Source organism: Burkholderia sp. BCC0419, from assembly GCF_902830285.1.
Lineage (GTDB): Bacteria > Pseudomonadota > Gammaproteobacteria > Burkholderiales > Burkholderiaceae > Burkholderia.
The window spans coordinates 57672-115342 of sequence record NZ_CADESR010000006.1; the positions used below are offsets into that span (position 1 = coordinate 57672).

The 57671-nt window shown below is 63.9% G+C and carries 51 protein-coding genes and 2 pseudogenes (1 of these 53 only partly in view); 16 read left to right on the forward strand and 37 right to left on the reverse strand.

All coding sequences use genetic code 11. From position 1 onward, the window contains the following. Positions 1-17: 17 nt before the first annotated feature. Together HWW87_RS25680 and asnB are read left to right on the forward strand one after the other, a co-directional pair. Positions 18-308: pseudogene (locus tag HWW87_RS25680) on the forward strand (integrase core domain-containing protein); the annotation flags it as partial. A gap of 515 nt (positions 309-823) precedes the next feature. Beyond that, entirely contained in the window at positions 824-2596 is a 1773-nt protein-coding gene (asnB, locus tag HWW87_RS25685; protein WP_244107348.1) for an asparagine synthase (glutamine-hydrolyzing), read from the forward strand. A 232-nt stretch (positions 2597-2828) separates the two neighbouring features. On the opposite strand, the gene HWW87_RS25690 is transcribed toward asnB, so the two are convergent. The 5 genes from HWW87_RS25690 to HWW87_RS25710 all read right to left on the reverse strand — a co-directional run bounded on the left by HWW87_RS25690 (position 2829) and on the right by HWW87_RS25710 (position 7188). Beyond that, positions 2829-4289: a heavy metal sensor histidine kinase gene (locus HWW87_RS25690; RefSeq protein WP_175822648.1), complete on the reverse strand. Its 1461-nt coding sequence runs from the start codon at positions 4287-4289 to the stop codon at positions 2829-2831. Beyond that, positions 4286-4963, reverse strand: a complete 678-nt coding sequence (locus tag HWW87_RS25695) for a heavy metal response regulator transcription factor (protein ID WP_027786146.1) — start codon at positions 4961-4963, stop codon at positions 4286-4288. The genes HWW87_RS25690 and HWW87_RS25695 overlap by 4 nt, the downstream gene beginning before the upstream one ends. Before the next feature lie 160 nt (positions 4964-5123). Beyond that, positions 5124-5468, reverse strand: coding sequence for a hypothetical protein (locus HWW87_RS25700; RefSeq protein WP_175822649.1), 345 nt, complete (start codon positions 5466-5468; stop codon positions 5124-5126). A gap of 100 nt (positions 5469-5568) precedes the next feature. Beyond that, complete coding sequence (locus tag HWW87_RS25705) at positions 5569-6309, reverse strand: SDR family oxidoreductase (protein ID WP_175822650.1); 741 nt, start codon at positions 6307-6309, stop codon at positions 5569-5571. Positions 6310-6543: 234 nt separating this feature from the next. After that, complete coding sequence (locus HWW87_RS25710; RefSeq protein ID WP_175822651.1) at positions 6544-7188, reverse strand: hydrolase; 645 nt, start codon at positions 7186-7188, stop codon at positions 6544-6546. 243 nt (positions 7189-7431) lie between these two features. Between HWW87_RS25710 and HWW87_RS25715 the strand changes: the two genes are divergently transcribed. Continuing rightward, the gene (locus tag HWW87_RS25715) at positions 7432-8328 is read left to right on the forward strand and encodes a LysR family transcriptional regulator (RefSeq protein WP_175822652.1); all 897 of its coding nucleotides are present in this window, start codon (positions 7432-7434) and stop codon (positions 8326-8328) included. Between the two features lie 392 nt (positions 8329-8720). Here the strand turns inward: HWW87_RS25715 and HWW87_RS25720 are convergent, their stop codons facing one another. From HWW87_RS25720 to HWW87_RS25730, 3 genes are read right to left on the reverse strand one after another with little or no spacing between them, the layout of a single operon-like run. Then, complete coding sequence (locus HWW87_RS25720; protein WP_175822608.1) at positions 8721-9314, reverse strand: hypothetical protein; 594 nt, start codon at positions 9312-9314, stop codon at positions 8721-8723. Then, the gene (locus tag HWW87_RS25725) at positions 9287-10573 is read right to left on the reverse strand and encodes an MFS transporter (RefSeq protein WP_175822653.1); all 1287 of its coding nucleotides are present in this window, start codon (positions 10571-10573) and stop codon (positions 9287-9289) included. Before HWW87_RS25725 ends, HWW87_RS25720 begins: the two co-directional genes overlap by 28 nt. A 48-nt stretch (positions 10574-10621) precedes the next feature. Further along, the gene (locus HWW87_RS25730) at positions 10622-12046 is read right to left on the reverse strand and encodes a M20 family metallopeptidase (protein ID WP_175822654.1); all 1425 of its coding nucleotides are present in this window, start codon (positions 12044-12046) and stop codon (positions 10622-10624) included. A 134-nt stretch (positions 12047-12180) separates the two neighbouring features. Here HWW87_RS25730 and HWW87_RS25735 point away from each other — a divergent pair, with 134 nt between their 5' ends. After that, positions 12181-13077 carry a LysR family transcriptional regulator gene (locus HWW87_RS25735; RefSeq protein WP_174432178.1) on the forward strand — a complete coding sequence of 299 codons (897 nt, stop codon included), beginning with the start codon at positions 12181-12183 and terminating at the stop codon, positions 13075-13077. Positions 13078-13354: 277 nt separating this feature from the next. On the opposite strand, the gene mdeB is transcribed toward HWW87_RS25735, so the two are convergent. Both mdeB and HWW87_RS25745 read right to left on the reverse strand, forming a co-directional pair. After that, positions 13355-16045, reverse strand: coding sequence for an alpha-ketoglutarate dehydrogenase (gene mdeB, locus HWW87_RS25740; protein WP_175822655.1), 2691 nt, complete (start codon positions 16043-16045; stop codon positions 13355-13357). Between the two features lie 72 nt (positions 16046-16117). Further along, positions 16118-17134, reverse strand: a complete 1017-nt coding sequence (locus HWW87_RS25745; protein ID WP_175822656.1) for a 1-aminocyclopropane-1-carboxylate deaminase — start codon at positions 17132-17134, stop codon at positions 16118-16120. A 173-nt stretch (positions 17135-17307) separates the two neighbouring features. On the opposite strand from HWW87_RS25745, the gene HWW87_RS25750 reads away from it, so the two are divergent. Continuing rightward, positions 17308-17820 carry an Lrp/AsnC ligand binding domain-containing protein gene (locus HWW87_RS25750; protein ID WP_060314422.1) on the forward strand — a complete coding sequence of 171 codons (513 nt, stop codon included), beginning with the start codon at positions 17308-17310 and terminating at the stop codon, positions 17818-17820. 41 nt (positions 17821-17861) lie between these two features. Continuing rightward, a pseudogene (locus HWW87_RS37445) lies at positions 17862-17945 on the forward strand (helix-turn-helix domain-containing protein); the annotation flags it as partial. A 572-nt stretch (positions 17946-18517) separates the two neighbouring features. On the opposite strand, the gene HWW87_RS25760 reads toward HWW87_RS37445, so the two are convergent. The 4 genes from HWW87_RS25760 to HWW87_RS25775 are packed head-to-tail and all read right to left on the reverse strand — an operon-like array spanning position 18518 to position 24091. Continuing rightward, positions 18518-19612, reverse strand: a complete 1095-nt coding sequence (locus tag HWW87_RS25760; RefSeq protein WP_175822843.1) for a Rieske 2Fe-2S domain-containing protein — start codon at positions 19610-19612, stop codon at positions 18518-18520. A gap of 25 nt (positions 19613-19637) precedes the next feature. Beyond that, positions 19638-21338, reverse strand: coding sequence for a tryptophan 7-halogenase (locus tag HWW87_RS25765; protein ID WP_175822657.1), 1701 nt, complete (start codon positions 21336-21338; stop codon positions 19638-19640). Positions 21339-21389: 51 nt separating this feature from the next. Further along, a complete protein-coding gene (locus HWW87_RS25770) occupies positions 21390-22475 on the reverse strand; it encodes a monodechloroaminopyrrolnitrin synthase PrnB family protein (RefSeq protein WP_175822658.1) in 1086 nt (361 codons plus the stop codon). Continuing rightward, positions 22475-24091, reverse strand: coding sequence for a tryptophan halogenase family protein (locus HWW87_RS25775; protein ID WP_175822659.1), 1617 nt, complete (start codon positions 24089-24091; stop codon positions 22475-22477). Before HWW87_RS25775 ends, HWW87_RS25770 begins: the two co-directional genes overlap by 1 nt. 795 nt (positions 24092-24886) lie before the next feature. On the opposite strand from HWW87_RS25775, the gene HWW87_RS25780 reads away from it, so the two are divergent. Continuing rightward, positions 24887-25489 (forward strand): LysE family translocator, encoded by a 603-nt coding sequence (locus HWW87_RS25780; protein WP_175822660.1) that lies wholly within the window; start codon positions 24887-24889, stop codon positions 25487-25489. 463 nt (positions 25490-25952) lie between these two features. Here HWW87_RS25780 and HWW87_RS25785 read toward each other — a convergent pair whose 3' ends face one another. From HWW87_RS25785 to HWW87_RS25830, 10 genes are all read right to left on the reverse strand, one after another. Beyond that, on the reverse strand, positions 25953-26822 hold the full coding sequence (locus HWW87_RS25785; RefSeq protein WP_175822661.1) for a gamma-glutamyl-gamma-aminobutyrate hydrolase family protein: 870 nt from the start codon (positions 26820-26822) through the stop codon (positions 25953-25955). Positions 26823-26850: 28 nt separating this feature from the next. Next, a complete protein-coding gene (locus HWW87_RS25790) occupies positions 26851-27237 on the reverse strand; it encodes a GFA family protein (RefSeq protein ID WP_175822662.1) in 387 nt (128 codons plus the stop codon). Between the two features lie 40 nt (positions 27238-27277). After that, the gene (locus tag HWW87_RS25795) at positions 27278-28429 is read right to left on the reverse strand and encodes a PLP-dependent aspartate aminotransferase family protein (protein ID WP_175822663.1); all 1152 of its coding nucleotides are present in this window, start codon (positions 28427-28429) and stop codon (positions 27278-27280) included. Further along, a complete protein-coding gene (locus tag HWW87_RS25800; protein ID WP_175822664.1) occupies positions 28426-29637 on the reverse strand; it encodes an MFS transporter in 1212 nt (403 codons plus the stop codon). The genes HWW87_RS25795 and HWW87_RS25800 overlap by 4 nt, the downstream gene beginning before the upstream one ends. Positions 29638-29641: 4 nt before the next feature. Beyond that, on the reverse strand, positions 29642-31015 hold the full coding sequence (locus tag HWW87_RS25805; protein WP_175822665.1) for a peptide ligase PGM1-related protein: 1374 nt from the start codon (positions 31013-31015) through the stop codon (positions 29642-29644). Beyond that, complete coding sequence (locus HWW87_RS25810) at positions 31008-31931, reverse strand: fatty acid desaturase (protein ID WP_175822666.1); 924 nt, start codon at positions 31929-31931, stop codon at positions 31008-31010. Before HWW87_RS25810 ends, HWW87_RS25805 begins: the two co-directional genes overlap by 8 nt. Before the next feature lie 2 nt (positions 31932-31933). Beyond that, positions 31934-32710: a hypothetical protein gene (locus HWW87_RS25815; RefSeq protein WP_175822667.1), complete on the reverse strand. Its 777-nt coding sequence runs from the start codon at positions 32708-32710 to the stop codon at positions 31934-31936. A gap of 243 nt (positions 32711-32953) precedes the next feature. Then, positions 32954-33613: a LuxR family transcriptional regulator gene (locus HWW87_RS25820; RefSeq protein ID WP_175822668.1), complete on the reverse strand. Its 660-nt coding sequence runs from the start codon at positions 33611-33613 to the stop codon at positions 32954-32956. Positions 33614-33835: 222 nt separating this feature from the next. Beyond that, complete coding sequence (gene thrS, locus HWW87_RS25825; RefSeq protein ID WP_175822669.1) at positions 33836-35044, reverse strand: threonine--tRNA ligase; 1209 nt, start codon at positions 35042-35044, stop codon at positions 33836-33838. Between the two features lie 756 nt (positions 35045-35800). Then, positions 35801-36328 (reverse strand): lecithin retinol acyltransferase family protein, encoded by a 528-nt coding sequence (locus HWW87_RS25830; RefSeq protein ID WP_175822670.1) that lies wholly within the window; start codon positions 36326-36328, stop codon positions 35801-35803. A gap of 266 nt (positions 36329-36594) precedes the next feature. Here HWW87_RS25830 and HWW87_RS37450 point away from each other — a divergent pair, with 266 nt between their 5' ends. Next, positions 36595-36900, forward strand: a complete 306-nt coding sequence (locus HWW87_RS37450) for a hypothetical protein (RefSeq protein ID WP_279608049.1) — start codon at positions 36595-36597, stop codon at positions 36898-36900. 1 nt (position 36901) lies between these two features. Next, positions 36902-37183: a hypothetical protein gene (locus HWW87_RS37455; protein WP_279608050.1), complete on the forward strand. Its 282-nt coding sequence runs from the start codon at positions 36902-36904 to the stop codon at positions 37181-37183. 328 nt (positions 37184-37511) lie between these two features. Here the strand turns inward: HWW87_RS37455 and HWW87_RS25840 are convergent, their stop codons facing one another. Then, positions 37512-37934: a hypothetical protein gene (locus tag HWW87_RS25840; protein ID WP_175822671.1), complete on the reverse strand. Its 423-nt coding sequence runs from the start codon at positions 37932-37934 to the stop codon at positions 37512-37514. On the opposite strand from HWW87_RS25840, the gene HWW87_RS25845 reads away from it, so the two are divergent. Continuing rightward, positions 37896-39470 carry a hypothetical protein gene (locus HWW87_RS25845; RefSeq protein WP_175822672.1) on the forward strand — a complete coding sequence of 525 codons (1575 nt, stop codon included), beginning with the start codon at positions 37896-37898 and terminating at the stop codon, positions 39468-39470. The two genes, HWW87_RS25840 and HWW87_RS25845, sit on opposite strands and share 39 nt — an antisense overlap. Positions 39471-39582: 112 nt before the next feature. Here HWW87_RS25845 and HWW87_RS25850 read toward each other — a convergent pair whose 3' ends face one another. The 3 genes from HWW87_RS25850 to HWW87_RS25860 are packed head-to-tail and all read right to left on the reverse strand — an operon-like array spanning position 39583 to position 43197. Next, the gene (locus tag HWW87_RS25850) at positions 39583-40554 is read right to left on the reverse strand and encodes a PDR/VanB family oxidoreductase (protein ID WP_175822673.1); all 972 of its coding nucleotides are present in this window, start codon (positions 40552-40554) and stop codon (positions 39583-39585) included. Positions 40555-40576: 22 nt separating this feature from the next. Beyond that, the gene (locus HWW87_RS25855; protein ID WP_175822674.1) at positions 40577-41974 is read right to left on the reverse strand and encodes an SLC13 family permease; all 1398 of its coding nucleotides are present in this window, start codon (positions 41972-41974) and stop codon (positions 40577-40579) included. Continuing rightward, complete coding sequence (locus HWW87_RS25860) at positions 41971-43197, reverse strand: aromatic ring-hydroxylating dioxygenase subunit alpha (protein WP_175822675.1); 1227 nt, start codon at positions 43195-43197, stop codon at positions 41971-41973. Before HWW87_RS25860 ends, HWW87_RS25855 begins: the two co-directional genes overlap by 4 nt. 274 nt (positions 43198-43471) lie before the next feature. On the opposite strand from HWW87_RS25860, the gene HWW87_RS25865 reads away from it, so the two are divergent. Beyond that, positions 43472-44032, forward strand: a complete 561-nt coding sequence (locus tag HWW87_RS25865) for a DNA-binding protein (RefSeq protein WP_175822676.1) — start codon at positions 43472-43474, stop codon at positions 44030-44032. A gap of 57 nt (positions 44033-44089) precedes the next feature. Here the strand turns inward: HWW87_RS25865 and HWW87_RS25870 are convergent, their stop codons facing one another. The 6 genes from HWW87_RS25870 to HWW87_RS25895 all read right to left on the reverse strand — a co-directional run bounded on the left by HWW87_RS25870 (position 44090) and on the right by HWW87_RS25895 (position 50182). Further along, on the reverse strand, positions 44090-45406 hold the full coding sequence (locus HWW87_RS25870) for a hydantoinase/carbamoylase family amidase (RefSeq protein ID WP_175822677.1): 1317 nt from the start codon (positions 45404-45406) through the stop codon (positions 44090-44092). Further along, entirely contained in the window at positions 45406-46383 is a 978-nt protein-coding gene (locus HWW87_RS25875; protein WP_175822678.1) for a dihydroorotate dehydrogenase, read from the reverse strand. Before HWW87_RS25875 ends, HWW87_RS25870 begins: the two co-directional genes overlap by 1 nt. Further along, complete coding sequence (locus tag HWW87_RS25880; protein ID WP_175822679.1) at positions 46376-47242, reverse strand: dihydroorotate dehydrogenase electron transfer subunit; 867 nt, start codon at positions 47240-47242, stop codon at positions 46376-46378. Before HWW87_RS25880 ends, HWW87_RS25875 begins: the two co-directional genes overlap by 8 nt. A 39-nt stretch (positions 47243-47281) precedes the next feature. Further along, entirely contained in the window at positions 47282-48529 is a 1248-nt protein-coding gene (locus HWW87_RS25885) for an MFS transporter (RefSeq protein WP_175822680.1), read from the reverse strand. Between the two features lie 151 nt (positions 48530-48680). Then, positions 48681-49004 carry a hypothetical protein gene (locus HWW87_RS25890; RefSeq protein WP_175822681.1) on the reverse strand — a complete coding sequence of 108 codons (324 nt, stop codon included), beginning with the start codon at positions 49002-49004 and terminating at the stop codon, positions 48681-48683. 104 nt (positions 49005-49108) lie between these two features. Continuing rightward, positions 49109-50182, reverse strand: a complete 1074-nt coding sequence (locus HWW87_RS25895) for a porin (RefSeq protein WP_175822682.1) — start codon at positions 50180-50182, stop codon at positions 49109-49111. A 357-nt stretch (positions 50183-50539) separates the two neighbouring features. On the opposite strand from HWW87_RS25895, the gene HWW87_RS25900 reads away from it, so the two are divergent. Continuing rightward, a complete protein-coding gene (locus HWW87_RS25900; RefSeq protein ID WP_085043334.1) occupies positions 50540-51454 on the forward strand; it encodes a helix-turn-helix transcriptional regulator in 915 nt (304 codons plus the stop codon). Between the two features lie 463 nt (positions 51455-51917). Here HWW87_RS25900 and HWW87_RS25905 read toward each other — a convergent pair whose 3' ends face one another. Next, the gene (locus HWW87_RS25905) at positions 51918-52391 is read right to left on the reverse strand and encodes an RES domain-containing protein (protein ID WP_175822683.1); all 474 of its coding nucleotides are present in this window, start codon (positions 52389-52391) and stop codon (positions 51918-51920) included. Further along, on the reverse strand, positions 52388-52816 hold the full coding sequence (locus HWW87_RS25910) for an antitoxin Xre/MbcA/ParS toxin-binding domain-containing protein (RefSeq protein ID WP_175822684.1): 429 nt from the start codon (positions 52814-52816) through the stop codon (positions 52388-52390). The genes HWW87_RS25905 and HWW87_RS25910 overlap by 4 nt, the downstream gene beginning before the upstream one ends. A gap of 327 nt (positions 52817-53143) precedes the next feature. Here HWW87_RS25910 and rbsK point away from each other — a divergent pair, with 327 nt between their 5' ends. From rbsK to HWW87_RS25925, 3 genes are read left to right on the forward strand one after another with little or no spacing between them, the layout of a single operon-like run. Then, positions 53144-54070, forward strand: coding sequence for a ribokinase (gene rbsK / locus HWW87_RS25915; protein ID WP_175822685.1), 927 nt, complete (start codon positions 53144-53146; stop codon positions 54068-54070). A gap of 40 nt (positions 54071-54110) precedes the next feature. Then, on the forward strand, positions 54111-55484 hold the full coding sequence (gene fucP / locus HWW87_RS25920; RefSeq protein WP_175822686.1) for an L-fucose:H+ symporter permease: 1374 nt from the start codon (positions 54111-54113) through the stop codon (positions 55482-55484). Between the two features lie 2 nt (positions 55485-55486). Next, a complete protein-coding gene (locus HWW87_RS25925) occupies positions 55487-56539 on the forward strand; it encodes an aldose 1-epimerase family protein (RefSeq protein ID WP_175822687.1) in 1053 nt (350 codons plus the stop codon). A 46-nt stretch (positions 56540-56585) separates the two neighbouring features. On the opposite strand, the gene deoR is transcribed toward HWW87_RS25925, so the two are convergent. Beyond that, complete coding sequence (gene deoR / locus HWW87_RS25930) at positions 56586-57356, reverse strand: DNA-binding transcriptional repressor DeoR (protein WP_012337409.1); 771 nt, start codon at positions 57354-57356, stop codon at positions 56586-56588. Positions 57357-57502: 146 nt separating this feature from the next. Between deoR and deoC the strand changes: the two genes are divergently transcribed. Then, positions 57503-57671: the beginning of a deoxyribose-phosphate aldolase gene (gene deoC / locus HWW87_RS25935; RefSeq protein WP_175822688.1), read on the forward strand. It continues 512 nt past the right edge of the window; 169 of the gene's 681 nt are visible here — the first part of the coding sequence; its start codon is at positions 57503-57505; the stop codon falls past the right edge of the window.

A 57671-nucleotide genomic window follows, 5' to 3' on the forward strand; every position in this document is an offset into this window, starting at 1 on the left:
GGCCGTCTCTGCCGTTGCCAGCCGAAATCGAGTGGTTGAACGACAACGGTTCCGGCTACACGGCCGACGAAACACGCAGGTTCGCCGTGGATATCGGTCTGAAGCCATTGACCACGCCCGTGTACAGCCTGCAAAGTAACGGTATGGCCGAGAGCTTCGTGAAAACAATGAAGCGCGATTACATGGGTTTTATGCCCAAGCCAGATGCCGCGAGCGCAGCGCGCAATCTCGCTATCGCGTTCGAGCATTACAACGAGGAGCATCCGCATAGCGGGTTGAAGTATCGCTCTCCACGTGAGTTCAGGCGAACCTTGGCACTGCGCAGCGGCAGGCCGTTGCCAAGGTGTTTCCACGCGGTGCGCCGAACGCCAAACGATGGTGTTGAAGCGCGGCATGGGCGTGCGCCAAAGCTCAATGTGGGCAGCCTCCAACACCCTGGAAAACAAGTACTAGAGTCGCCCCACCGGGCTTCGGATGATGATTATATTGTTGTGCACGCACCCACTTTGTTGATCATCTGTTACGTGCACGCTATGCTCTTGTCACGAGTAGCTTTCCTCATTACGCCGCTCATGAGCCAAATCTGACATTGCAAGCTCTTGAAGGCGCATTAGCAAAATCCTCGCGTATACGTCACCCATTTTTTTGCATGAGCGCAACGCGTGCAGACACGAAAAGAACGTCGTTCTCAGCCTTTTCTGACGGCACTACCACAAGTTTTCCCATTAGCCGTATCTGTGGTGACTGTTAGCAGAAACTTCGAACAGCAACAGCGATGGACCACGCTGTTGCTCGCCCCTGTTCAACTGGGCGTGACCGTCTGATGTGCGGCTTGGCTGGGCTAATTCGCTATGACGGCCAGGCACCCGCACAGGTCGAGCGGGTGCTCGCCATGCGCGAACGACAACGGCATCGTGGGCCAGACGGTCGGGGCTTATGGCATGACCAACACGCCGTGCTTGCTCACGACCGTTTGGCTCTGCTCGACGCTGAGCATGGCGCGCAGCCGATGCGCAGTGCCGACCATCGTTACGTGCTGGTCTACAACGGTGAGATCTACAACTACGCGGAGCTTCGCCACGAACTGAGCGCGCACTGGTCGTTCCGCACGAACACCGACACCGAGGTGGTGCTCGCCGCGTATGCGGTTTGGGGCGAAGTGTGTCTTCGGCGCTTCAACGGCATGTTCGCGTTCCTGGTGTGGGACACCCATCGTCAACGAGCCTTTGCCGCGCGCGACCGGCTGGGCGTCAAGCCGTTCGTTTACCTGCAACAGGGGGCGGAATTCCTGTTTGCGTCGGAGGCCAAAGGACTGCTGCCTGCGATGCGAGCGCCGCGTGCGAATATCGATGCCGTGCTGGAATACCTGGTGGCGCCGTTCTTCAGCGGCGTGGCGCAACCCATGTTCGAAGGCATGGCGTACCTGCCGCCGGGGCATCTGCTGCGCCTGGATCGCGATGGCTTGCAGCTATCGCGCTGGGCGCCGGAGATTGCCGAAAACCCGGCCACCAGGGCTGACGATATCGCTCCCGCGCTGCGCGAGCGGCTGGCCACAGCCGTCCAACGTAGCTTGATCGCCGATACACCGGTCGGCCTATTTTTCAGCGGTGGCCTCGACTCTACGCTGATAGGCGGCCTGGCGCGCGCGGCAGGTGCGACACCGCCCTGCTTCACCATTCGCTTTGAAGATCACCATCGCTACGACTACGCGCGTTCGCTGATCGTGGCTTCCGATGATCAGCCTTTCGCCGAACAGGCTGCAAACGAATTGGGCCTGCCACGCGAAGACGTCGCACCGACGCGCTCCGCACTGGCCCAGGATCTGCTGCAATTGGCCACGCAAAACGATGCACTGCCCGCGTGGGAACAGGAGCTTGCGCAACATTACCTGGCGCGAGCCGCCAGCACGCGCCTCAAGGCGGTATTGGTGGGCGATGCCGCCGATGAAACGCACTACGGTTATCACTTTCTGCTCGACCCGCACGCCACCCGTGATCCGACCCATATCCTGCAACGCTTGACCGCCGATCCCTATCTACGGCCCGGCCTGCTGGAGCAACCGTTGCAACACTACGGCGAGGTCTATCGCCAACTGGCGATCGCCGCCGGACACGATTGGCATACGCCCGCCTCACGTTTGCGCGCCACGCAATGGCTGGTGCGCCATCGTTGGTTGCAGCGGCTGTTGCATAACGGCGATATCCATGGCATGGCACATGGACTGGAAGCGCGCGTACCCTTCAGCGATACCGAAGTTTTGGACCTGGCTGCCACCATTCCGGCCGAGCTGGCGCTACGTGATGGCGTGGAAAAGGCCATGTTGCGTGAAGCGTCGCGCGGTGCGTTGCCGGAAGCCGTGCGCCTGCGCAGGAAATCGGCCTTACCCAAGGATCAAGGTAACGGCGAGTCATTGCGCCAGCACACCCGCGAAATACTGGCTACGGACGCCGACCGCATCGCCGGCTTGTTCGACGTACCCCGGCTGCAGCGCCGCTGCGCCGATCCATCCCCGCTGAATGAGCAAGAGCGCGCCGTAATGTTTCGGGCGTGCTCGTTGGCTCACTGGTCGCGGGTTCACGGCGTGAGCATGCCATGAGGCGAGCGTTGTTTTGCGTGGTGCCCGGGAAGGAGCATCTCAATCTTTGTGTCGAACCCGACCAGCGCTTGCGAACCGGTAGGCTTCGAAGTGGCGTTCTACGCGCCCCCCATCCCAGCCTGGTCGGATTGCGGAAGGCTGAGCGGCGGCTGGCAGGCGAGCGCGAGCGCAGGCGCGGAGTCGAACACCGGCGCGAAGGCACCCGCAGTGGCCGCGCGGCCCGAACCCGCCGTCACACAGCCGGCAGCCGGTTGAACGTGAGCACGAAACGCGTGCCGCGCGCGTCGCTTTCGACCTGCGCGGTGCCGCCGTGCAGTTCCATCACCGAGCGCACGATCGCGAGGCCGAGCCCGGCCGTGCCGCCCGGCGCGCCGCCGCTGCGCGCGGGGTCGCCGCGCACGAACCGGTCGAAGATCCGCGGCAGAAGCGCGGGATCGATCGGCTCGCCCGGATTCGCGACGACGACGCGTACCGCATCGGCCGTTTCGTCGACACTCAGCGTGATGACACCGCCGGCAGGCGTGTAACGCAGCGCGTTCGCGAGCAGGTTGCCGACCGCGCGGCGGAACAGCTCGACATCGGCGGTCAGCTGCCCGTGCCCGTCGACGCGCAACGTCGAGCCCGCTTCGTCGGCGAGCCCTTCGAAATACTCCGCGATGCGCTCGAGTTCGTCGCGCACGTCGAACGCGCGCTGCCGCGTGACGAAGCTCGGATGCTCGGCACGTGCGAGAAACAGCACGTTCTCGATCATCCGCGCGAGACGGTCGTATTCCTCGAGATTCGATTCGAGCAACGCCTGGTACTCGTCGGCCGAACGCGGCCGCGCGAGCGCGACTTCGGTGGCGCCGCGCATGTTGTTCAGCGGCGTGCGCAGGTCGTGCGCGAGATCGGCGCTGAATTGCGACAGATGCGCGAATGCCTGCTGCAGGCGGCCGAGCATCGCATTCTGCGCATCGACGAGCGTGCGCAGCTCGGGCGGGGCGCGCGACGCATCGAGCCGCGTGTCGAGCTTGTCGACCGTGATCCGGCCGGTATTGTCGACGATCTCGCGCAGCGGCGCGAGCGCCGTGCGGATCAGCCAGTAGCCGAGCAGCAGCGCGAATAGCGCGCCGAGCCCGCCGGCGATCTCGAGCCGGTCGCGGTAGCCGTCGAGCAGATCGGCGCGGTCGCGCATGTTGCGCGCGATCGCGATACGGATCGGCGTGCGGTCGCCGAGCGCGGCCTCGATCACGACGCCGCGCATCGGCGTGCCGCCGCCGGTGCGCCACGTGACGAGCCGGTCGGCCGTGATCCGGTCGTTCGCGGGAACCGGCACCGCGTGCGGCGCGAACAACTGCGCGTCGGCCAGCGGAACCGAGGCGGCCGCCGGCGCGTCGTCGAGCGCGGCGAGCCGGACGTTGTGGCGCGCGAGCACGTCGCCGCGCGCATCGATGGCGGCCATCGACAGCGCCTCGTTGCCCAGCACCTGGCTCGTCAGCCGCTCCGCGTGTGCGCGAACCGCATCGAGCGACTCGAGCTCGCCCGCGAGCCGGCGCGTGTGGCGCGCGGCCAGCACGATGTCGAGATCGTCCTGCGTGTTCACCTGCCGCTCGAGGCCCGCATACACATACGTGCCGACGAGCGCGAACGCGGCCAGCGTGGTCGCGGCGAAGGCCAGCGCGAGCGTCGCGGCCAGCGAGCGCGGGCGCGTCATGCGTCGTCCTTCGGTTCGAGCACGTAGCCGACGCCGCGCACGGTATGGATCAGCTTGACCGGAAACGCGTCGTCGATCTTCGCGCGCAGGCGCCGGATCGCGACCTCGACCACGTTGGTATCGCTGTCGAAATTCATGTCCCACACGTACGATGCGATCTGCGTGCGGCTCAGCACCTCGCCCTGCCGGCGCGCGAGCAGTTGCAGCAGCGAGAATTCGCGCGGCGTGAGGTCGATCCGCGTGGCGCCGCGCTTCACGCGGCGCCGCACCACGTCGATTTCCAGATCGCCGACTGCCAGATGCTCGGTCTCGCGCGGCGGCCCGCGACGCGCGAGCGTGCGGATGCGGGCGAGCAGTTCGACGAACGCGAACGGCTTCACGAGGTAATCGTCGGCGCCGAGTTCGAGGCCGTGCACGCGGTCCTGCACGTCGTCGCGCGCGGTCAGGAACAGCACCGGCGTCGTGTGCGTGTCGCGCAGCCGCTTGAGCACGCCCCAGCCGTCGAGCACGGGCAGCATCACGTCGAGCACGATCACGTCGTAACGCTCTTCCTGCGCGAGCGTCAGCCCTTCGCCGCCGTCCTTCGCGAGATCGACGCTGAAGCCCGATTCCTCGAGCCCCTTCTTCAGGTACGCGCCCGTCTTCGGTTCGTCTTCGACTATCAGGATGCGCATGGCCGGCTCCGTCGCTTTCGTGGGGACATCCGGCGATGTTACCCGGAAACGGCGACACGGCTTCGCTGCGTGCAGGCGCGAACGGCGTAGATGACAAAACGGTAATCGGCCTGTCAGCGTGGCGTGCGGTTGCGGAGCCAGCCAACGAATTCCCGTCCCGTCAGCCCTGATGCGCGCGCGCCTGACGAGCAGCCGGATGCGTCATCGTCATTTGGCCTTTCATGCGCCAGAAATTTCCATCCGGCAACGCGACGAACGAGTGGAAGATGCCGAGGTCGTAATTCTGGATGTTCACGACCGCCGCACCGTTCGACTCCTTCCAGCTCACCGCGAAGGTGCCGTTGCCCAGCGGCGCGACCTCGATGTCGACGGTTTCGACTGAAGCGTACGGCCCTTCCTTGATCTTGAAGGTCATTCGTTCGGTGGAGTGCAGCGTCAGGTGCACGATGAATACCGGATAGACCACCTGCATCTGCTGTCCGACCGGGAAGTGATAGAGCGACATTGTGCTGCTCCTCTTGTTGGATCGATCGACGCCGTCAACCGCCGGCCAGCGGACGGCCTGGAAGCCGGCGGGACGGCAAGCGTGCGCGGCCGGGTTCGTGTCAGGCGATTGCGCCGCCGTCCGCGGTCAGGATCGCGCCGGTGATCAAGCTCGCTGCGGGACTTGCCAGGAAAACCACGGCGTTCGCGATTTCTCGCGGTTCGCCGAAGCGCCCCAGCGACGTCAGGCTCCGCTGGAAGTCGGCAGCCGCACCGTCCGCCGGATTGGCGTCGGTATTCACCGATCCGGGCTGCACGAGGTTGACCGTAATGCCGTTCGGACCGAGTTCGCGCGACAGTCCGCGGGTAAATGCGGTCAGTGCCGCCTTCGACATCGCATAAGGGGTCATGCCGGGGAACGGGACCCGCTCCCCAAGCCCCGATCCGATCGAGACGATGCGTCCCCCTGCGGAAAGATGCGGAATGACGGCCTTCGCGAACAGTACCGGCGCTCGGACGTTCACGTCCATCAACGTTTGATAGTCGCGCACATCGAGGTCGGCGATCGTTCCGACGTGGCCGATCGCCGCGCTGTTGACGAGAATATCGAGGCCGCCAAGCGCCGCGACGGCATCGCTGACGGCACGCGTGATCGCTTCCGGATCGGCACTATCGGCTAGGATGGCGGCTACGCGACGCCCGGTGTTCTCGATGGATTTGGCCACCGCGTCGGCTTTGTCGGTTGAGCGTTGGTACGTAAACGCGACATCGGCGCCGTTCTCGGCCAGCGCCAACGCGATCGCGGCGCCTATGCCTCGAGATGCGCCAGTCACCAATGCACGCTTGCCATTCAGATCGATCATTCAATTGTCCTTTCTACCCGGCCGAGACTGGAAAGGCCGCCATGGCCGTTATGGCAGAGCAAGCGCAAGGAAGCTCGCAGCCTGCTCGATAGAGGTCGGCGACAACGGCGAACACGGCAACTCAGCGGTCGATGTGCGAGATCATTCCGTGGCGCATGGCGAACGGAGATGATGGGGCCAGCAGCGTATCTGCTCGATAGCAGTCCATCGCGCGGCCCCCTTCATCCGTCAGGATCAGCCAGCCACCGGCGTGTTGAGAAGCTGCTGCTCCCAGAAATAGGCGATGCCGCTGCCGGCCGAATGCGGCCCGATCACCTTATTGAGCTTCTCGGCCGTCTCGGCGCGGGCCCAGTCGCGTTGCCACTCGGCCGCCACCGCCACCCAGGTCATCACGTTCGCGCCGGCAGCGATCATGCGCTGGATGGCGACCTGGTGCGCCTCGAGCGAGGTGCCGCCCGACGCATCGGTAACCACGGTCACGTCCCAGCCCTCGCCCAACGCCTGAATGACCGGCATCGCGACGCAGATCTCGGTCCAGAGGCCCGCGATGATCAGTTGCTTGCGGCCGGTCGCCTTGACCGCGTCCACGACCTTCCTGTCCTCCCAGGTGTTGATGAAGGTACGGTCGATCACCTCCTGATCCGGGAACACTTCGGTGATCTGCGGGAACAGCAGGCCGCCGCGCGCCGCGATCACGCTGGTCAGAACGGTGGGGACACCGAACACCTTGGCCGCCTTGGCGAGGCCGGTCGTATTGTTGACGACCATCTGCGGGTCGTGGCTGTTGAGGTTGGCAAGCTGGTAAGGCTGGTGATCGATCAGAACGAGTACGGAATCTTCGGGACGAAGAAGCGAATCGACGCCATTTCGAAAAGTCATGCACATTTCCTTGGTTGCCGGTTGGAAGAAGGACGCGTTTTCAGGAAACGAGCGCTTGTCACGTTCATCCCCTGAACCCGCATTGTGCTGTCCGCCTCTTCGGTTCGATAGTGCCGTTTCTCGATGAGCTGTGTCGCGGAAACTGGAACGCCGACAGCGAACGTCAACGAACCGTCTTCTGTTTCTGCTCGATACGGCTGTACCATTCCGGGACCCTCAACGTTGCGGAGAAAGGAACACCGAATGGATATCGAAGCGCTACGGACATTCGTGGAAGTTGCCGATGCGGGAGGCGTTTCGCCTGCCGCGCTTCGACAGGGCCTGTCCAAGTCGATCGTCAGTCGACGGCTCGCCGGGCTCGAAGCGGAACTCGGCGTGCAGTTGATTGCGCGCTCCACTCGCAGGGTTGCGTTGACGGAGGCCGGCGCCACGTTCCGGGACTATGCGGCCAGGGCATGCGCCGAAATCGACCTGGCCAAGGAGACGATCCTGCCCGCCGGCGACCTGTGCGGCCGCTTGCGGGTTGCCGCACCGATGTCCCTCGGCCCGACTCACTTCGCGCCGATACTCGCGGAGTTGGCACGACGCCACCCGCGGCTTCATATTCACGCCTCCTACAGCGATCGCTTCGTCGATCTGATCGCCGAGGGGTTCGATTGCGCGATCAGGGTGGGCACGCTGCAGGACTCGAACCTGGTCGCAAGGCGTGTGGGGCCGCTGTTCGGCAAGTTCGTCGCCAGTCCGAACTATGTCAGCACGCATGGATCGCCGGAAACACCCCAGGAACTGCTCACCCATCAGGCCCTCATGCAGGGCAACGAATCCTGGCAACTTCTGGATGGCGACAAAGTCGTCACCGTCCGTCCACAGGGGCGCTTCAAGGCCGACAGCGGCGTGGCGCTCGTCGGCGCCGCGGTAGCCGGCCTCGGGGTGGCGGTGCTCCCCGAGTACCTTGTCGACGAGCACATCGCGTCCGGCGCGCTCGTGCCTGTCATGAAGCGCCATCCGCCTCCCCCGGCAGGTATCTATGTCGTTCGCCCGTCTGGCCAGCATCCGGCGCGAAAAGTGCGGGCGCTGACCGAACTGCTGGTCGAATGCCTGGGGCAGGATGCAAACTCCGCTGGAACTACCGCTGCCTAGCGCGTGCATCGAGCCTGCTTGAGCCCCACGTCAAAACGCGCCGGGGTGGAACTTTCACGCTCGCGGCGTGACGGTGCGGGCGCGGGGCCGCATTGTTTTTATTGATCGCGCACCGCGCGCAAACCGGATCGCATCCGCCAAGCAACGTGCGACGTACTCAACACGGCCCTTCCCGTATCCGCCGGTATCGAGGGAGGGCTCTGACGGGCTGGCGCGTCGCATTCCGCGCCGCCGGCGAGTGCGCCGGAACATGCCGGTGGATTCCTCGCTTGCGCGTTTCCTTCTTACCCGGGCAGCGGCATCAAGCGCGACATTCCGGAAGCGGAAACGCCGCTGATCCTGAGCGCACTCTCTGCTGCTTCCACCGCCGAAGCACGCCCATTTTTTGGGTATTAATAGATCAATATGTTCTCGGCGATCGCGTGCTTCAACTCCTTCAGAACAAGCGTGAGAAGACGAGGTACCTGCATTTCGACCTCGTCGCCCTCGAAGCTAACGAGGGCACTCACCCTGTTCCCTTCGATGCTGCCGAGCCAGTCGAGGTCTTGCGGGCGTGTCGACCACAATAGCAACGGCACGCCTCTCGGCAATTGACTCAATCGGCAATCCGCGCCCGTCTTCGACGCATCGGGAAGGTTATCCGGCATGAGCGACTCGCTCCATGCACGGTGCGCATCGCCGGGATCGTCAATCTGGAGAAGCGCGACTTCCGGCACCGCCGTGAAGCTGGCTACGGTCGCTGAAACCGCGGCCACGCCAGGGCTTCGATCAACGACGACACACACGCGGGCCCGCTCCGAAGGCGGTAATAGCCAATTCCACATCGAGGCTCCCGACGATACCGCGTCCAATTTCCTTGCACTCATTCCGACCTCGCCTCGTATTTCGTCGAAACAGTCTCGGGCCGCACCCGGCGAAGCAATCGCTCGCTGATGCGACATTCTCTCGATGCGCTGTCCTATCGGAGATTCAACAATGATCGACATCCCCGCAATGCAATCAAACTCAGCACGCCGAGCAGCATCAGGTAAAGCGCCGGCGATGCCAAATTGCCTGTCTGATGGATCAATGATGCGACGATCAGCGGCGCGAAACCGCCGAAAAGCGTGACGCCGATGTTGTAGCTGATAGCCATACCGGTCGCTCTGGTTTCTGTCGGGAAGACTTCCGCCATCAGCGCCGGCAGTGCGCCAAAATAGACCGCCTTCAGCGTCCCGATCCAGGCCATCATCACAATGAGCCTTCCCAGATCGGGATGCGCCCCAAGCAATTTGAAAACCGGATAAATGGTCAGAATGAATGCTATCCCGGCCCAGCTCATGAGCCTAATGCGGCCGATCTTGTCCGAGAGATAGCCAACGAACGGCGTAACGAACGTCAGGATGGCGCCGGTCAGCATCGTTGCAATGAAGCCGAAACTGGCAGGCAGATGAAGCTCACGTACCGCGTAGGTCGGAATATAAAGAATGACGTAACTGGCGCCGGTAGAAAGGACGAGCGTACCGATCGCCAACAACATTCTGGTTTTCTGATTGCCGAACACCTCCCTTACCGGGAACGATTCGCGCCGTTCATGCGTTGCGCCGTCGGCTTCATGCACGTGCTTTCGCAAGTACAGGCCGACGGGACCGATCAACACACCAAAGAGAAACGGCACGCGCCAACCCCATGAGTCGATGGCATCTCCATCGAGGGTCAAGGTGAGGAGAACACCAAAACCGGCCGCGAGCATATAGCTCAATCCCTGACTCGCGAACTGGAAGCTGGCGAACAATCCCTTGCGTTCGGGACACTGTTCCACCAGAAAGGCAGTCGTACTGCCGAACTCGCCGCCCGCGGAAAAGCCCTGAAGCAGTCGAGCGCAGATGACCAGAATCGGCGCGGTTACGCCGATCGACTCGTAACTCGGCGTCAGTGCGATCGTCGTCGTGCCGACCATCATCGTGACAATCGAAACCATCATCGATGCCTTGCGACCGCGACGATCAGCATACGAACCGAGCACGAGCGCTCCGATCGGTCTGGCCAAATACGAGATCGCGAACGTCCCGAAGGTCAGAAGAAGGGATACCCCACTACTCGACGCCGGAAAGAAAGCCTTTGAAATCGAGATTGCGAAGAATCCGTAAATCAGTATGTCGAACCACTCCAAAGCATTGCCGACGGTTGCGGCGGACACCAATCGCAAAACGTTTGGAGCTCGTTCCCTTGTCGGCGCGGCATCCACCATTTCCATAGTACGCATCTCATTCTCCGTTAACTTACGATAACAAGTGCACTAAAAACGGGCGTCTTATGCTCGGACGACAAGCGCTCCTTCCTTGCGTCGATCCCGGACGGCGGATGCCGACTCCCCGAGATCCCAAAATATGCCGGCCATGATCTGCAGCGCCTCACGCGCGACACTTCCAAGCAGGTGTTCGTTCGGCGCATGCTGGGAGCAGGCTCCGTATGAGTGCGGAATCCAGATCGTCGGAAGGCCCAGAACCTCGGAAAAGACGTCGTTTGGCAGCGACCCGCCAAGGTTGGGAAGCAAATCCGGATGCTTTCCGGTCGTCTGCTCGATTGAATCGAGCGCCCATGCGACCCACGGATCTTCCGGCGGCAGGCGCGTAGCACCCATCCGCTCGCCGATTGCAACCTCGACCATATCGAACCCGCATGCGTCGAGGCGATGCCGTAGAACTTCCTCGATACGCTCGCAATCCGTACCGACGACGTATCTGAGTTGGCAATGCGCGTGCGCAACGGGAGGAATCGCCCCGATCGGGCTGCTCGGGTTACCGGTGGTAAAGGCCAGTACTTCCAGCGCGTTCCATGCATAGACACGCTCTTGGGCCGTTAAGCCAGGTTCGCCCCAATTGCCATCGACGTGAGGATCGTTGGGACCGCCACCGACGGCAATATTCTTCAGCGCCGTTCGTACCGCAGCCGGAATATGCGTCGGTAACAGCGCGTCGACGAGGATCCGCCCACGCCCGTCAACAAGCGATGAAATCGCGTTGGCGAGTACGGTTCCGGCATTGCTGAGCGCCCCTCCCCAATTTCCGGAATGATGTGCGCCCGACCGGAGCCGAACAGAAAGCGTGAAGTTGACGAATCCGCGAGACCCAAGAAAAACACAGGGGACATGCGATCTGGCCCGCGGGCCATCCGAAGCGATCAGAATGTCGGCGGCGAGAAGGGCCTTGTTCTGCCCGCAGACCGTGCGTAGCCCGGGCGATCCTGTCTCTTCCCCCATCTCGAGCAGCAGCGTCGCATTGAAACCCAGACGTCGATTCCTGGCCTCGATGACTTGCTCCAACGCGGCCAGGTTGATGGTGTGTTGCCCTTTGTTATCCGCGGTGCCCCGCCCAAACCATCGGTCTCCTTCGACCGTAATGTTCCATGGCGACATCTGGTCCTTCCACTGTCCGTCATAGCCACGGACGACATCACCGTGCCCGTACATCAGGATCGTCGGAAGCGAGGGATCCTCGATACGCGTCGCAATCAAAAACGGCGCGCTCCCCTCAACGGGGTTCTCGACAAGACGAGACTCAAAACCGATACGGTCAATCGACGGGGCGATCTCGTCGACGAGGTATTCTCGAAGCTCGCTTGCTCGTCCGGAATCCTGACTTTCCGTCATCATTTGAACGCGTCGCGCGAGATCTTTCAGAAATCCACCCGAGTCAAAATAGTTTGTGGCAGAGTCGATCGCATGGTGGCGCGTCATGGTGATCCTCGCGTGTATCGTGGAAGAGCGGTTTGTTCAACCCTGATGGATCAAGCGTACGGAGCCAAAACGCGCACTACAATTGACTTTTTTGCGTGCCCTGCTTTCCAATAACGCAAACTTGGCGGCCCGTCATGCACAACGCTGCACTCCGATACTTCCTTGCCGTTGCCAACACCGGTTCGTTGAGCGAGGCGTCCGAGAAGCTGCACGTTTCGATCTCCGCGATCAGCCGTCAGATTACGAAGCTCGAGGAGGAGATCGGCTGCCCGCTTTTCGAGCGTCAGGCACGCGGCATGGTCCCCAACAAGGCCGGGGAGCTGTTGGCTGCGCATGTCCGGAGAACCCTGCTCGAAGGTCAGCAGGTGATCGAGGAGATCAAGGCGCTGAACTCATTCGATCGAAGCACTATCCGCGTCTCGACGTCGGAAGCGTTTGCCCGGGATGTTCTCCCTCGCGCCATCACGCAATTTCTGGAAAAGTCGCCCGGTACCTGTTTCGAGGTGGCAGTGACTGCGCCTGGAGAGGTGACGGCACACGTACGGAGTGGCGAAGCGGATATCGGCCTGACCTTCGGCGTCGTACGAGCGCCGGAGATCAACGTCGAGTACACGCAAAGCGCGCCCATTTGCGCCGTCATGCCCCGCTCTCACGCGCTGGCCGGGCACGCGACGGTGTCGATGGCCGAGTTGCGGAATTTCCCGATTGCCCTGCTTGATCGCGGCACGACGATCCGCCAACTTTTCGATACGACGGCCAGCCTCGAGAATCTTCTCTTCGAACCCGTTCTGACCTGCAACAACTCGAGCACACTGTATGCATTCACTCAAATGTCGGGGGTAGTGTCCCTGACTAGCCGCCTGACGGTGCAGGCGCGTCTGGCGACGGACGGCCTGGTAGCAATACCGATCGATCATCCGGGCATGTCGTTACGCGCGATCCAGATCCAGACCCTGTCCGGCCGAGTGTTGTCCACCGTATTGGTCGACTTCGTTGCCGAATTGGTCAAGCAGTTGCATACGGCCGAGTAGATGCACGGCGGCTTCGTCCCTGTTGTCACCACCCAGTCCCGACATACCACGACCTGCGGCAGCAACGAGACCACGAACCTGAGCAGAACCTCCTTTGCCGTCCGCCCAAGGACGCGCCTTTCTTTTGGTTACTTTTCTTTGGAAGACAAAGAAAAGTGACCGCCGCCCCGCGCAGGGGCGACGCTAATAGACCGTTGGCACAACAGGTTCAACGACAAGCGCGTGGAGAACCACCCAAAACAATGGCCCAGCACCCTATTCAACCGGATGATCCACGTTAGCGCGCCACCAACCCGATGACATTGAACGCCCCCGACTGTCCGCGGGCCTCCTCAACCGTCTCCTGCCCCTCGAGGGCCCGCAAGCCTGCCTGCACAATGGCTTGGGAATCCACCTCAAAGTATCGCCGCAACTGCGCCCGCGAATCGCTTCGACCAAAGCCGTCGGTCCCAAGCGTGATATACCGCCGTCCTTCCGGAATATATGCACGAACCATTTCCGGAAGCGCCTTCACATAGTCCGACGCAGCGACAATCGGGCCAACCGTCGTGCGCAGCTGGGTAGAAATCCACGATTCCCCGATGTCCCCGGAACCAAGCCGCCATTCCCGCTCGCATCGCGCGCCATCCCGGCCCAGCTCGACGTAGCTGGTAATACTCCAGACGTCCGCAGACACCTCATGTAACCGCTCGAGTTCGTCCGCCGCCTTGAGAACCTCCCCCATGATCGCGCCGCTGCCGAACAACTGAATCCGCCGCCGAAAGCGGCCGCCTTGTCGGAACAGATACATGCCTTTCACGATACCTTCATGCGACGCGTCGGCGATACTCGGTTGCGCGACGTTCTCATTGGTCACGGTAACGTAATAGAACTCGTCGTGCGCGTCGCTCAGCATGCGCCGCAGCCCGTAGTCGACCAGGACCGCCAGTTCGCCAGCAAAGGAGGGATCGTACGCTCGACACGTCGGTATCGTCGACGCGAGAAGATGACTCGAGCCATCCTGATGCTGCAATCCTTCTCCTCCCAGCGTCGTGCGACCCGACGTGGCGCCGACGAGGAAACCTCTGGCTCGCTGATCTGCAGCCGCCCAGATCAAGTCGCCGATACGCTGAAAGCCGAACATGCTGTAGTAAATATAGAACGGCATCATCGGAATACCGTGCACTGCGTAACTCGTCGCAGCGGCCGTCCACGACGAGATCGCCCCCGCCTCCGTGATACCTTCCTCGAGAATTTGACCATCGGACGCTTCACGATACGAGAGCATCGATGAATTGTCTTCCGGATCGTACAACTGCCCGAACGGCGCATAGATTCCGACCTGGCGGAAAAGATTCGCCATGCCGAACGTCCTGGCCTCGTCTGCAACGATCGGAACCAATCGCGGGCCGAGGTTGGCGTCCTTGAGCAGTGCACCGAGCTGCCTGACGAAGGCGGTCGTCGAACTCATGACCTTTCCGTCCGCATTCAGGGAGAAGCTCGCGACGCGCGCCAGTTCGGGCACCACCAGTCGCTCGGATGCCGCACGTCGCTGAGGGAGATAGCCGCCGAGCGCCTCGCGACGCTTGCGCAAGTACCGCAGTTCATCGCTATCGTGCGGCGGCCGATAAAACCGCGCTTCCGATGCCTCTTCATCAGAAAGCGGGAGCGCGAATCGATCCCGAAATGCAATCAGGTCGTCCCTCTCCAGCTTTTTCTGCTGATGCGTCGTCATGCGCCCTTGCGCGATCGTGCCCATGCCATAGCCTTTCATGGTCTTGGCAAGCACCACCGATGGTCGACCATTCCTGGCCGTCGCCGCGGCAAAGGCGGCATGGATTTTCACGGGATCGTGCCCGCCGCGCCGAAGCATCGCGATGTCGTCGTCGGACAACGAATCCACCAGCGCTCGCAGTTCCGGCGTCCGACTGAAGAACGTCTCACGATTGAATGCGCCGTCATTGGCCGACAATGTCTGAAAATCGCCATCGACGGTGTTCGCGAAAGCGCGCTCGAGCACACCCTCATGATCGCGTCCGAGCAACGCATCCCACTCGGAGCCCCAGATGCATTTGATGATGTTCCATCCGGCGCCGGCGAACAACGCCTCGAGTTCGTCGATGACCCGGCCGTTGCCGCGGACGGGGCCATCCAGTCGCTGGAGATTGCAGTTGATGACGAATATGCAATTGTCGAGCCGCTCGCGAGCCGCAAGCGTCAACGCAGCGATCGACTCGGGCTCGTCCATTTCTCCATCGCCGAAAAACCCCCAAACGCGACGGTCGCCGTGCTCCTTCAAGCCACGATTTTCCATGTACCGCATGAACCGCGCCTGATAAATGGCGTTGAGCGGCCCCAGCCCCATCGATCCGGTCGGAAACTGCCAAAAGTCCGGCATCAAAAAGGGATGAGGATATGAACTCAATCCCCGGATGCCGCCAGCCTCCGCCACAATCTCCTGACGATAATGGGACAGCGATTCTTCCGACAGTCGTCCCTCGAGAAACGCCCGAGCGTAGACGCCCGGCGCGGAATGCGCCTGGAAAAACACCAGATCGCCGCCGTGCACCGCATCCGGGCCGCGAAAAAAATGCTGGAAACCGACCTCGAACAGGTCCGCGGCGGAAGCATAGCTTGCAATGTGTCCGCCCAGTTCACCCTGCGCACGGTTGGCGCGGACCACCATCGCGAGGGCGTTCCACCGTATCAACGCCGCGATCCGTCGCTCGATTTGCAGATCGCCCGGATAGGCCGGCTGCTCCTCGGGCGCCACGGTATTGACGTACGGCGTGACCAAGGGCGGCCTCCACGCGATGCGACGGGCCTGTGCATGCGCCAGCAACGAGTCGAGAAGACGGCGTGCACGTGCCTTGCCTTGATCGCCGCCCCACGCATGCAACAGGCCATCGAGCGCGTCGCACCACTCCCAGAGCTCCTCCGGGTCGGGATCCGTCATCGTGCTGATCGGAAGTCGATTCGGCATTTCCATTCTTTGCACTCCGAATTGGCCACGTGCCCCGCCGGTTCCGACTCCACCTTGCAGTCGGAACGCGGCCGGGCCTTAACCGTTCTTGAACAAGAAGCTGTATGCATTCAATGCGGGGACACCGCCCAGGTGCGCATACAAAACCCGGGACCCTTCCGGAAACTCGCCCCGGCGCACCATATCGATCATTCCGTGCATCGACTTGCCTTCATAAACCGGGTCGGTCAGCATTCCCTCAGTCTTCGCGCTCAGTCGAATCGCTTCGAGCGTACCTTCCGACGGAAGGCCGTATTCAGGGCCCCCGTAATGCGTGTCCAGCACCACATCCGCGTCCTCGATCGGCCGATCGAGTTCCACGAGGTCGGCGGTTTGGCGTGCGATGCGGAGAATCTGCTCACGCGTCTGCTCGGGCTTGGCCGACGCATCGATACCGATCACGCGATCCGCGCGGCCGTCCGCCGCGAACCCGACGACCATGCCGGCCTGCGTGCTTCCGGTCACCGAACAAACAACGATGTAGTCGAACTTGAATCCGAGTTCAGCTTCCTGGGCGCGCACTTCCTCCGCGAAACCGACGAACCCCAGGCCGCCAAGCCGATGCTCGGAACAACCGGCCGGGATCGGATACGGCGTCCCTCCCGCGTTGCGAACACTCTCCATTGCCTGTTCCCAGCTCGGACGAATGCCGATGTCGAAGCCGTCGCTGACCAGCCGAACGTCGGCGCCCATCATGCGGGACATCTGAATGTTGCCGACGCGGTCATACACTGCGTCCGAGTAGTTGACCCAATTTTCTTGAACCAGCACGCATTTCAGGCCAAGATGAGCCGCGACTGCTGCGACCTGACGCGTCTGGTTCGACTGGATGCCGCCAATCGATACCAGCGTGTCGGCTCCGCTCGCCAGAACGTCCGGAACGATGTACTCGAGCTTCCGGGTCTTGTTGCCGCCGAACGCCAGGCCGCTGTTGCAGTCTTCTCGTTTCGCATAGAGGTGAACTTTGCCGCCCAGCTCCTTGCTGAGGCGGGACAACTCATGGATGGGGGTGGGTCCGAAGGTCAGCTTGTGGCGAGGAAAGCGATCGAGGTTCACGGAAGTTCTCCGAAAGGTGGGCGGCAGGTTCGGACGCCTGATGTCGTCAGGGCGACCGGGTACGAAGAAATTCTAGTTAAATACCCACGAAACGTGGTTGCAAACATCTGTGCATCGCCGCGCTTTGAAATACAATTTTCACCATCCCCACGAATGTATATTTTTTAGAATCGATGAAATCGACAACAAAATTTCTCGGCAAATCGCGCCCGGATGACGCGAGCCACGTCGAACTTGACCGTACGGACAAAGCGATCCTGCGCGCCCTTCAGAAGGACGCATCGATCTCGAACGTCGCGCTGGCGGCGAAGGTGAATTTGAGTGCGCCGGCCTGTTTGCGCCGCGTCGAACGGCTCAAGAGCCTGGGTTTGATCCGAGGAATCGTCGCGTTGCTCAACGCGCCTGCCCTCGACGCGGGCATGGTCGTGATCATCGGGGTCGTGCTGGATCGATCGACCCCCGAATCCTTTGCCGCGTTTGAAAAAGCGGCCCAGAACGTATCCGGATGCATGGAATGCCACGTGGTGACCGGCGAGTTCGACTACTTCATGATGCTGCGCACCCGCGATAGCGAAAGCTTCAACCGACTCCATGCCGAACAACTGCTTTATCTGCCCGGCGTGCGTCAGATTCGGACTTTCATGGTGCTCAAACAGGTTTTTTCTTCGACGCAGATCGCCATATAGCGGCTGAGCCAGGCGGCCGTTTCCTGCGCATGCTGGAACTCACCGGCGACAATCGCGCGGAAGCAGCGAAGCGGCCCGGCATCAGCCGCCAGTCCCTGTACACGCGCATGGCGAACCTCGACATCGGCCAGCGTCGGATTTCCGGACACGCGTGTCCCGGCGCGTTGACACTCTCGCTGCCGCGCTGCCGGCAATCTGTAGAAGACTTGCGTCAACAGTCATCCGCGCCTGAAGAGCGGCGAAAGCATCGCCGCGCGAGCGGCCCGGCGCCCGCTCGCGTCGGCTTCCGGCGAAGCACCGAGGCCGCGCCCGTCAGTGCGCGAGCGCGCGACCGATCCTGAATACCCCGACTGCCTCGCGCAGCGTGGTTGCCTGCTACGCCATCGCCTGCGGGAAACGGGAAACGAGAACCGGCAACGACGTTACGATCGAGCTCCCCGGGCCGTTCGATTCGATCATTGCGGCAATCGACGCGCGGTCTCGGCCATGGCGACCGGTGGATAGACGGACAACGCGATCGGCCATCCGATTCCACTCCAGGCGACATGGCCGACGCTGCCAATCAAGCAAGCAATAGCCCGGCTGGTCCGGCCCACCCGCAGCACGCGAAAGTGACACGCGGTTGCTCGGTGCGCCGCGAGCGCCGGACGAAACGACGCGGCCGACACCGAGCCGGCCAGGGCTGCCGACTCACGCGTTACCGCTCGCTCGAGCCGACGCGGTCGACCCAGCCGCGGTAAAACGCGCGGTACTTGAGCACGAGCTTGTCGTACTTGCTGTACGCGCCGCCGCCGTCCGGCTTCATCCCGTTCCAGATCTTGACGTCGTACCCCGCGGCCTGCCGGGTCTGAAGCCCGAACAGCACGTAGTCGGTCGCGCGGCGCAGGACGCCGCCCACCTTCTTGATCGAGATGAGCATGTGCATGACGTTCTTGCCGTCGCTCACCGGCGTCACGCACTGGAGCAGCTTGTATTTGACGTCTCCGTCCAGGGCGACGGTCATCACGCACCCGCCGGGGTAGCCGTCGAAGTGCAGGTTCATCTGCGACATGTTCAGGCCCAGCGCGCGCGACAGCATGCCGAGGGGTCCGAAGTACCGGTTCACGGTGAAGTCGATCCCCGCACCGAACCACGCGCCCGCCCGTGCCAGCGACTCGACCTCCGGCCACTCGCGCCAATCGTCGAAGAGCTTGAGCTCGAAGGCCGATATCGGGAGCGCGTGGACCGGGGTCGCGTGCTGCGCGTCGTAGAAGTTCTCGACGATCCGCAAGACCGCCGTCGTCGTCTCGAACGCGAAGTGCAGGTGCATGAAGTCGCCGTTGTCGACGTCGGCCGCGGCGATTTCAGGCAGCGGGTGCAGTGGCTGCGGGGAGCCGTACCAGACCCACACGTAGCCGTACCGCTCGGCGGCGACCCACGTCGGCTGGCGCGCCCCGCGCGGGACGGGCTCGAGCCGGCACACCGCCTGGCTGTGGCCGGGGATATGCACGCACTGGCCGTGCTCGTCGTACCGCCAGTGGTGAAACGGGCACTGGATGCACCCGTCCTCGACCTTGCCGTCGGCCAGGTTCGCGCCGAGGTGCGCGCAGTGGCGGTCCATCACCACGGCCCGCCCCGTCGCGCCGCGCCACGCGACGCACGGCCGGCCGAAGAGCGTCAACGCGGCCGGCTTGTCCTTGAGGGCGTCCGAGCGCATCGCGACGTACCAGCTCGCGGCCACGCGCGTGGTCGCGTCGTACGCCCCCGACGGATGCTCGTTGGCACGCACTTGATTCAATTGAACGTCTTCTATCATTTTCATTCCGGAGGTCGGTCGACTACTTCAGCGCCAGGCCGATGCGGGTCGTGACGTACGCCCTGAGCAGCGCGAACATCGGGTTGTAGTCGAAGTACCTTTTCACCTCCGCCGGCGCGCTGGTCTGCGTCCAGTGCAGCAGCTTCATCGCCGGCAGCAGGCTGTACTTCGAGTTGTTGAGCTCCGGTCTGGCGCCGGTGATGCAGTACCCGAAGCCGAACATCGGCTTGGCGAATTCCCGTTCGTTGATGAGGACGTGAATCCGCGCCGCGGCCTCCTCGGCCGACTTGTGCCCGGCGCTCACGGCCTCGACCTCGGCTTTGGCATCGTTGAACAACTGGTAGTACCCCTCCATGTCCGCGCACAGGAATCCGAGGTACGGGGCGTTGTCGTCGAGGTGATCGAGGTCGCGCTCGTTGCGCGATGCGCGGAACCGCGCGTGTGCTTGCACGAGCCGGAACTGCCCGAGGATCGTGCCGACCGCCCACAGCCGGTGGAACGCATCCCACAGGCGGAAGTCCGAGAACGCCGTGTAGCAGCAGCTGACGAAGTCGTCGTTGTGGTCCAGAAGCTTCTGCTGCAAGCGCTCGATGTACTCGAAGCGCTCGGGGGAAAAGTCGTCGTCGCGCAGCGCCTTGATCAGGCGCGCCGCGAGTGCGTGGATGGTCACCGCGGTGTTCTCGAGCCCGCGGGAGAAAAGCGGATCGATGAACCCGTTCGCGTGCAGCATCAGGCAGTAACGGTCGCCGACGCACGCGCTCGACGAGAACTGCAGGCGGTCGGTCTTGACCCAGTCGCGCACCGGCACGGCGTCCCGGAACTGCGCCGCGATGCTCGGGAACCGCGCGAGGAATTCGTCGAATTCCTGCTGCGCGGAGATGTCCGTTTTCGGGTAGACACGCGGGTCGAGCTGCAGGCCGACGCTCACCAGGTTGTTGGTCGACCGCGGGTGGTTGTTGAACGGAATCACCCAGAGCCAGCCGCCCTCGAACATATGGTGCAAGGTCCCCTCGTGCCAACGCCAGCGCTGCCCCTTGACCTTGAAGATGTCGTCGAACGGCTTGACCCCGAGCATGTGCGTGTAGAGGCTGCGCGAGTGCGTCTTGAAACGGCACGGCTCTTCGCGCAGCCCGAACTTGGTCGCGAGCGGCGCACGCGGGCCTCCGCAGTCGATCATGTAGCGGCCGGTGAAGCGTTCGCCCTGGGCGGTGGCCACCGCGACGCCGTCCTTGTCGGCGTGGTATTCGGTCACGCTCGTCTTCTGGCGGACCATGCAGCCGTATTTGATGGCGGCTTGCAACAGGTACGCGTCGACGTCCTGCCGGTAATAATGGCTCTCCGGCCCCCACGGCAGCTCGGGAATGACGCACTGCGTGAACTCCTTCGGGTCGTGCTCCTCGCCGGGCTTGTGGAACACGAAGCCGAAGTTGCGCTTGATGCCCGTGCTCGACGCGACGTAACGCTGCGTCGCATAGAACGACGTGATGTGGTCGAGCTCCGGAATGCCGTAGCGATCGGCGATGATGCGGTTCATCAGGGACGTCTCGGGGATCGACGATTCGCCGATCGTGAAGCGTGGGTGCGACGACTCCTCGATGATCAGTACGCGAAACCGTTGCTTGGCCAGGATGGCCCCCATCTGGGTGCCCGACATGCCCGAGCCGAGGATGATCACATCGAAGTGGTTGCTGTCGCGCCCGTTCGCGGGGTTCTGCTGAGTCATGGGGGCACACTCTCCTGGTGAGATGGAACACATGGCCGCGCGCATCAGGCGTCAGCGCGCGTCGAGCGCGGCGCGAACGCGGAACCGTGCCGCACGCGTGAGCGTGAGCAGATCGCCGAGCATGCTGGGCGCGTAGCCGCCGCTGCCGATCGTGGGGCCGCTTCGCCCGACTTCGTACGCCCGCTCCGCCAATTTGACGTGAGGCGCCCGGAAGCGCAGCAGGACCTCGAATACCCGGTCGAGGGCCGCCAGCCCGGCCGCGACGGGCTCGCCCCGCGCGCGGGCCGCTTGCGCCTCGCCGAGCGCGCGGTCGACGAGCGCCGGCCGCCCGGCGAACCGGTCGTAGACCGCCCTGAACACGGGAAGCACGTAGGGCAGGTACGTCTCCTTGAATTCCCGATAACCCTGGTGGCCCGATTGCGCGCCCCACAGCACGTGCTCCAGCACGAAGAGGGGCATTTCCACGGCACCGGGGCCGAGGTAGCTCCGGCCCCCGACTCGAATCGGTTCGTAGAAGGGGCGAAGCTCGTCGTAGAAGACCTGCAGCGAGATGAAGCGGTACGCGTACACGATCGAGTCGACCATTTTCTGCAGATTGGCGGCCATCTCGTCGCACCCCTGCGCGAACGCGGGCGACCGCAGCGGCACGTCGGACAGCTCGACGGTCAACGCGATGGCCGCCTCGAGGGCCGCCATCGAGATGCGCACGCTCTCGAGCAGATGCGCTTCGTCGCGCAGCCCGGTGTAGCTGCGCTGCGCGTCGGCCGCCGCGGGGTTCCAGACCGTCACATGCAGGAGCGTCTCTCGCGGTGGCAGGTCGGTCGCGCGTGCCAGGTCGAGCAGCACCGGCTCGAGCCCGGGCACCGCGTCCACGGGCTCGTGTCCGTGCCGCTTGAGCGACCCCAGGAAGAACCCGATGTCCCGCATCGCGGCTGCGGCTTCGACGAAGCCCCAGCCCGAGGGCACACCGTGCACCGGGAGGAACGCGCGCAACAGGCCGACGATGCCGGGCACATCCTTCTTATGGTTCAGGCCCGGAAGCTGCAGAACGTGCGTGCGCGCCTGCAGCGGATCGCAGGCCGCCACTGCAGCGTGCTTGGCCGCGATGGCGCGCACCCGGCCCAGGGCGCGCTCCACTACAGGATCTCCGGCGTCGCAAGCGTCGGCCCGGGCTGGCTGCGGGACAGCCCCGCGTCGCACTCACGCAGCGAACGCAGGTAATCGTAGTTCGTCGGCAGGCTCGTCCGCAGACGGTCGGCCTCGCGCCGGATCCGGGCGAACATCGCCTCGGCCTTGTCGATCGACTCCGGCCGGTGCCGCAAGAGCGGCAGCGACCGGTCGGGCAGCAGCCCCAGGCCGGCAAAAATGCAGTAGTAGTTTCCGTTCAACCAGAAGTTCTTGAACTCGTAGTCGAAGGTTTCGTAGTACGTAGAATCGTCGAACGACGCGGTGGTCAGCGGCAGCCCCGCCTTGTAGCGTTCGACCTTCTCCTTGATGGCGTCCGACAGCCGCAGGTCGTGCCGGTTCGCGCGCCAGAACGGTGTGTCGTCGCGCGACGTGGTGAAATAATGCGCCTGCACGAAATCCCGGCAGTCGTCGAACATGTAGACGATTTCGGCGTTGAATGCGTCGGTCAACCGCGGGTCGAACGACGTGTCGGGGAAGTGCTTCACGAGCTGGTAGAGCGCCGCGTAGATGAAGTAGATCCCCGTCGATTCCAGCGGCTCCAGAAAGCACGACGACAGCCCGATGGAGACACAGTTGTTGACCCACGCGCGCCTGTTGCGCCCGACCCGGAACTTGATCTGGTTGAGCGGCTGCTTGTCCGAGAGCCCCCAGAGGCGAAGGAAGTCGGCGGTGGCCTGGTCGCGCGACGTGAACTTGCTCGAGAACACATAGCCGCTGCCGAACCGGCCCAGCATCGGAATCTTCCAGGTCCACCCGGAGTTCATCGCGATCGCCGAGGTGTACGGCTCGATCCCTACGCGCGCGTCGTCGGTGGGCACGGCGCTGGCGACCGCGCTGTCGCACAGCAGGTAGTCGGACATGTCGATGAACGGCTCCTTCAGCGCCTGGTTGATCAGGAGCCCCCGCATGCCGGAGCAGTCGATGAACAGGTCCGCTTCGAGCGTGCGCCCCTCCTTGGTGGACAGGCGGGAGATGTAGCCGCGGTCGTTCAGGTGAACCTGCTCGACCTCGTCGACCACGCGGGTCACGCCGCGTTCGGTGGCCCAGCGCTTCAGGAAATCGGCCACCAGGTGCGCGTCGAAGTGCCACGCATGGGACATCTGGCGGGTGCCGTCGGGCAGGCACGGCGCCAGCTTGGCGTCGAGCGCCTCGGTCTGCGGATAGCACGCGTACTCCATCGGCTGCTGGAAGCCCTGTTCGCGCTTGCGCAGCCAGTAGTGGGTCAGCGGCACGCCGTCGCAGTTCGGCACGTTGCCGAACAAATGGTAGAAGTGATCGCCGTGCGAGCGGTCGGGAGACTTCCGCCAGTTCACGAATCGGATGGCGGACTTGAACGCGCCGTTCACCTGGGGCATCCATTCCCGCTCTGGTATCCCGAGGAAGTCGAAGAACACCTTCTGCAAACTCGGGATGGTCGCCTCGCCCACGCCGATCCGCGGGATCGCCGCGGATTCGATGAGGGTAATGTTCGCCTGCTGCTGGAGCGCCCGGACGAGGTACGAGGCGGACATCCAGCCCGCCGTGCCGCCGCCCACGATGACGATATTCTTGATCGGATTAGTCATGAAACGCTTCCCATAGGATTTAAAACCTGAATGGATAGTGCCGCCTTGGCGAGTTGAACGGGTAACTCGTCCGGTAACGCGTCATGACGTTTTTATCTCGTCACGTAAAATGACACCGGGAAGGCGTAATGAATAGCAGCTCAGTTAAGCAAAAACGCGAATCCCAATCGCACGCGGCGGCACGCCACGCAAGGGATTCCGCGTCGACAGATTGAATTGCCGACGCATCGCTCGCATTAGTTCATTGAAGTGCTCAGTTTACCTAATTGTTACCACGATTGTCATACCAGGCACCTGACATCTCCGACACACCATAGCAGCGTTCACGATGGCACACCTAGAAAAATTTCATATCAATCTCATGCGATTCAGAGAAATTCTAAATCCCGGAGAATATCGACGAAATATCCCACAACGAACGATTTAATTTTTTCGAAACAACAAAATTCATTTTTTCACTTAAAGCACATACACCAACCATCGTCCAGTCAAAAAAATGCGAAATGTCCGACTGAATTCACATAAAAGAAATAACGAATTCACCATTTGCAAAACAAAGATGTCGACCTTTTCTGATTTCGATGATCTTGATCTCGACCCGAAAATAATCCGACTCGTCAGTGGAGAAATTCGTCATGATGTGCCGGGGCCGACACGAAGATCATGTGATGAAGACGGGCAAGTTCACGGAAGAGAGCAGATCGAACGACAGCGCGTAACGGGCAATCGCTATTCCAACGGCGTGCCGGCTTCGGCCGGACGCGAACCGCGACACGGACGAATCGAGGAGGCCGCGTGCCCATCCAGGAAGCCTTGCTGAAGATGTCGATGTATGTCTCGCTGGTGCTGATCGTGCCGGGGCCGACCAATACGCTGCTGCTGTCGTCCGGGTTGAAGGTCGGCCTGCGCGGCACCTGGCCGCTTGTCGTCGCCGAGGCGCTCGGCTACGCGATCGCGATTTCCGTATGGGGATTCTTCCTGTCCGCGTTCGCTGCCGGCCGGCCCTGGCTTTATGACGTGGTCAAGCTCGCGAGTTCCGTCTACATCTTTTTCCTCGCGCTCAAGATGTGGACGCATAGCCGCGTGCTGCAGGACGTATCGATCGCGCCGGTGCGCTTTCGCGATGTGTTCGTCGCGACGATGATGAATCCGAAAGCGCTGCTGTTCTCGAGCACGCTGTTTCCGTTGGAGGCGTTCAGGTCGGCGCACTATTTCGCATGGGCGCTTCTCGTCTTTCTGGTCGTGCTCGCGCCGATCGGTGTGGGCTGGTCGTCCCTCGGCGGGCTCCTCACTTCGCAACGCGCGTGGGCCGCCCGCACGTCGACGCTGCTGCGCGGCGCGTCGCTCGTGCTGTTGATGTTCTCCGGCACGCTCGTGTACTCGGTCGTGAATCGCTGATCGACGCGGCGCGCGGCGCCGCCCGCAACCGCATCCAGCAGGGGCGGTGCCATTGTGAGGCCGAGCCCGTGATCTTGAGCACGTAGATCGCCCGCACGATGGTAATTCCTCGAATTGGTGTCGGAGATCGTCTTGAACGACAAGCAAACGCCAACAAAGAGAAAGCACCCTTTTCCAGAACTAGCTCGAATTTCATGGCAGGGTATCTCGGTGGAGAAACGGAAATCGGCGGCGTGCCCCGGCATACGGATGGGTCCGGCGTGGCCCGCTGAACGAGGTTGACGTTCGCTCGAAAGCGTAGCGCGATTCCCAATCGCGCGTGCGCTGAATATTCCGCAATAGTTGTACCTGCAACGATAAGCTGGAATGCGGTTTTGCCAGGTACACGCACCGATTGGCTTCCAGCCACTTACGAGGCAATGAAATGCGGGATCTGGCCCGCGACGGCGCCTCGAGCAGTGGTTCAGATGCTCACAGTCGGTATCGGTGTGTCAGCCGTTGCTGCGGCCGATGTCGTGAACAAACGCTCGACGAACAGGTCGCCAGCCAGTCGGCGGTGCAAAGAGGCCGCGCATTCGTGGGCAAATCGGGCCCAGACGCCACAGTTCAAAACGCTCTCCCGCACGTACCATTCAGGATGCCATTGCACACCGAAGATCGGCACCCTGACATGCGATACCGCCTCAATCGTACCGTCGTCGGCATAGGCGTCGACACGCAGTCCGTCTGCCAGCAACGCGATACCCTGTCCGTGCAACGAATTCACACGCGCGTGCAGGTGATCGTGACGATCGAGCGCCATCGTCCGGATCGCGTCGTCAAGCCAGCCACCGCGCACCAGCTCGACCGCGTGAGCATCCCGATAGCGTGCCTCGAAAGCCAGCGCACGGTTCGCCCGGTGATCCCGCCTCCCCGGCTCGTCGTGAAGTGCCGCGTACAAGGTCCCGCCCAACGCGACATTGATCTCCTGCATGCCACGGCATATTCCGAGCACCGGACGCCCTGACGCTACCGCGTCGCGGACAATCCGGACCGCCATCCGGTCACGCGTGCGGTCGAGCGATCCCACCTGCGGCTGCGTACCACCGTAAAGCGCAACATCGACGTTGCTGGCTCCCCCCGGCAGGACGAACCCATCGAGACGATCGAGCAGCGTGTCGAGACCTGGATCGGACGCGAGTTCGTCCGTCGCCCCGATTAAGAGCGGCAAGACCCCGCCAAACTCCGACGTGGCCCGCAGATATCGATCAAACACGGCTTGATGGGAAAGGCACCCCCATCCCGGGATCTCAATATCCTCCGCCGAGCACAACACGCCGACGACTGGCTTCATGTGCGCAAGTTGTCGCATCGCGGCCGCTTCACTGCGGAAAGGACTGGATGTTGTCTTCCCAGTTCCGGCCATCGAACGGCACCACATCGAACACGCCGGCCTCGGCCAGCTCCAGACAGCGCAAATTGACACTGTAGTCTTGCGGATGAGAGCGCGGGCGATAGAACGGCTTGACGCCGCAAACCCGACAGAACGTGTGCTCCGCAATCCCGGTATTGAAGCGGTACAACGTCAGATGCTCCCTCCCTCCGAGCAGCTCGAAATCTTCGTGTTCGACGGGAACGTGCAGGAAGCCCGACGCAAAGCAGATCGAGCAATTGCAGTCGATCACCTTGCGAGATGCTGTCGATCGAATGCGAAAACGTATCGCACCGCAGTGGCATTTCCCGTAGATGTATTGCGTTGCGTCCGTCATTGATAGCCCCTCGTTTCGGAAAAGTGAACCTCGATTTCGGTCAGCACCCCGTGCGCAGCGCGGCATCCAGATCCTGCCGAAGCATGTCCGGGTCTTCGAGCCCGATGCTCAACCGCATACCGATCCGCTCGCCATCGTGTCGGGACACCGTCGCTGGACAGGCTATCGACTCGTAACCACCCCAGCCCCAGCCTCGTCCGATCAACGAAAGCCCGTCGATCGCGTTCCTGACCGCCTGTTTGCGGCCGTCCTTGAGCACGCAGGCGAATACGCCGCCCGCACCCGAATACTGGGTCCGCCATGCGGCGTGCCCGCTGTCGTCGGCCAGCGGCGGGTAGTGAACGCTTTCGATCAGCGGATGATCGCGCAACCAGGACGCGACATCGCACGCCGACTGAAAATGCCGATCCATCCGAACCGCCAGCGTTCGCAATCCTCGCAACGCCAAGTTCGCGTCGTCTGCGCCGACCGCCTGCCCTGTCAGACGACTCATGTTCTGCACGCGCTCGTACATGTCGCGGCTCGCAAACACCGCTGCACCGACCATCGAATCGGCATGGCCACCGATGTACTTCGACATGCTGTGGATGACGACGCTCGCACCGTGATCAAGCGGGTTGAAGAAATACGGCGTGGCCCAGGTGTTGTCGACCACGACCGGAACGGACCCGGCAATCTCGACGATATCCCGAAGCACGCACATGTCGAAGCTCGACGAACCCGGCAGGTCGAGATAAACCGCACACGTCCGTTCACCGAGTTTCGCCGCCAGTTCGGCCGGATCGTCCAGCGAGAATTCGTCGATCGATACGCGCTGTCGATGCAGCACCTCGTTGCAGAATTTGCGTGCGGCCGGATACGACGAACGCGAGATCAACACCTGCCCTCCGGAAGCAGCAAGCGTCTGCAACACGGTCGCGATGGCGGCCAGCCCCGAACACATCACCAGTGCGGCAACGCCATGCTCGATTTCCGCCATCGCGCCGCACAGCGCGTCCGTCGTCGGTGTCCCCCAGCGCCCGTAGTGATACGGCGCCGCGCCAGGCGCCATGTCATCGACGGATTCGAAAAGGACAGTCGACCCGCGATAGACGGGTGGATTGACGAAGCCGAAATGCGTGGCAGGCGCGCGGCTCACCGTCGTCAGTACCGTGCCTGTCGTGCCCTTCCTTCCGGCAGGTTCGCGAATCATCGATGTCCTCCCCCGAACGCCAGCAGACCGATCAGGGCAATCCCCATGAACATGATCCATCCCGGCGTGAGCACGGCCCAGCCCGCGGCAGCACTGCCGATGAAGTTGCCCAGCATCCCGCCGATCGCCCACGAGATCGCAGACGCACCAAAATAGCTGCCGGCGCTCCCGTCGGGCGTCAGATCGGCGAGCGCGATATTCGATGCCGGAAGAATCAGGCTCTCGCCGAACGTGAAGACGATCGCAACGGTAATCAGGATGATGAGCGACGCGCCGGCGCCCCAGCCGTGACCGAACAGCAGCGCAGCAATCGCGAAGCAGCAACACATTGCCGTGTGCCCGATCGTCATCATGGATCGCCAAGTCGCGCGCTGAAACCAGCCCATGCCGAGCGACGCCGTGGCGATACCGATAAGGGCATTCGTGATGTAGAACGGCCTGACGCCGTTGTAGCCGCTCGCGCCATGCGAAAACGTCAGCGGGATGAAGACGTAAATCTGCGTGTACACGGTCCAGAACGGAACGAGCGCCCAGCACAGTCGACGGAACCGCCTGTCGCCGAATGCGATCAGCAAGCCCCGCAGCGGATGGACCGCGACTGCGTTGCGTGCCCGCCGCCCGGAGATCCAGGGCGCCACGAACGCGAGTGCCACGAAGATCACGCCGCTCACCATAAACGGCAACGTCCGGTCGACGGTCGGCACGACGATGAGCAGCGCCGGACCGACCAGCGCGCCGAGATTGAGCGCCAGGTTGTTCAGCGCAAATACCCGGGGGCGCACGGCGGCATCGAGCGAACCGAAGATCGAATATGCGGTGGTCTCGTAAAGGGCAGCCCCGAGTCCGGACAGGAAGGCCCACATCAGCAGGCCCGGAAACGACCGTGCCACCGCGAATCCGGCGAAACCCGCCGCACGACAGATCAAACCGAGCGTAGTCAGCACGCGGCTGCTGAAACGATCCGTCGACGCACCCAGCACCAGCGGCAACAGCCGGCTCGCCAGCAGATTCACCGTCAGTACGCTGGCAACGCTGCCCGCGTCGAGATGGCGCTCCAGGTCGAGGAACGCCGCGAGCAACGGTAGCGACCCGAACACGGACAGATTCACGAGGAACTGGAAAATCAGCAGGATTCGCGTCGAAACCGACACCCCGTCGGCCATTCCGGCCAGCCATGCCGACGGGCGCGTGAACTTGATTGCATGCATCGTCTCACCCCGGTAGTGCGACCGACTCTTGAGCCAGCTCGAACTCGCGCAGGAACGTGCGCTCGAGCGCAAGCGCGCCGGACCAATCCCGCGCATACACCATGTACTCAAACGTGCCGGTACCCGCGGTATCTTCCGTAAGCACGACGACGCCGGCTTCGCCGCGCTGCGGCGTGAGCCTGCGTGACACGGTCAGCGCCGCGTGGAGGTCGCGAACGGGCACTCTGTTGCGCGTCACGACGGCATGCGTGGACAGATAGTCCGGCCCCGCCAGTTCGCACAGGATCGCGTCGAGATGGCTGCAGCCGCCGATGCGTCCGTTGATCTCGGTAAAGACGATTTCGCCGTCATCGGTCACGATGGCATCGAAGTTCGCGCGCCCCACGAACCCGAGACGCTGGGCAATCGCCGCAAGCACATCGCCTTGCGCCAGAAATGCGTCGATCAGGGCGGAAGGCAGCTGGCTCGGTATCTGGAACCCAGTCCACATGATCATGCCGTTACCACGCTTGTCGCCCGAAGCGTCCATCCGCAGATCACCGTAGCTCACGAGCCGAAATGCATCGGCGCCGATCTCGTATTCCGCATACAGGACGTCCGAGCCTTCGTGGAACCGCTCGACGATCACCTGGCAGTTGCCCGCGGTGTCGGTCTGAGTCGCCCACAGCTCCCGTGCGAATACGGTATCAACGTCCGACTGGTGCGTCAGCGCATACACCTTGCGGACGCCCGGATAACTATCCCGCCGTTCGAGCGTGACCGCGATGTTTCCGTCTCCTCCGGCATTGACGTCCTGCTTGACGATCACGCTCGCATGTCTCGCCAGCATGTCGCGCAGCGTCAGGTAAAACTCGCCGAGCGAACGGCACACGCGCCCGTCCGCACACCCGACGCGACCGGATGCAAGCGCACGAAATACGGCCTTTCGATTCAGCAGTTCGGCGCCGGCCTGTTCCATGAAGTTCGATCCGTTCGACACAGGTTGCACAATGCCGAGCTGGTCGCACAGCAACCCGACCGATGACGTATGAAAGTACGGATAGACCGTCCATCCGGCCCCACCGACGCGCAGGTCCCGCAATGCCACCAGCGTGGCTTCCTCGAGCAGGCGATCAGAGGTCAGGACCACCGGATCGGAGATATCGGAGGACGGCGACACGATCTGCGCAGCGCAAAGTCGGCGCCCCATCACGTCCGATACGTACTCGATCATGTCGACCGATACCGGCGACGGCAGGATCGCCACGTCGTCGCTCGTCATCTGCCAGACGAGGCGCCTTGCTGCAATCGCTGACACCTGCCGAAGCGGCAGCGACGCGCGCTTCGTGTCGCCGATCATTGCTTCGTTATCGACATTGCCCACAATGAGTTTAGCCATGAGTTGCCCCGTGCTCCCGACGTTGGAGAAGTTCCCGGCAAACGCGCCAGTGCCATTTCAGATAAGACGATTCCCGATGCATGCCGACATCCGCACGCGCGGCGATTTGGGCCAGTAGCGGTGCCGGCGCGCCCGGATACCGATGATGTTCGGTATGAAAATTTGCATTCCACATGAAGAACCTGACGATGGCGTTGCTTGTCGTCGTCCGAGATGCCAAGTAGCGCGGCTGAACCGGTTCGCAGCCATAATGCTCCGGCAGTCCGAAGAACATCAACCAGAAGTATGCAAAAAACACCGGGCCGATATAGGCCGTGAACAGTGCCGACGGCCAGGCCGCGGCGGCAGCAACGACGACGAGCAGCCATGCGGCAATGCACTGCGCTTCGCCGCGCGCTCGCGATTTCCGGCGCGTGGTCGCGAGATAGGGCGGCGCGTCTCCGCCGATCAGCCGCGCGTTCAGGCGCAGGTTAGCAACGAGAAAGCCGATACCGGTCATCGCGCCGGTATAGGCGCGCAAGGTGTCGAATCGGGCGGCCGATTCGGTGTCCTCGTCCGTCGCCACGCACCGGTGATGTTTCAGATGCTTGTCGGTATACGCCGTGTAGTTCACGAATAGGACATTCGCGGCGAGATTTCCGACAATCGCGTTGACGACTTTCGCACGCACTAGGCTGCGATGCAGGCATTCGTGTGCGAGGTTCAGGAACCCGCTCAACACGAAACCAGCGGCACCCATCAGGGCGACCCGGACAATCGCGTGGCCGGACCGGCACGCGAGCCATGCCAGCACACCGAACACCGCCGTCGCACCGATGACCTTCGCGACCGCAGCCGCGTCGCGGCGTCCGCGATGCTGCGAACGATATGCGTCGATCTCAAGCACTACGGGATCCGAACAGAATTCGGCGCTCATGTTCAGCCAGCCAGCGACACAAGCGTCGCACACCAGGACACGTTATCGGACACGGCCTGTGCAACGCGCTCCGCGAATCTCGGGATGTCCTCGTCGCCGACGATGAGTTGAATCATCCGCCTCGTCATCTCGACGTGATACGCCTCGGCAGGATCGTCGCCGCCAACGTGGCATTGAAAATAGACGAGCCCTTGTCGGCCGACGCCATAAGAGCGGCTTGTCGATTCCCAAAGCGCGTCGATCATCGCATTCGCGTGCAGTTCGAACGCCACCATGTTCGCGCACCGATCGAGCGCGGATGACGCACCCAGCCCGGCAAGCAGTTTCGTTAGATACGGACCTGTGGGTGCGCTGAAATCCGGGACTGCGATGCGTCCGGTCAACGTCTCGATATCCTTTTTCAGCAGGCTGGCGTGAAACCATTTTTCGGTATCCAGAATGCGCTGCAATCCCTGCTTGCCGTATCGTTCGATCACGTATGCGCCGCCGGTCTCGTCCCAGCAAAGGAAATTGCCCACCACGCTCGTGATTTCGACGTCCCGCGCCACCGGCCGATTCGATTGAATGGCCTCCAGCACGGCGTTGACTTGTGCGCCGGCCTGCAGGTACGGAAACGCCTGCGACATCGCGAGGTAGTGCGGAAAGATTTTTTCCAGCGCCGCACGCGACGACACGTGTCGAAACGGATGATCGTCGAGCCCGGCCTCCAGGTCGATCAACAGCGCATCGATTTCCCCGTCGACGACCGGGCCCAGGAATGCTTCACAGACATCAGCCATGCGTTCACCTCATCTACCGTCGCGATTGTGATTGGCCGGCACCACACGCCCGTGCCGACCGCCGAGTGTGACGATCAGGATTCGATCGGTCGCTTGCATCGGTAGCACTTTGCCGATTTTCGATGCGGTCTCACACTACAAAGGCTTGTAGTGCCCGTGCCGACGTGGCGCGACTTGACGGATCGACACGCGCACGGCACGAACCCGCTCACGATCCGCTTCGCGTCTCGCGTCACCCACGCGTTACAGCAAACCGAATCGGGACGCCATCAGCACGGCTTGCCGGCGTGTCGGCACGTCGAACTTCTTCATGATGTTGCGAATGTGATGGAGCACGCCATGCTCGGTCAGCGACACGATGCGCGAGATGTCCCAACTGGACTTTCCTTCGGCGACCCATTTCAGGATTTCGAGTTCGCGCGCACTGAGGCACGGTGCATCGGATTGCATCGCCTCCAGCCTGCGGCACGCATCGAGCATCAGATTCGCCACGAGGGCGCCCCATGTCGGGACGTCGCAACGCGTGTCGACGTGGTCCGACACCGGCGCCTGTCGAACGAAGCTCACGCAGGCCATGTCGCCATGCCGATTGTGCGCGGGAAACGATACGCCGTCGCTCAGCCCGTAATGACGGCCCTCGTCTCGAAGCTGGCGCTGTTCGGCCGTCGAGAAGATGCGGTCGCACCAGATCAGCGGCATCAAGGACGACAACGCGTGCTGCACGACCGGATCGATCGACAGATAATCCCGTTCTCGATAACGGGACAGCCATGCGTCCGGATAGTTCGACAGCGTGCGGCCGTTCTTCAGCGTACCGCCGGTCATTCGATAGCCCTGGTAGCAGACATGGTCGAAGCCAGCAAGACGGCTGATGTCGATCAGCATCCGGCCCAGTTCTTCCATGCATGTGCAACCACCGATCTCGAACACCATCTCGAGTATTCGCTCGCTGCGCCGACACGGCCCAGACTCGCACCAATCTTCGGCCCATTGAATTGCTCGTTCTCTGGCTTCTCTCATGATTTTTTAGAATTACTTATTAAAATATGGTTACGAATCGATTCGATCTATCTGCACAACGCCCTCTATCCGCCCGTGATAGCCGGAAGCGGTCCTGCCGTCGGATCAGAACACCAGGGTCGCGGACGGGACGCGTGCATGCTGCTTCAGGTACGCGAGCGCGTCGTTGACCGTCAGCACGTGCTGCTCTCCGTCCCGCATGCGCAACGACACCTCGCCGGCCAGCGCCTCCTTCCGTCCGGCCACCGCGACGATCGGCGCGGCCAGTTCCCTCGCATCGAAGATCTTGCGCGGCAGACGCTCGGCACGGAAATCCCGCAGCACCCGGCAGCCGATGTCTTCGAAGGCGAACGCCGTGTCGTCGGCAAATGCGCGCTCTTCCTGCCCGATGTTCGCAACGACGACCTGGTCCGGCGCGAGCCACGTCGGCAACCATCCCTGATAGTGCTCGAGAAGAATGCCGATGAACCGTTCGAGGCTCCCCAACACCGCGTGATGCAACATGACTGGCGTCGCCTTCGCGCCGTCCTCCCCGACATACGCGGCGCCGAGCCGCTCGGGCAATACGAAGTCGAGCTGGATCGTCCCGCATTGCCACTTCCGCCCCTGACGGTCGAGCAGATGAAATTCGAGCTTCGGGCCGTAGAAGGCGCCCTCTCCGCTCTGGATCGTGAAATCCAGGCCGGCCGCTCGTGCAGCGGACGCGAGCATCGCCTCCGCACGATCCCACACCGCATCGTCACCGGCCCGAACCGCTGGCCGCGTCGATAACGCCACATCGAATTCAGCAAACCCGAAGTCCGCGTAGATCGCCTTCAGCAATACGCAGAATCGTGCAACTTCGACCTCGATCTGGTCCGGCATGCAAAGCACGTGGGCGTCGTCCTGCGTGAACGCGCGGGCGCGCATGAGGCCATGCAGCGCGCCGGACGGCTCGGCCCGATGGACCGCCCCGAACTCCGAATATCGAAGCGGGAGATCACGGTACGAGCGCGAGCCTTTTTTAAAGATCTGCACATGACACGGGCAGCTCATTGGTTTGAGACAGTACGGGTTGCCGTCGCTCTCGAGCGAAAACATGTTTGGCCCGAATTTCTCCCAATGACCGCTCTGTTCCCAAAGGCCGCGGGAAGCGATTTGGGGCGTGCGCACTTCGGCAAAGCCGGCCTGACGCATGCGGACGCGAATATATTCCTCGACGACCCGATAAAGAACCATGCCGCGCGGATGCCAGAAGATGGCGCCCGGGCTTTCATCCTGCTGGTGAAACAGATCGAGTTTGCTACCAAGCACTCGGTGGTCGGAATCGTCCATCGTGTTCTCCGTTGACGTTGGGCGCCGGTCGACGGAGCATTAAAAAAGCCCCGTCCGTTTCCGGCGGGGCTTGGGGATCGTTTGAGGCACCGACCTACGACGTGCAACCTCCCCCCGGCCCGCCGTTGGCGGTCATGGTGGTGGTCGTGGTCGTCGTGGCGAAAAGTGTGCTCATGTGACGAATCTAGTCACTTCGTTAACGTCTGTCAATAAGACATTTGAATATAACCCGGCGTCCTCGATCTCTTCACAATCCCTTCTTAATAAGAAAAGCGAATGCAATAATTATGTAATAAATTGCTGAAAATCGAGTATCGCAATCCATACAATTCTTTCACGGAGAGCCGACAAGTCGCGCCTCGCCATCAGCCGGCACCGGGCAAGCCCTTCCCGCGCTTTGAAATCCGCCTGGGTGCCAATCACATCGCGACTTGGCTGCCTGTTAGAAACGTATCCGCCTAACCTCCGGTGCTGGCGAACTTTTCAAACTGCAGCTTGCAGTCCTAAAGGCCTGCGCCGATACGTGTGCAAGTCACAACCGCGGGGCCATCGCAGGCCTTTCGGTCTCAGGCGGATAGACACGCCACGATCTGTCGTCGTGTCTGAAGAAGAAAAGTGCGAGCGTTCCCATTGGCCCCGACGCCTCGACGCAGACATAGCGTTGGCGATGCCGGGAGCGCCGACTGAACTGGATCACGCGCGTGCGCATTGCGTTCGTCGGTGCGAGCCATTTATCGACTCCGTGGCGGGCGTCGATCACAGTGCGCGCGCCATACCGCGCACGACGTGCAGTCTCGGCTTGAAGGTCTGGAACAACAGGGTCGTGACGGCACGCAGCGCCAGCATGGGATGAGCGAAACAGGCTTCCACCTGTTCACTGCGGCTTTCCCCATACAAGCACCAGTTGCAGAAGTGCTCGCAGTTGTTGCTCAGCAGCCGGTAGCGGTTTTCGCCCAGTCGCGAGCGGGCGCGGCGAACGACATCGGCGCCGGCGTATCTCGCCATAGGGTTCGGCATGACGGCGACCTCATGGCCCGAGGCAAAGCACTCGATCGTGGTTTCCTCCACGGGACCTCGGTGCAGAGATCTGCAGAGACCGGCGTAGTGCACCACCCGCCCATTTCCCACATAGATGCCGTGATGGTCGTACGTGGAACGGCGAGCAACAATGTGGCTGCCCTCATCCGGTTCAACGCCGGTCGGCAGCGTGCATGACCGCGCGCGTTCAGATCCGACCCGCACGACGGTCCTGTCGACTCGCCCATTGAACTGCTCGGATGCCATGGCACACCTCCGTAGGCGCCGGGGCCATGATCAAAGCATGCGGCGGCGGCTCCAGCCGATCTATCCGCCGAATCCGATCGATGTCCGGGGAGTCCAGGAATTGTCTTCATCCGGGCCAGGCATTCGTGCACCCTTGTCCCGGGTATTTGCCGATGTGAAGCGCCCGGGATTTACCTAGGATCAAAGCGAAATGGCCCGTTTATTGCCAGCGGGACAGGCGGACGTATTGCAGCGCACAAGTGCATGCGTGCTGGGTGGAGAAACTCATGGAGCACTGGTCGGCGTTCGGCGTCGATGGCCAGCGACTGGCAACCGCGCCCTGTTTCAATCGCGATAACCTTCTGGTGCAGTCAAACGATCTGGAGGAAGTTCGCGCGAGCGTTGGACGCGTCTTCAAGCCGCACGGACTCGAGTTGGCGGGCGGGTCTCATCGCCTGTTTGGACGCATGCACCACGCGCGGTATGGCGATCTATCGCTGAATCTGCTGGATTATGGGAGTGAGGTGACCATCGATTCTGGACACCTGGAGCGTTTTTTTCCTTCTCCAGATTCCGGTTCATGGCAATGCTGAAATCGAATGCGGCAACAAGCGGTTCGTTTCGTCCGCGCTCGTGGCATCACTCCTTTCTCCGTCGCTACCCTTACGCATGCACTGGAGCGACGCGTGTCCCCAAGTTCTGCTCAAAATCGAGCGCGGGACCATGGAGCGTCACTGCGAGCAACATCTGGGGGAGGCGTTCAGGCGACCGGTCGAATTCGATCCGGAGCTGCAGCTGGGATCTCCCGGCGGCATTTGTTCGAAGCGCAATCGGTCAGCACGCACCTACCCGGAATTCTTACGGTGGCGCCCCTAGAATCATCTCCCAACTATCTTGAAATGTTATCCTTCCCGTCATAAAGAAGAAGCCGAGCAAGAAAAAAGCCACTTCGCCCAAGCCACACGCGGCACCCGAATCGCCCCTCCCCACATCCGTTCCCGTTGCCCGGCAAGCTGAGTATTCGCACGTCAGCCAGCCGATTCTCCACCGATTGCGCCGGCCGTACGTTGCACCGTTACTTTCCTGCGGAGACGCGATGACCACTCGAATCGACCGACGAGCCTTCCTGATGTACGGCGCATGCAGTGCCGTGCTACCGCTTCTCGCTGCGTGCGGCGGCGACGACGGCACGCCACCGGCCCGCTCACGCACCATCGCATCGGGTCTCGGGGGAAATGCCGGCCTGCCCGTTCATGCCTTCGACGAAAACGACTTGCTGGTTCCCGGTTTCAAAATGAAGCTCGGCGAAATCAGGACGCAAATCGAGCAATACCAGCCGGCGGCCATCGCGATTGCGGATGTCGTCAATGCGGCGTTGTCGGCCGATACGCTGCCGGGACTCATCGCATTCGGCGAAGTCACGATCAAGGCACTCGCCTCGTTCATTCCGGCCGCCGGGCCGCTCGTCGGCGAAGTAGTGAATCTGTTGTTCAACCATCTGAATACGCTGTTCGAGCGCGGGCCGGATGAAGAAACGATGATCCGTCGCATTGCGACGGACGAGATTTCGAAAAACAATGTCGAGATCATGCGTCAAACGCTCGCGGGCATCAACGACGACTTGCACTTCCTCGTCGAATTCGTGCAAAGGAACGCGCCGCCCTACTCGGCGTCGATGGCGGATGCCATCGCCGCGAAGTTCGTGGCGTTCTGGAGCGGTTGCACGATGCTCACGCCGATGTTCCTGATCAAGGGTTCCGAATATCAGGGGCTGACAATGCACGCGCTCGCCTGCGGCGCTCAGGTGTCGATGTATGGCGTGTATCTGTCGATGCGCGACGAACTCGCTCTTGCGCCCGACACGGTCGCCGCGACACTGGGCGAGATGCGCGAGAAGATCTACCGGTACCAGAACGCCATGCAGAAAGTGCTCGCCGAGCGCTTGAACTCGCTTTCCGATCCGTCCAAAAGGAACGAGTACGTCCGCAACTTCTATACGCTTGGTTATGCGAAGTTTCTCGAATCGGTGAAGAGCTACTTCACGGCTTTGCACCAGACGAAGATCGACTTCCGCAACTCGATGGAGATCTACACGCACGACGTCGTACGCAGCACGGCCGACGCCACGCTCCCGTCTCGCACGTCATACGTGACGGACCTGCTCGCAATCTGCCATTGCGGTTACGGCGGCGATCCGCGTGTCGTCCGCATGAATCAGACCTTCGTCGACGGCGCAGGCCGATCGACACACATCGACGCGCAAGGTTGCACCGGCGACTTCGACGGCGTGTCGGACAGCCTGCTCGCGATTCAGCACTCGTTCGCCGCGAATCAGTCGGCAGGCGAGTTGACGGATGGCCTCGGCTGCATCTGGAAGGCGGCCGTCCGGGGAGCGATCGTCAGCCGTAACGCAAACCAGATTCTCTATGCGCTGCAGATGCAGGACGGCACCGGAACACGCTATTCGGCGGCAACCGACGGATACGGCAACGTCCTCGATCTGGTCGACAATCCGGATTACATCCAGTCGTATACGCCCGGCAACGCGGCGAAGCTCGAGCCGGGGTATTTCGTCTCGGCATTCCTGACCGACCCGGGCACCTATTCCGACAAGACGTGCCGCGAGGATTCGAGCCGCAGCGTTCCGTACGCCGGCATGGCACTGCGACACTACTCGTCTGCATCGCAACTCGCGGAATTGCACGGCGCCGACGTCGGCCTCGAACTCGACCTGACCTGCGGTTTCAGCCTTGCGGATTCGTCGACGCTCGGCGCACCGACCGCCTATCCGGACGTGATGATCGGCAAGTCGATCCTGATCGGCAAGCACCTGACCTTCGTCGTGACGAACCGAACCGCGGCACCTGTCGCCTGCCGCCTTATCCCGCTTCTGGCAGACGTCCGGACGACCGCAGACACGTTCGTCAATCTGACGCTCGTGACGCCTGACACGCAGCGCACGCTCGCGTCGGCCACGCTTGCCGCGCACGGAAGCGGACCCGCGCTGCTTGGCGAGGACGGTCGGGAATTCTTCCATTACGAAACGAATGACGTCTTCCCGTTCGCGCCCGGCGTGAACCATGTGCACATCGCACGCGGCTCGGATCTCGGCGACAACGCATTTCGCTTCGCGAGCTTGCTCGTCGTGCCGATGCGAACATGAACCGGCAATGCGCATGATCGGGAACCCCGGCGCGCACGCCTGCATGCGTTGCGCGGGCCCGATCGCGTCGCGCCAACCCAGTTTGCCAGCCTCACCCAGCCCCCGCGACGGCTCAGAGATCCAGCACCAGCCGTTCGCCGCAGCATCGCGACACGCACGGCATCATGCAATCGTTGCGGGCCTTTTCCGCCGCACTCAGGAACGCGTCCCGATGATCGGGCGTGCCCTCGAGCACGGTCGTCCGGCATGCGCCGCACACGCCCGCCTCGCACGACGTGGCGACCGCGATGCCGTGCTCGTACAGCACATCGGTGATCGACTGCCCCGGCGGCACGAGCAGCGTGCGCTGCGAGCGCACGAGCTCGATCCGGAACGCGTCTGCCTCGCCGTCGGCAGGCTGCGCGGCTGGCGCGGAAAAATACTCGTGATGAAGCCGCGCATCGCCGAGCGCCGGGCGCGCGATCGCGTCGACGGCCGCCATGAACGGCGCCGGTCCGCAGAAATACAGGTGCGAGCGCGAATCCATCGCGCCGACGATCGTCGTGATCGCGTCGCGGGTCGCGTCGGGCGTCAGCCCCGTGTGCACCGTCGCGACGTCCGCGAGCCGCGACGCGAGCGTCGCCCCGTACGCGGCCGCGTCGGCCGAACGCACGAAGTAGTGGAACGCGAGCGGCCGCCCCGCGCGCACCAGGCTATGCGCCATCGCGAGCAACGGCGTCACGCCGATCCCGGCGGCAAGCAGCACGGCCGGGCTGTCGTCCGGCGCGAGCGGGAAGTAATTCAGCGGCGCGCCGATCCGCAGCACGTCGCCGACCCGGATCGCATCGTGCACGTGCGCGGAGCCGCCGCTCGACGCCGGCTCGCGCTTGACCGCGATCTCGTACACGCCGCGCTCGACCGGATCGTTGCACAGCGAATACTTGCGCGTGAGCCCGTCGCGCAGATGCAGGTCGATATGCGCGCCGGCTTCGAACGCCGGGAGGGCGATACCCGGCGCGTCGCTGACGAGCCGCAGCGAAATCACGTCGCACGCGACGCGCTCGCGCGCAATCACGCGCGCGGCAAGCAGATCGTTTTCGATCATTGGATTCACCGTTCAGGAAAACTCACAGCAGCCCGATCAGCCGCCACCACAACGCATTGACCGGGATCACGAACACCACGCCCAGCAGCGCCGTCGCGATGCAGTACCGGAGCACCGCACCCCGGTCCAGCTGCGCGAGCGCGTTGCCGAACACGATCGGCGGCGACTGGTACGGCAGGACCGTGGTCGCATAGCCCATCACCTGCGCGAGCAGGCCGGCCTTCAGGTGCAGCCCCTGCGCGAGCAGGCGCGACACGATCGGCACGTATAGCGCCGGTTCCGCATTCGACGTGACCGCGAAGCAGACGACGATCGACAGCGCGGTCAGCGCGAAGTACATGAGCATCGGGCTGTCGCGCAGCGCATCGAGCGCGAGCGTGTCCGGCACGCGCATGTCGAGATGGTTGACGAGCGCGGTCAGCCCGATGATCGCCGCGATGAACCACAGCAGGTCCATCTTCAGCGTCGCGGTGAAGCGCTCGAGCTGCGCGGGCGGCGACGTGCCGAAGTAGACGAGCGCGAAGCCGAGCCCGACCCAGCCGGGCGCGATGCGATGCACGGCGTCGGTGAACCAGAGCGCGAGCGTGATCGCCAGCAGCACGATCGCGTGCCATTCGCGGCGGCCGAGCGCGACGCGCGCCGCCGGTATCTCGACTTCGCCGACCGTATCCGCGAACAGCCACCAGGACGCGAGCACCAGCACCGCGCCGCGCACGATCACGCCGGCCGGAAAGAACAGCAGCAGATACTCGGAGAAGCGCAGATGCATCCCGTGCGACTGCTCGAGAATCCCCGCCATGATCACGTTCGGCAGGTTCGCGGGCAGCACCGCGGCAGCCAGCTCGTACGAGCCGACGATCACGAGCAGCAGGATGCCGCGCCGCCCGTTCGCGTGCGCGCCGAGCTTCACGACGTCGCAGTAGCCGATCGCGATCGGAATCAGGATCGCGATCCGCCCGAACGTCGACGGCATCACGAGCGACAGCAGGAAGCTCAGGGTCGCGAACGCGAGCAGCGCCTTCAGATACGAGCCGCCGATCCGGCGCGCGAGCGCGATGCCGATCCGTTCGCTCAGGCCGCTCTCCTTCAGCGCGAAGCCGATCGCCGCGCCGCTGAATACGAGCCAGAACGCGCTCGACCCGAAGCCGGAAAAGATCTCGGCGGTGGGCACCGGCGTGCAGGTCGCCGCGAGGAAGAAAAACAGCAGCGACACCCACAGGCTCGCGACCGTGCCCGTCGCCCACAGCACGATGCAGGTGAACACGATCGCGACGATGCGTGCGTCGCCGGCCGACAGCGTGCCGCGCGCGCCGAGCGCGGCGACGCTCGCGAGCCCGGCCGCGAGCAGCGCGGCCGTGACGCGGCCGGCCGTCAGCATGCCGGCGCCGCGGCCCGGCCCGCCGAGCGCACCGCCGCTCAAGCGCGCATCACCGGCGAGTTCGCCGGGATCTCGTATTCGACGTGCGACTCGTCGAAGATGTCGCCGAATTCGCGCTGCTGGCGGAACGTCGGGTCCGGCGCGCAGCTCATCGGCAGATAGCCGCCCATCCACGCGCGCAGGTCGGTCACGTCCGGCGCGCCGCCGTACACGTTCGCGACCGGCCGCTCGCCGCGCGCGACCGCGTCGATCTGCTCCTGCAGCATCTGGCGGAACATCACGATCCCGCGATCGGACGCGCCGAGGTTCTCGCGCGAACGATCGAAGATCGGCCCCTGCGTCTCGACCGCCATCGCATCCTGGCTCATGAACGTGTTCATCAGGTAGCGGCCCGCCGCGTCGGTGCGCGCGGGCTGCCGGACGATCTTCGGCGCCTCATCGGCGGGCGGCTGCGCGCCGTCCGCGTTCGGCGTGAACGACACCCAGACGATCCGCGTCGTCGTATCGTCGACCGGCACGCGCCAGTGCATCTCGGTCATGATCCGCAGCATGTTCGGGAACACCATCAGGTTGCCCCAGCCACGGCCCTCGCCTTCGTATTCCCAGCTCTTCACGATGCCCCAGTCGAAGCGCTGGAAGCCGAACCTCTTGAACGGCTTGCCGAACCCGGACGCGTCGCGCATGCCGAGGTGCTCGAAGTATTTCGAGTGCGTATAGAAGGTGTGCGTGACGTCGACGGCGTTCTCCTGCACCTGGAACCAGTTGCACGCGAGATCGTCCTGCACCTCGAAATGGCGGACGCCGTCGTGGCGCACGAGGATGTCCCAGTTCGGAAACGCGGGCTTCTGCTCCGCCGGCCCCATGTAGGCGAAGATCAGCCCGCCGCATTCGTGCGTCGCATAGCTGTCGATCAGCTTCTTGCACACGCGGCTCGCCTTCGCCGATTCGAACGGCCGCTCCACGCATTCGCCGGCCGCGTTGTACTGCCAGCCGTGATACGCGCAGCGGATCGTGGCTTCCTCGACGAAGCCGTACAGCAGCGATGCACCGCGATGCGGGCAACGCTCCTGCACGAGCAGCACGCCGCCGTTGCCGGTGCGCGCGAGCACCAGATCCTCGCCGAGAATCCGCACGCGTTTCGTCTGGCCGGCTTCGGCCAGCTCCGACGAATAACCGACCGGATGCCAGTAGCGACGCAGCAATTCGCCGCACGGCGTGCCGGGCCCCACGCGGGTCAGCAATTCGTTGGTGGCGTGGTCAAGCATGAATACACCTCTCTCTCAGGTTGTAGCGGGCTGTATCGCCCCGGAGACGTCTGCGTACCGGCGAACCCTCGAGTCGCGATACGTCCGTCGATAAATCTATTTTTTTAGACTAAATAAAGTGAAGGAAAAATGCAAGGCGGGAAAATCCATAATTTTCAGCCCGTCATCGCCGTCACATCACCAGAAATCGGTCGATGTGTATAATTAAAAAGACGAACAGTACGCGCGATCGCCGAGATCGACGCGCCGCGCGTCGGCCAACCAGGAGGACAAGATGGCGATCATTGGCGTGATGGGCTCGGGCAAGAACGAATGGCCGGAGTGGGCGACGCCGCTCGGAACGTGGATCGCCGCGCAAGGATTCGACCTGCTGACCGGTGCCGGCCGCGGCGTGATGCTGTCGGTCGCGCGCGCCTACGCGACGACGCCGGGGCGCCGCGGCCGCTCGATCGGCATCGTGCCGAGCGAAGCGCACCCGTTGTTCGGCTTCGTGCCGATCGCCGGCTATCCGAATCCGTTCATCGACCTGCCTATCGTCACGCCACTGCCGCGCAAGGAAGCGGACGCGCCGGACGATGCATTGAGCCGCAACTACGTGAACGTGCTGACGAGCGATGTCGTCGTCGCGCTGCCGGGGAGCAAGGGCACGCTCGACGAGATCCGCCTCGCGGCGCGCTTCGCGAAGCCGTTGATCTGCGCCGGGCCCGCGAGCGCGTTCGATGGCGTCGCGGCCGGCACGCGCATCGTGTCGGCGCTCGATGACGTCTATGCCTTCGTGCTCGCGCAGGTGAACCGCGCGGAAGGCGGCGCGGGCGCACACGTTCCGTCGGCGTGAGCCGCACGCCTTCCGGATCCACGGCGCGTCGGCCGCCATCGCTCCCCGTGTCGCCGGTCACAGCCGCGCAATCGTGTCGGCGAGCACGCGCACGCCCAGCATGAAATCATCGATCGACATCGCCTCGTGCGGGTTGTGCGACCCGTGATCGTTGCGCACGAACAGCATCCCGCTTGGCACGCCCGCGTTCGCGAACAGCGCCGCGTCGTGGCCCGCGCCGCTCGGCAGCGTCGCATACGGCACGTCGAGCCGCGTGCACGCGTCGGCAAGCGCGGCGCGCAGCGTGGCATCCATCCGCGCCGGCGCGCTCGCCAACCGCCGGTCGAAATCGAATCGCACGCCACGCTCGCGCGCGATCGAATTGCATTCGGCGATCAGCAGCTCATGGAAGACATCGAGCGTCTCCGTGCTCTCGCTGCGCGCCTCGAAGCTGAAATGCACCTGGCCGGGAATCCGCGAAATCGAATGCTCGTCCTGGTCGGTCGACACGATGCCGGTCGTCACGACGAGATCGATGTTGCGTTCGAGCAGCCGGCGCCAGTGCTCGTCGAGCCGCGTGATCAGCTCGGCGACCGCGAAGATCGCGTCGTGCCGCAGGTCGCGCGGCACCGCGCCGGAGTGGCCGGCCTCGCCGATGCAGCTGATGGAGTTGTGCCGCACGTTGCCGCGAATGCCGGACACGACCGCGACCGGCAGCCCGCGCGCGACCATCACGGGCCCCTGCTCGATGTGGAGCTCCAGATACGCATGCGCGCGCCGCACGTCGAACAGCGGCTTGCGCGCCCGCACCGCGTCGATGTCGACGCCCGCCGCCGCCATGCAATCGGCCAGCGGGCGGCCGGTGCTGCGATGCTTCATCGCGAGATCGTCCGGCGTCAGCCGGCCGAACAGCGCGCTCGATCCCATGTAGGCCTTGCCGAACCAGGCGCTCTCTTCGCCGCGCAGCGCGATCACGTTCAACGGGTGCGGCGACGCGCAGCCGCTGCGCCGTTGCGCGACGAGGCACAGCAGCCCCGCGACGATGCCCGCGAGCCCGTCGTAGTTGCCGCCATGCGGCACCGAGTCGAGATGCGAGCCGACCCAGATCGCACGCGCCTGCGGGTCCGCATCGGGCAGGCTGAAGACCAGGTTGGCCGCGCGGTCGGCGCGCACCGCGATGCCCTCGCGTTCTGCGTGCGCCGCCAGCCGCTGCGCGGCCGCCGTTTCGCTGTCGCCGTAGCTCTCGCGCGTGACGCCCACGCCGTCGGCCGACAGCACGCGGATCTCGTCGAACCACTGCTCGGCGAGCGCCGTCAGTTCGGCAAGCGGCAGCGCCGCCGCGTCGTGCACGTCGATGTCCGCCGGCGCGTCCGGCCTGTCGGTATGCGCGTTCATCATGCCCCCGCCGTCGTGCCGCCCGCGCGCGCCGGCGCCGCGCAAAAGCGCCGCCAGCGCTCGCTCAGCTCCGCGTCGAGCCTGACCTGCCCGGTCAGCGACGCGATCGCGCCGATGCCCTCGTCCGCGCAAAACTGCTCGAGCCCGTCGATGATCGTGCGCATCACGCCCGGATCGCGGAACGATGCCGTGCCCACCTGCACCGCGCTCGCGCCGGCGAGCAGGAACTCGATGGCGTCGGCGGCGCTCCGGATGCCGCCGCAGCCGATCACCGGAATCGACACGGCGCGGTAGCACTGGTGGACGAGCCGCAGCGCGATCGGCTTGATCGACGGCCCGGACAGGCCGCCCATCACGTTGCCGAGCGACGGCCGGCGCGTGCGCACGTCGATCGACATGCCGAGCACCGTGTTGCCCATCACGATCGCATCGGCGCCCGCGTCCTGCGCCGCTTGCGCGATCTTCGCGATGTTGCCCGCGTTCGGCGTCAGCTTCACCCATAGCGGATGCCCGGTGCGCGTGCGGATCGCGTCGACGACCTGCCGGGTCATGCCCGCGTCCATCCCGAACGCCATGCCGTCCGCCTCGAGATTCGGGCACGAGATGTTCGCCTCGATCGCCGCGACGTCCGGCCGCGACAGCGCCTCGCACGCGTGCGCGAACGCGTCCGCCGTATCGGCGGACACCGACGCGACGACCGGCGTGCCGTGGCCCGTGTACGCGGGCAGCACGTGTTCGAGATAGTCGTCGATGCCGCGGCTCGGAATGCCGATCGAATTCAGCATGCCGTCACCCGCGTCGGCGACACGCGGCGTCGGGTTGCCCGGGCGGCTGACGGGCGACACGCTCTTGATCACGAGCGCGCCGAGCCCGGTCAGGTCGAGCGCATCGCGATACTCGATCGCGAAACAGCCGGATGCCGGCATCACGGGATTGCGCAGGCGCAGTTCGCCCACGCGTACGCTCAGGTCAGCCAACTTCCACCTCCCCCTCCGTCACCACGTCGCGAATCGCGAACACCGGGCCCTCGCGGCACACGCGCCGGAATGCGCGGGTCGCGCCGTCGTCGAACATCCGCACGCACGACAGGCAGACGCCCATCCCGCATGCCATCCGCTGCTCGAGCGCGACCTCGCCGCGCATCGACGGATGGCTGGCGAGCACGCGCTGCAGCAGCGCGAGCAACCGTTGCGAGCCGCACGTGTAGACCGCGTCCGGCCGATCGCGCGCGATTCTCGCGCGCAGCAGCGCGTCCACGTTCGCGACCGCCGACGAGCCGTCGCTGTCGAACACCGCATGCACGTCGGCCGGCGCGCCGCGCAGGAATTCCGCGGTCATCAGGTCGTCCGGCGTGCGCGCCGACATCACGACCGTCAGCGCGATGCCCGCCCGCGCCGCGCGCTGCACGAGCGGCGCCATCGTCGCGAGACCGACGCCGCGCGCGACGAGCAGCAGCCGTCGCGCACCGGCGTCGAGCGTGAACGGGCGGCCGAGCGGCCCGACGATCGACAGCCGCGCGCCGACGCCGAGCTGCGCGAGCGCACGCGTGCCTTCGCCGGTCACGTTGTACAGGAACTCGATTTCGCCGGCGCCGGGGCCGACGCCGTACACGCTCATCGGGCGCGGCAGGAATGGCCGGTGCAGATCGCTGACGGGGCAGACGAGCTGATAGAACTGGCCGGCCTGCGTGACGCTCGCGAGCGGCGCGTCGGCGCGCACGCGCAGATAGCGATAGCGCCGGTTCACCGCGCGATGCGCGACCACGTCGCACGCGTGCGTGGCCACCGTGGCCGCCCACGGCTGCGCGCAGGCGCGCGCCCCGTCGATCACGTCCATCGTTCTCTCCTCGTTACGGTTGGGCGGGAGGCACGCGCGTCAGTCGAGCGCGCGGTCCTTCAGTTCCGGAATCAGCGTGACCGTGACGATCATGTCGAGCACGTACAGCGCGGCCAGCATCGCGATCGCGATCTGAAACGAATAGCGCGCGGCGAGCGCGCCGACGACGAGCGGCCCGAGGCCGCCGATCGCACGGCCGACGTTCCACAGCACGTTCTGCGCGGTCGCGCGCACCGCGGTCGGGTACGCTTCGGACATCAGCGTGCCGTAGCCGCCGACCATGCCGTTCACGAACATGCCCATCAGCGCGCCGGCCCACAGCATCGTGGCCGGGTCCGTCAGCCGCGAATACACGCACACCATCGCCACCGCGCCGAGCTGGTACAGCAGGAACGTCGGCTTGCGGCCGATCCGGTCGGCCAGGTGTCCGAACAGCCAGACGCCGGCCATCATCCCGAGCACGGTCACGGCGGTCCACAATCCGGATTTCGTCAGCGAGAAGCCGAGCTGCTTCGACAGGAACGTCGGCATCCAGATCATGATCCCGTAGTAGCCGAAGTTCTGCACCGCGCACAGCACGACGATGCCGATGCTCGTGCGGGTCGTGCGCGCATCGGCGAACAGCAGCCGGAAACGCGCGCCCGTGCGCGCCGGCTGCCGGCTCCGGACGAACACTTCCGGCTCGTGCAGCTTGTTGCGCAGCACCCAGGCGACGATCGCGGGCAGCACGCCGATCGCGAACATGCCGCGCCAGCCGACGCTCTGCAGCAGCAGCGGCGTCAGCAGCGACGCCGCGAGCACGCCGCTCTGCCAGCCGAGCGCCACGTACGACGACACGCGGGCGCGCTTGGCTGCAGGCCACGCTTCGGCCGCGAGCGCCATGCCGATGCCGAATTCGCCGCCGAGGCCGATGCCGGCGATGGTCCGGTACGCGAGCAGATCCCAGAAGCCCTGTGCGAACGCGCACAGCCCGGTGAACACCGCGAAAAGCAGGATCGTCCAGGTCAGCACGCGCACGCGGCCGTAGCGATCGCTGAGCGCGCCGAAAATCACGCCGCCCGCGACCGCGCCGACCAGCGTCCACGTGACGAGCGCCCCCGCCTGCTGCGCGCCGAGCTGCAGCGACGCCGAAATGGCCGGCAGCATGAAGCCGAGGATCAGCAGGTCGAAGCCGTCCATCGCATAGCCGATGGCCGAGCCGGCCAGCACTTTCCACGCGTAGCGCGACACCCGTTCGGGCGGTGCGCCGGCGGGCGCGGCGGCGGAGGATCGAAGGTTCGCTTCCATGATTGTCCGTATCGTGAGGAGGGAATATCGATGCCGGCGGTCCGCCTGGCGGCCGTTTGTCGTTTTTTTTAGACAGACTGGCCGCAACCCGATCGTCGGCATCGCACAGCTTAAGGGCGTGGCCCGGGCAGATTCGCGCCGGCGTCGCGCATCAGACGACCAGTTCCTTCGACACCTGCGCGGCGAAGCCGTTGAGCGCCGCGAGCAGCGCGTCGTCCGAGCCCGCGCTCGCATCGCTCAGTCGCCGCGCGTGCTCGCGCAGTTCGGCGAGAAACGCCTGCACCGTCTCCGTGCAGACCGCCACGCCCTCCTGCCGTTCGGCGAACGTCGCGGCCGCCTGTGCGAGCAGCACCAGCGCCGCCGATTCCCGCCCGTGCGGCGCCGCCGCGTCGCGGCAGCGCGTCGCGAACCGGTGAATGTCGGAAAAGCCGACGACGTCCTGTGCCAGCCACTGCGTGGCGTCCATAAGGTTCATGCTCTCCTCCTCGTCTAAATATTTAGACTACCCGTATCAAAAACGGAATGCAAGCGTCCGATGCGTCGGGGTAAACCGGGAAGCCTCGCATCGCGATGCCTGCGTCAGAAACGCGTGCGCAGACCCGCGCCGTACGTGATGCCGGTCGACAGCCCGCCGACGTGATCGACCTTGATCGCCGAATAGAGGTCGGTGCGCTTCGACAGCAGATAGTCGTAGCCGAGCGCGCCGGTGCTGCGATGCGCGCCGTCGGCGAGCGCCCCGCTCGAATGCGTATACGCGTAGCTCGCCAGCAGCGAACCCACGCCGATCGGCACGCTGACGCCGGCCTGCAGCGTATCGCCGTGGAAGTTGCCGCGCTGCGCGCGGTTCGCGACGTTCATGTACTGCGCGAACAGTTTCACGACACGCCAGTCGTACGACGCGCCGACCTGCACCGTGCGCTGGCTCGACAGGCCCGGCGCCGCGGCGAGCGCGCCGTCGAGATCGCCAGGCGTCGCGCTGAAATTCACGTACTGGAAGATCGCGGCGGCCGCGAACGCGCCGCGCGCGTAGTTCGCGTTGACGCTCCATTTCTTCGCGCCGTTCCGGCCGGCCGTATTGCCGAGTGCATACAGCAGCCCCGCATTGAACCCGCCGAACGTCGGGCTCGTATAGGCGAGCGCGTTGTTCCACGCCGAATCGCCGACCACGCCCTCGGCGCCCACGCCCTTGAACGTGTGGAAGATCATCGGCGAGAACGTGTACGAATTGACCAGCGGGTTGAACTGGATCGTCGCGAGATACAGCGGCGTCGTGATCCGGCCAAGACGAAGCTGGCCGAACCGCGTCTGCAATCCCGCGTACGCATTGCGCGAAAACAGGCTGTCCCCGGCGTAGCGGCCGTACGCGCCGCTTTGCGGTTGAAAGTAGCTTTCGAGCACGAAGAACGCCTTGTTGCCGTTGCCGAGATCCTCGCTGCCGCCGAGCCCCCAGAACGACGTCGTCATCCCGCCGCCCGACTGCACGAGCGCCGTGCGCCCGCCGGGTTGCTTCACCGAACCGACGAAAGCGTCAGCGACGCCGTACAGCGTCACGCTCGACTGCGCGTGCGCGAGCGGCGCGATGCCAAGGGCGCCTGCCGCGCCAGCCATCAGGAATCCTGCCCGAAATCGGGCGCGCGGGGTGCGCAACGTCATGCTTTTCTCCTCCCGGCGCAATGGGCCGGCACGTGGGAATGTCTGGAAGATGCGATGCCTCTATCGCCGACAGCGTCTGCGCGCTCGCCGTTCGTCCAAATATTTAGACGACGCGCACGCGCACGCGCACGCGCACGGACACGGACACGGACACGGTCCGGTCGCGGGCCGTTACCGCGCACAAGACGAGCGCAAGCCGCGGGGTGTGCGAGCATCCGCTGTCGGCTACGTTAAAATACCCGATACAAAAAAATAGACAAGCATCGATCTTCGCGATGCCGTCCGCAGGATGGCGGCGCGGCGCGGTCGCGCAACCCGGTGTCTGTCGATTTTTCACCCGCCACCTAGAGGTACTTCATGTCCACCGCCGGTTCCCGAAAAACGCGTCTGCGCGGCGCGCGCTTCGACTTCGACAGCATTGGCGAGCGCTTGCGCGCGTACCGGATGGCTGCCGAGTTGCGCAGCGAGGATGTCGCCGAGCGCCTGAACATCTCGCGCGCGGCGGTCTACAAGCTCGAACGCGGCGAGATTGTCAAGATCGATACGCTCGAGCGGCTCGCCGCGCTGTTCGGCGTGTCGCTCGCGAACCTGATGGGCGTCGAGGTCGAGTATCACGATTCGGCGATCAGCTATTTCGAGCGCATGCGGCAGATCGAGAGCCGCTCGCAGCGGATCTTCGCGCATTTCGACCCGTTCTCGTTCCTGCTGACCTCCGACGATTACGAAGGCTGGCTGCGCCAGATGCTCGAGGAAAGCATCCCGCCGTCGCTGACCGATGCCGCGTGGCGGCAGACGCTGTCGAAAGTGATGGCGATCCTCGCGGACCGGAAAGCCGCGTTCCGGCGCGCACCGCTGAACGTGACGAGCCTGATCGGGCTGCGCCAGATCGAGCAGTTCCTGCACCACGGCCTGGTCGGCCGCCTCGGGCTGCCGCCGGGCGTGCAGCTCGAGCGCAAACTCGCCGCGCGCCGGGAAGTGATGCGGATCGTCGGGATGCTCGAGGACGATGCGAAAGGCGTGCGTATCGGCATCGTCAGCGACAACCTGCCGAACGAGACCTTCCAGATCTTCGAGGACGACGACAGCGCGCATATCGCGGTATCGCCGTTCCGGCTCGGCGAGCTGCCGAACATTCGTACCGGCATCGCGACGATCACCACGTCGGCGGATGCCGTCGCGATGTACCGGAAGATGATCGACCGGCTGTGGACCGATTCCACGAAGGGGGCCGACGGGGCCAGGCTGCTCGTCGACCTGCTCGACCGGGCGTAGTGCGGCGTCGCATCGACCACGCGCGATCCCGGTTGACCCGCATCGCGCGCGTTCCCGCACTGCGCTTTCTTTTGCGCCTGTGATCGGTAACGACGCTCAGTGATCCAGTCCGAAGGCGTCTGTATGCAATCGAACCTGTCATCATCAAGACGGGCGAGTGCTGCGAATCGTTGCAGCACCCTATCGGAAACCGGTGGGAACAGCATCCATCCCGCCGTTCCAAGTGCCGGCAACGTATTTCCCACAGCATCGGAACGCTGACCTGATACCGTGTCGCAACACGGCCCAACCAACCTCCAAACGCTTCCTCGTAGAAGGGTCTGGGAGCGATCGGCCATGGGACGACGCTACTCGGAAAGTCGGCAGACATGCTCGAGGTGCGCGATACCGACAAATTCGTCGCCCCTGCGAATCGCCAGTTCGGCCGCGTTGTGCAGTAACGAAGGCTCAGGCCATCGAGGCGCTATGACTGCCCGGCCGGTCGCATGATAAAGAGGCGTTCGTCCCACACCACGGGTTGAGGATCTGTCACGACGATTCGCGCCGCGTCAGGATGCGCCGGATTCACCAGCACGTTGAACTCTGCCCGGACGACAACGGAAGGGATGATCAGGAGCGCTGTCCTCGATTCGGTCAGCCATGCGTCGCCGAACTGCCGTGCTACCTGCAGTGCTGCCGCATCCCATTCTCTCGGCAACGTTTCTGCCGTGTGATGCTCGACGCTAAGATCGTCGGGAACGGTTGCTTCGACCCAACCGTGCGTTCTCGGTACCTTGCCGATTCGCGCATGCACGAGTACCTCCAGCATTGCACCTGCGAAGGTCGAAGCCGCGTAGATGACGGGCCGCCCCGGACTATTAAAGCGGCCACCGACAAGCATCGCGCCGGTGCCGCTCCAGATCGTGTGTCGCGTATCAGCAATGCGAAACAACTTCATGCCGGCAGCCCGTAGAACAGCCTCCAGAGCAATTCTTCGACCCGGCGCGCACCGAGTTCGGTCAGCGCGACATCGAGCGGTGCCCGTCCCTCCAGTTCAGGGTGGGGCGTCGACAGAAATTCCCGTGCATCGTCTTCGTCGCTCCAGACGTAGGTGGTCGTGGCCACGATGCGGGCGAGGCGCTCGGTCTTCTCTGATTCGTCTTGCGTCAGCCGGTCTCGGCGTCGTTTATAGGTTGCCTCAGGGATGATGCGGGCGAGCAGCGCGCGGCGGGCATCGGCACCTCGCGCCGCATGTTCGACGCCAGCCCGCAGCGCAGACTTCGGCAGACCGTCGCGCACTAGTGCCTCCAACTCAGCCAGCGTGTGCGGGACCGGTCGCAGTCCCATGACCGCGGCTACCGCTTCGGGGGTAACGAGTGACATGTCGGCTCCCAGCCTGGTATCAGATGATACTCGATTGTAGGGCATTTGATCCGACATTGGAAAAAGCGCTTTCGCTCCCCCAATTCTCTCCGCACCGCAGCCGCTCGCACGTCGTGATAACGCCAGAAAATCAGGGACCACCAGTGCAATCTTTTTGTATGCCGACAGCGGCATGGGGCGTCTCGTCCGCCTCCCCGCCAGCCATAAGGTGACCCTCATAACATCACAGGATTGCATTTTCACATCCTATGTGATTTTATTATCACCTGTCGCGACCCGCCGCCACCCGCGCGCGCCGCCGCCCCCCATACCAAGGAAGAGACGCAGATGGAGACAATCGCCGTCATCGGCAGCAACATGGTCGACCTCGTGACCTATGTCGCGCGCATGCCCGCCCGGGGCGAAACGCTCGAGGCGCCGAACTTCGAGCTCGGCTGCGGCGGCAAGGGCGCGAACCAGGCCGTCGCGGCCGCACGCCTCGGCGCGCGCGTCGTAATGGTCACGAAGGTCGGCGACGACGTGTTCGCCGACAACACGATCCGCAACTTCCAGCGCGAAGGCATCGACACCACGCACGTGCGCAAGGTCGCCGGCGTGCCGAGCGGCGTCGCGCCGATCTTCGTCGAACCCGATTCGAGCAACAGCATCCTGATCGTCAAGGGCGCGAACCGCCATCTGCAGCCGGCCGACATCGACGCGGCCGCGCCGATGCTCGCCGAATGCGCGCTGATCGTGCTGCAGCTCGAGATCGAGCTCGACACCGTCTATCACGCGATCGAATTCGGCGAGCGGCACGGCATTCCCGTGTTGCTGAACCCGGCCCCCGCCGTCGCCGACCTCGATTTCGAGCGCATCCGTTCCGTCGAATTCTTCGTGCCGAACGAAACCGAGCTCGCGATCGTGTCGGGCATGCCGGTCGATTCGCGCGAGAGCGCGACCCGCGCCGCCGAAGCGCTGGTCGCGCGCGGGCTCAAGCACGTGCTCGTCACGCTCGGCAGCGCGGGTTCGCTGCTGGTGTCGCGCGAGGGCGCGCGGCACGTGCCGGGCGTGCCGGTCGATGCGCGCGACACGACGGGCGCCGGCGACGCGTATATCGGCTGCTTCGCGCACTGCTATGCCGCGTCGCGCGACGCCGCCGACGCGATGCGTTACGCGTCCGCATACGCCGCGCATTCGGTCACGGGCCTCGGCACGCAGAAGTCGTACGCCGACGCCGCGACGTTCGAACGCTTCCTCCACGACGCCGGCTTCTGACCGGCGCCTTCATCGACGAGACATTGGGAAGGAGACACCCATGAGCCGAACCCGGATCGAACACGCCCCCGACGGCTATTACCTGAATCGCACGCCGCTCTTCGCATTCACGCTGCTGTGCTGCCTGTTCGCGCTGTGGGGCACTGCCGCGAACCTGAACGACGTGCTGATCGCGCAGTTCAAGAAATCGTTCTTCCTGTCCGATTTCGAATCGGCGTTCGTGCAGTCCGCGTTCTATCTCGGCTACTTCTTCCTCGCGATTCCGGCCGCGACCGTCGTGAAGAAGTTCAGCTACAAGACGACGATCCTCGTCGGCCTGCTGCTCTACACGACCGGCTGCCTGCTGTTCTTCCCGGCCGCGTCGATGGCGAAGTACGGGATGTTCCTCGTCGCGCTGTTCGTGATCGCCGCGGGCCTGTCGTTCCTCGAAACGGCGTCGAACTCGTATTCGACGCTGATGGGCCCGCGCAACACCAGCACGCGGCGGCTGAACATCTCGCAGACGTTCTATCCGTTCGGCGCGATGGCCGGCGTCTACATGGGCAGCTTCCTGATCTTCAAGGAAGGCGACGCGTCGCATGCGCAGCTCGCGGCGATGTCGGCCGCCGACGCCCACACGCACCAGCTCGCGATGATCCAGGCCACGCTCGAGCCGTACAAGTGGCTGATCGTCGTGCTCGTCGCCGTGTTCATCGTGTTCGCGCTCACGCCGTACCCGGCATGCAAGGGCAACGGCGCGGGCGAGGTCACGCACCGGATCGACGCGCGCGGCACGCTCGCGCGCCTGTTCGGCAACCGGCGCTTCGTCGCGGGCGTGGTCGCGCAATTCCTGTATGTCGGCGCGCAGGTCGGCGTGTGGAGCTTCACGATCCGGCTCGCGATGCAGATCGGCGGCCTCACCGAGCGCGGCGCATCGCGCTACCTGCTCGCGACCTTCTTCGCGTTCTTCGTCGGCAAGCTGGTCGCGACGCTCGTGATGAAACGCGTCGGGCCGGCCAAGGTGCTGATCGTCTACGGCATCCTGTGCATCGCGCTGCTCGCGTACACGATCAGCGTGCACAACATCACCGCCGTGTATGCCGCCGTGTGCGTGAGCATCTTCCTCGGCCCGTGCTGGCCGACGATCTACGGGCTGACGATCGACGGTCTCGGCAAGGACACCGAATACGGCGGCTCGATCCTCGTGATGAGCATCGTCGGCGGCGCGGTCGTGCCGCTGATCCAGGGGCTGATCTCCGATCACACGGGCGGCAACATGCAGCTCGCGTTCGTCGTGCCGCTCCTGTGCTTCGTCGTGATCGTCTACTACGGCTTCTACTGCCTGCGTCACCTGCCGGCGGCCACGCCCGACGCGGCGGCCGACGGCCATGCGTCCGCGCGCTACGCCGCGACGCGCCACACGTCGGGAGCCTGACCATGCGCGGCGAGATCGAACTGCGGCGCGACGACTTCCGCGAAGCGCCGCGCACGCTGTACCGCACCGACGGCCTCACCGTCACCGCGTTCGCGTATCCGTCCGGCGTCGAGGCGCTGAAGCTGGAAAACCGCCGCGGTCATCTCGTCGTGCTGCCATATCTTGGCCAGATGATCTGGGCCGCCGAATTCGACGGCCACGACCTGACGATGAAGCACATGTTCCGGCAGCCGAAGCGCGCGACGTCGATCATCGATACCTACGGCTGCTTCATGTTCCACAGCGGGCTGCTGCGCAACGGCTGCCCGGGGCCGGACGACACGCACGCGCTGCATGGCGAGATGCCGTGCGCGCCGATGGATCGCGCAAGCCTCGTCGTCGGCACGGATGCGCGCGGCGCAACGGTCGAAGTGACCGGCGAATACGAATACGTGCAGGGCTTCGGCAGCCACTACGTCGCGCGTCCGTCGGTGCGGCTGGCGGAGCACGACGCGCGGATGACGATCGCGATGGACGTGACGAACCTCGGCGGCGCGCCGATGGACCTGATGTACATGGCCCACCTGAACTACGCGTACGTGCCGGGCGGCCGCTTCGTGCAGTCGCTGCCGCGCGGCGGCATGCGGCTGCGCGACAGCGTGCCCGCGCACGTGAAGCCGACCACCGTGTGGCGCGACTACACGGCCACGCTCGCGCGCGAACCGGCGCGGCTCGCGACGCTCGATGCGCCCGCGCTGTACGACCCGGAGATCGTGTTCTTCATGAACGACGTGGAAACGGATGCCAACGGCGTCGCGCATTTCCGGCTCGCGCATCCGGACGGCGGCGCGTTCCACACCGCGTACCGCCCCGCGCAATTCCCGCATGCGACGCGCTGGATCCTGCACAATGCGGACCAGCAGGTCGCCGCGTTCGCGCTGCCGTCGACCTGCGAGCCGGAGGGTTACGAAGCCGAGCGCCGCAAGGGCCACGTCGCGGCGCTGGCGCCGGGCGAGTCGCGCCGCTTCGAGGTCGTCACCGGCTACCTCAGCACGGCGGAAGCGCGCGATGCGTGATGCGATGAGAAGCGCGATGAAAAGCGCGCTGCACGCCCGCGCCGCATCAGGTCACGAGCGCGATCCCGTGCTCGCGGATCGCCGTTTCGTAGCGGCGGCTCAGTTGCCCGTCGGAGATCACGTAATTGAAATCGGTCAGTTCGGCGAAATAGGCCGCGCGCACTTCGTCGAACTTCGTGTGATCGACCAGCAGGAAGCGGTTCTGCGCGCGCGCCATCACCTTCTTCTTCGCATCGACTTCGTGGAAGTTGAAGCACGTGACGCCGCAGCGCTCGCTCACGCCGGCCGCCGAGATGAACGCCTTCGATACGCGCACCGAATCGAGGATGCCCGTTTCGGCGACCGATTCGAACACCATGTTCTGGCGGTGATACGCGCCGCCGCACAGGATCACGTTGCAATGCGGCTTCTGCTGCAGCTTCGCGAACACGTTCAGCGAATTGCAGACCGCCGTGAATTCGAGGTCGTCCGGAATGAAGTCGACGATGAACGGCGTGGTCGACCCGCAGTCGACGAAGATCGTGTCGCCGGTCGTCACGAATTGCGCGGCCAGCTTGCCGATGCGGCGCTTTTCCTCGGTCTGCCGGTTGTTCTCGGCGCTGATCAGGTACTCGCCGATGTCGCTGCGCTGCGCGGCGAAATGGCGCGTCACGTAGCCGCCGATCAGGCTGAGGCCATGCGGATTGTCCGCGAGATCGCGGCGGATCGTCATTTCGGACACGCCGAACAGCTCGGCGACTTCCCTCAGATGAATCGCGTTCTGCCCTTGCAGCACGTTCATCAAGGTCTTGATCCGTTCGCCCTTCTTTGTTTCCATGCCTGTATCCTGCGTGCCCGCCGCGTGAGTCGCTCGTCGTGCCGGGCACGCAGGCCCGGCCGGAATGTCGTATTTGTAACAAACCGATGTGAAAACATCAACTTTCCGTGTGCCCTTTCCGCACACGATCCGTGGAGTCCTGACACATGCCGCTTTCCAACGCCCAACTCGCCCAAACCATCGATCACACGCTGCTCGCGCCCGACGCGAACGACGCGCAGATCCGCGAACTCTGCCGCCAGGCGGCCGAGCATCGCTTTTACTCGGTCTGCGTGAATTCGGCGAACGTGCCGCTCGCCGCGCGCGAGCTGGCCG

Coding starts and splice junctions, on each gene's coding strand:
- asnB (WP_244107348.1), top strand. CDS start 824: ATGTGCGGCTTGGCTGGGCTAATTCGCTATGACGGCCAGGCACCCGCA.
- HWW87_RS25690 (WP_175822648.1), bottom strand. CDS start 4,289: ATGACGCGCCCGCGCTCGCTGGCCGCGACGCTCGCGCTGGCCTTCGCC.
- HWW87_RS25695 (WP_027786146.1), bottom strand. CDS start 4,963: ATGCGCATCCTGATAGTCGAAGACGAACCGAAGACGGGCGCGTACCTG.
- HWW87_RS25700 (WP_175822649.1), bottom strand. CDS start 5,468: ATGTCGCTCTATCACTTCCCGGTCGGACAGCAGATGCAGGTGGTCTAT.
- HWW87_RS25705 (WP_175822650.1), bottom strand. CDS start 6,309: ATGATCGATCTGAATGGCAAGCGTGCATTGGTGACTGGCGCATCTCGA.
- HWW87_RS25710 (WP_175822651.1), bottom strand. CDS start 7,188: ATGACTTTTCGAAATGGCGTCGATTCGCTTCTTCGTCCCGAAGATTCC.
- HWW87_RS25715 (WP_175822652.1), top strand. CDS start 7,432: ATGGATATCGAAGCGCTACGGACATTCGTGGAAGTTGCCGATGCGGGA.
- HWW87_RS25720 (WP_175822608.1), bottom strand. CDS start 9,314: ATGTCGATCATTGTTGAATCTCCGATAGGACAGCGCATCGAGAGAATG.
- HWW87_RS25725 (WP_175822653.1), bottom strand. CDS start 10,573: ATGCGTACTATGGAAATGGTGGATGCCGCGCCGACAAGGGAACGAGCT.
- HWW87_RS25730 (WP_175822654.1), bottom strand. CDS start 12,046: ATGACGCGCCACCATGCGATCGACTCTGCCACAAACTATTTTGACTCG.
- HWW87_RS25735 (WP_174432178.1), top strand. CDS start 12,181: ATGCACAACGCTGCACTCCGATACTTCCTTGCCGTTGCCAACACCGGT.
- mdeB (WP_175822655.1), bottom strand. CDS start 16,045: ATGGAAATGCCGAATCGACTTCCGATCAGCACGATGACGGATCCCGAC.
- HWW87_RS25750 (WP_060314422.1), top strand. CDS start 17,308: ATGAAATCGACAACAAAATTTCTCGGCAAATCGCGCCCGGATGACGCG.
- HWW87_RS25765 (WP_175822657.1), bottom strand. CDS start 21,338: ATGACTCAGCAGAACCCCGCGAACGGGCGCGACAGCAACCACTTCGAT.
- HWW87_RS25775 (WP_175822659.1), bottom strand. CDS start 24,091: ATGACTAATCCGATCAAGAATATCGTCATCGTGGGCGGCGGCACGGCG.
- HWW87_RS25785 (WP_175822661.1), bottom strand. CDS start 26,822: ATGAAGCCAGTCGTCGGCGTGTTGTGCTCGGCGGAGGATATTGAGATC.
- HWW87_RS25790 (WP_175822662.1), bottom strand. CDS start 27,237: ATGACGGACGCAACGCAATACATCTACGGGAAATGCCACTGCGGTGCG.
- HWW87_RS25795 (WP_175822663.1), bottom strand. CDS start 28,429: ATGATTCGCGAACCTGCCGGAAGGAAGGGCACGACAGGCACGGTACTG.
- HWW87_RS25800 (WP_175822664.1), bottom strand. CDS start 29,637: ATGCATGCAATCAAGTTCACGCGCCCGTCGGCATGGCTGGCCGGAATG.
- HWW87_RS25805 (WP_175822665.1), bottom strand. CDS start 31,015: ATGGCTAAACTCATTGTGGGCAATGTCGATAACGAAGCAATGATCGGC.
- HWW87_RS25810 (WP_175822666.1), bottom strand. CDS start 31,931: ATGAGCGCCGAATTCTGTTCGGATCCCGTAGTGCTTGAGATCGACGCA.
- HWW87_RS25815 (WP_175822667.1), bottom strand. CDS start 32,710: ATGGCTGATGTCTGTGAAGCATTCCTGGGCCCGGTCGTCGACGGGGAA.
- HWW87_RS25820 (WP_175822668.1), bottom strand. CDS start 33,613: ATGGAAGAACTGGGCCGGATGCTGATCGACATCAGCCGTCTTGCTGGC.
- thrS (WP_175822669.1), bottom strand. CDS start 35,044: ATGGACGATTCCGACCACCGAGTGCTTGGTAGCAAACTCGATCTGTTT.
- HWW87_RS25830 (WP_175822670.1), bottom strand. CDS start 36,328: ATGGCATCCGAGCAGTTCAATGGGCGAGTCGACAGGACCGTCGTGCGG.
- HWW87_RS37450 (WP_279608049.1), top strand. CDS start 36,595: ATGGAGCACTGGTCGGCGTTCGGCGTCGATGGCCAGCGACTGGCAACC.
- HWW87_RS25845 (WP_175822672.1), top strand. CDS start 37,896: ATGCGTCAAACGCTCGCGGGCATCAACGACGACTTGCACTTCCTCGTC.
- HWW87_RS25850 (WP_175822673.1), bottom strand. CDS start 40,554: ATGATCGAAAACGATCTGCTTGCCGCGCGCGTGATTGCGCGCGAGCGC.
- HWW87_RS25860 (WP_175822675.1), bottom strand. CDS start 43,197: ATGCTTGACCACGCCACCAACGAATTGCTGACCCGCGTGGGGCCCGGC.
- HWW87_RS25865 (WP_175822676.1), top strand. CDS start 43,472: ATGGCGATCATTGGCGTGATGGGCTCGGGCAAGAACGAATGGCCGGAG.
- HWW87_RS25870 (WP_175822677.1), bottom strand. CDS start 45,406: ATGAACGCGCATACCGACAGGCCGGACGCGCCGGCGGACATCGACGTG.
- HWW87_RS25880 (WP_175822679.1), bottom strand. CDS start 47,242: ATGGACGTGATCGACGGGGCGCGCGCCTGCGCGCAGCCGTGGGCGGCC.
- HWW87_RS25885 (WP_175822680.1), bottom strand. CDS start 48,529: ATGGAAGCGAACCTTCGATCCTCCGCCGCCGCGCCCGCCGGCGCACCG.
- HWW87_RS25890 (WP_175822681.1), bottom strand. CDS start 49,004: ATGAACCTTATGGACGCCACGCAGTGGCTGGCACAGGACGTCGTCGGC.
- HWW87_RS25895 (WP_175822682.1), bottom strand. CDS start 50,182: ATGACGTTGCGCACCCCGCGCGCCCGATTTCGGGCAGGATTCCTGATG.
- HWW87_RS25900 (WP_085043334.1), top strand. CDS start 50,540: ATGTCCACCGCCGGTTCCCGAAAAACGCGTCTGCGCGGCGCGCGCTTC.
- HWW87_RS25905 (WP_175822683.1), bottom strand. CDS start 52,391: ATGAAGTTGTTTCGCATTGCTGATACGCGACACACGATCTGGAGCGGC.
- HWW87_RS25910 (WP_175822684.1), bottom strand. CDS start 52,816: ATGTCACTCGTTACCCCCGAAGCGGTAGCCGCGGTCATGGGACTGCGA.
- rbsK (WP_175822685.1), top strand. CDS start 53,144: ATGGAGACAATCGCCGTCATCGGCAGCAACATGGTCGACCTCGTGACC.
- fucP (WP_175822686.1), top strand. CDS start 54,111: ATGAGCCGAACCCGGATCGAACACGCCCCCGACGGCTATTACCTGAAT.
- HWW87_RS25925 (WP_175822687.1), top strand. CDS start 55,487: ATGCGCGGCGAGATCGAACTGCGGCGCGACGACTTCCGCGAAGCGCCG.
- deoR (WP_012337409.1), bottom strand. CDS start 57,356: ATGGAAACAAAGAAGGGCGAACGGATCAAGACCTTGATGAACGTGCTG.